This is a genomic window from Micromonospora sp. NPDC002575 (assembly GCF_042889525.1).
Taxonomy (GTDB): domain Bacteria; phylum Actinomycetota; class Actinomycetes; order Mycobacteriales; family Micromonosporaceae; genus Micromonospora; species Micromonospora carbonacea.
In genome coordinates this window covers 19,662-63,843 of the sequence record NZ_JBIARA010000028.1, presented here as the reverse complement: position 1 = coordinate 63,843, position 44,182 = coordinate 19,662, and the positions used below count along the sequence as shown (strand labels likewise).

The 44,182-nt window shown below is 72.4% G+C and carries 39 protein-coding genes and 1 pseudogene; 21 read left to right on the top strand and 19 right to left on the bottom strand.

The features are described from left to right. Positions 1–146 precede the first annotated feature (146 nt). Complete coding sequence (locus tag ACFYWL_RS28765; protein ID WP_386979071.1) at positions 147–3,107, bottom strand: transglycosylase domain-containing protein; 2,961 nt, start codon at positions 3,105–3,107, stop codon at positions 147–149. Positions 3,108–3,298: 191 nt separating this feature from the next. Further along, positions 3,299–3,772, bottom strand: coding sequence for a DUF5318 domain-containing protein (locus tag ACFYWL_RS28760; RefSeq protein WP_386979068.1), 474 nt, complete (start codon positions 3,770–3,772; stop codon positions 3,299–3,301). A 173-nt stretch (positions 3,773–3,945) separates the two neighbouring features. Here ACFYWL_RS28760 and ACFYWL_RS28755 point away from each other — a divergent pair, with 173 nt between their 5' ends. Both ACFYWL_RS28755 and ACFYWL_RS28750 read left to right on the top strand, forming a co-directional pair. After that, on the top strand, positions 3,946–4,584 hold the full coding sequence (locus ACFYWL_RS28755; protein WP_178066972.1) for a PadR family transcriptional regulator: 639 nt from the start codon (positions 3,946–3,948) through the stop codon (positions 4,582–4,584). 23 nt (positions 4,585–4,607) lie between these two features. Further along, positions 4,608–5,687, top strand: a complete 1,080-nt coding sequence (locus ACFYWL_RS28750) for an inositol-3-phosphate synthase (RefSeq protein ID WP_386979065.1) — start codon at positions 4,608–4,610, stop codon at positions 5,685–5,687. A 64-nt stretch (positions 5,688–5,751) separates the two neighbouring features. Here ACFYWL_RS28750 and ACFYWL_RS28745 read toward each other — a convergent pair whose 3' ends face one another. The 3 genes from ACFYWL_RS28745 to ACFYWL_RS28735 all read right to left on the bottom strand — a co-directional run bounded on the left by ACFYWL_RS28745 (position 5,752) and on the right by ACFYWL_RS28735 (position 6,714). Continuing rightward, positions 5,752–6,138, bottom strand: a complete 387-nt coding sequence (locus tag ACFYWL_RS28745; RefSeq protein ID WP_386979062.1) for a hypothetical protein — start codon at positions 6,136–6,138, stop codon at positions 5,752–5,754. Further along, entirely contained in the window at positions 6,135–6,341 is a 207-nt protein-coding gene (locus tag ACFYWL_RS28740) for a ribbon-helix-helix protein, CopG family (protein WP_386979059.1), read from the bottom strand. The genes ACFYWL_RS28745 and ACFYWL_RS28740 overlap by 4 nt, the downstream gene beginning before the upstream one ends. Before the next feature lie 139 nt (positions 6,342–6,480). Beyond that, positions 6,481–6,714: a hypothetical protein gene (locus ACFYWL_RS28735; RefSeq protein WP_386979056.1), complete on the bottom strand. Its 234-nt coding sequence runs from the start codon at positions 6,712–6,714 to the stop codon at positions 6,481–6,483. Between ACFYWL_RS28735 and ACFYWL_RS28730 the strand changes: the two are divergent. Further along, a pseudogene (locus ACFYWL_RS28730) lies at positions 6,700–7,041 on the top strand (Scr1 family TA system antitoxin-like transcriptional regulator); the annotation flags it as partial. The gene ACFYWL_RS28735 and the pseudogene ACFYWL_RS28730 sit on opposite strands and share 15 nt — an antisense overlap. Before the next feature lie 4 nt (positions 7,042–7,045). Then, positions 7,046–7,273, top strand: a complete 228-nt coding sequence (locus ACFYWL_RS28725) for a DUF397 domain-containing protein (RefSeq protein ID WP_386979053.1) — start codon at positions 7,046–7,048, stop codon at positions 7,271–7,273. A 223-nt stretch (positions 7,274–7,496) separates the two neighbouring features. On the opposite strand, the gene ACFYWL_RS28720 is transcribed toward ACFYWL_RS28725, so the two are convergent. Continuing rightward, entirely contained in the window at positions 7,497–7,982 is a 486-nt protein-coding gene (locus ACFYWL_RS28720) for a methylated-DNA--[protein]-cysteine S-methyltransferase (protein WP_386979050.1), read from the bottom strand. 140 nt (positions 7,983–8,122) lie between these two features. On the opposite strand from ACFYWL_RS28720, the gene ACFYWL_RS28715 reads away from it, so the two are divergent. Beyond that, entirely contained in the window at positions 8,123–8,458 is a 336-nt protein-coding gene (locus tag ACFYWL_RS28715) for a hypothetical protein (RefSeq protein WP_386979047.1), read from the top strand. A gap of 29 nt (positions 8,459–8,487) precedes the next feature. Here the strand turns inward: ACFYWL_RS28715 and ACFYWL_RS28710 are convergent, their stop codons facing one another. Then, positions 8,488–9,255 (bottom strand): hypothetical protein, encoded by a 768-nt coding sequence (locus ACFYWL_RS28710; protein ID WP_386979044.1) that lies wholly within the window; start codon positions 9,253–9,255, stop codon positions 8,488–8,490. Between the two features lie 287 nt (positions 9,256–9,542). On the opposite strand from ACFYWL_RS28710, the gene ACFYWL_RS28705 reads away from it, so the two are divergent. Both ACFYWL_RS28705 and ACFYWL_RS28700 read left to right on the top strand, forming a co-directional pair. Continuing rightward, on the top strand, positions 9,543–10,088 hold the full coding sequence (locus tag ACFYWL_RS28705; protein WP_386979042.1) for a hypothetical protein: 546 nt from the start codon (positions 9,543–9,545) through the stop codon (positions 10,086–10,088). 39 nt (positions 10,089–10,127) lie between these two features. Further along, positions 10,128–11,636: a flotillin family protein gene (locus ACFYWL_RS28700; RefSeq protein WP_386979039.1), complete on the top strand. Its 1,509-nt coding sequence runs from the start codon at positions 10,128–10,130 to the stop codon at positions 11,634–11,636. Between the two features lie 162 nt (positions 11,637–11,798). Here ACFYWL_RS28700 and ACFYWL_RS28695 read toward each other — a convergent pair whose 3' ends face one another. Together ACFYWL_RS28695 and ACFYWL_RS28690 are read right to left on the bottom strand one after the other, a co-directional pair. After that, entirely contained in the window at positions 11,799–13,871 is a 2,073-nt protein-coding gene (locus ACFYWL_RS28695) for a S8 family serine peptidase (protein WP_386979036.1), read from the bottom strand. Positions 13,872–14,114: 243 nt separating this feature from the next. After that, on the bottom strand, positions 14,115–15,575 hold the full coding sequence (locus ACFYWL_RS28690; protein ID WP_386979032.1) for a CCA tRNA nucleotidyltransferase: 1,461 nt from the start codon (positions 15,573–15,575) through the stop codon (positions 14,115–14,117). A gap of 126 nt (positions 15,576–15,701) precedes the next feature. On the opposite strand from ACFYWL_RS28690, the gene murJ reads away from it, so the two are divergent. From murJ to ACFYWL_RS28655, 7 genes are all read left to right on the top strand, one after another. Continuing rightward, positions 15,702–17,447 (top strand): murein biosynthesis integral membrane protein MurJ, encoded by a 1,746-nt coding sequence (gene murJ / locus ACFYWL_RS28685; protein ID WP_386979029.1) that lies wholly within the window; start codon positions 15,702–15,704, stop codon positions 17,445–17,447. Between the two features lie 452 nt (positions 17,448–17,899). Further along, the gene (locus tag ACFYWL_RS28680; RefSeq protein WP_386979026.1) at positions 17,900–19,504 is read left to right on the top strand and encodes a protein kinase family protein; all 1,605 of its coding nucleotides are present in this window, start codon (positions 17,900–17,902) and stop codon (positions 19,502–19,504) included. A 43-nt stretch (positions 19,505–19,547) separates the two neighbouring features. After that, on the top strand, positions 19,548–20,315 hold the full coding sequence (sigM, locus tag ACFYWL_RS28675; RefSeq protein WP_386979084.1) for an RNA polymerase sigma factor SigM: 768 nt from the start codon (positions 19,548–19,550) through the stop codon (positions 20,313–20,315). After that, on the top strand, positions 20,312–21,283 hold the full coding sequence (locus ACFYWL_RS28670; RefSeq protein ID WP_386979023.1) for a hypothetical protein: 972 nt from the start codon (positions 20,312–20,314) through the stop codon (positions 21,281–21,283). The genes sigM and ACFYWL_RS28670 overlap by 4 nt, the downstream gene beginning before the upstream one ends. Positions 21,284–21,495: 212 nt before the next feature. Further along, positions 21,496–22,449 (top strand): thioredoxin-disulfide reductase, encoded by a 954-nt coding sequence (trxB, locus tag ACFYWL_RS28665; RefSeq protein ID WP_386979020.1) that lies wholly within the window; start codon positions 21,496–21,498, stop codon positions 22,447–22,449. 77 nt (positions 22,450–22,526) lie between these two features. Continuing rightward, the gene (gene trxA, locus ACFYWL_RS28660; RefSeq protein ID WP_043960991.1) at positions 22,527–22,850 is read left to right on the top strand and encodes a thioredoxin; all 324 of its coding nucleotides are present in this window, start codon (positions 22,527–22,529) and stop codon (positions 22,848–22,850) included. 148 nt (positions 22,851–22,998) lie between these two features. Beyond that, positions 22,999–24,168 carry an N-acetylmuramoyl-L-alanine amidase gene (locus tag ACFYWL_RS28655; protein ID WP_386979017.1) on the top strand — a complete coding sequence of 390 codons (1,170 nt, stop codon included), beginning with the start codon at positions 22,999–23,001 and terminating at the stop codon, positions 24,166–24,168. A gap of 67 nt (positions 24,169–24,235) precedes the next feature. Here ACFYWL_RS28655 and ACFYWL_RS28650 read toward each other — a convergent pair whose 3' ends face one another. Continuing rightward, positions 24,236–24,901 carry a GNAT family N-acetyltransferase gene (locus ACFYWL_RS28650; RefSeq protein WP_386979014.1) on the bottom strand — a complete coding sequence of 222 codons (666 nt, stop codon included), beginning with the start codon at positions 24,899–24,901 and terminating at the stop codon, positions 24,236–24,238. Between the two features lie 307 nt (positions 24,902–25,208). On the opposite strand from ACFYWL_RS28650, the gene ACFYWL_RS28645 reads away from it, so the two are divergent. Both ACFYWL_RS28645 and ACFYWL_RS28640 read left to right on the top strand, forming a co-directional pair. Continuing rightward, on the top strand, positions 25,209–26,525 hold the full coding sequence (locus tag ACFYWL_RS28645) for a PLP-dependent aminotransferase family protein (RefSeq protein WP_386979011.1): 1,317 nt from the start codon (positions 25,209–25,211) through the stop codon (positions 26,523–26,525). Between the two features lie 7 nt (positions 26,526–26,532). Beyond that, on the top strand, positions 26,533–27,531 hold the full coding sequence (locus ACFYWL_RS28640; RefSeq protein ID WP_386979008.1) for a D-alanine--D-alanine ligase: 999 nt from the start codon (positions 26,533–26,535) through the stop codon (positions 27,529–27,531). Positions 27,532–27,563: 32 nt separating this feature from the next. Here the strand turns inward: ACFYWL_RS28640 and ACFYWL_RS28635 are convergent, their stop codons facing one another. The 9 genes from ACFYWL_RS28635 to rpmH all read right to left on the bottom strand — a co-directional run bounded on the left by ACFYWL_RS28635 (position 27,564) and on the right by rpmH (position 36,771). Beyond that, the gene (locus tag ACFYWL_RS28635; protein ID WP_386979005.1) at positions 27,564–28,472 is read right to left on the bottom strand and encodes a hypothetical protein; all 909 of its coding nucleotides are present in this window, start codon (positions 28,470–28,472) and stop codon (positions 27,564–27,566) included. 2,065 nt (positions 28,473–30,537) lie between these two features. Continuing rightward, positions 30,538–31,566, bottom strand: coding sequence for a ParB/RepB/Spo0J family partition protein (locus ACFYWL_RS28630; protein ID WP_386979002.1), 1,029 nt, complete (start codon positions 31,564–31,566; stop codon positions 30,538–30,540). 27 nt (positions 31,567–31,593) lie between these two features. Beyond that, positions 31,594–32,931 carry an AAA family ATPase gene (locus ACFYWL_RS28625; RefSeq protein WP_386978999.1) on the bottom strand — a complete coding sequence of 446 codons (1,338 nt, stop codon included), beginning with the start codon at positions 32,929–32,931 and terminating at the stop codon, positions 31,594–31,596. A 265-nt stretch (positions 32,932–33,196) separates the two neighbouring features. After that, positions 33,197–33,982, bottom strand: a complete 786-nt coding sequence (gene rsmG, locus ACFYWL_RS28620; protein ID WP_386978996.1) for a 16S rRNA (guanine(527)-N(7))-methyltransferase RsmG — start codon at positions 33,980–33,982, stop codon at positions 33,197–33,199. A 124-nt stretch (positions 33,983–34,106) separates the two neighbouring features. After that, on the bottom strand, positions 34,107–34,697 hold the full coding sequence (locus ACFYWL_RS28615; RefSeq protein ID WP_386978993.1) for a protein jag: 591 nt from the start codon (positions 34,695–34,697) through the stop codon (positions 34,107–34,109). 212 nt (positions 34,698–34,909) lie between these two features. Continuing rightward, entirely contained in the window at positions 34,910–35,893 is a 984-nt protein-coding gene (yidC, locus tag ACFYWL_RS28610; RefSeq protein ID WP_386978990.1) for a membrane protein insertase YidC, read from the bottom strand. Positions 35,894–35,896: 3 nt separating this feature from the next. Continuing rightward, positions 35,897–36,184 carry a membrane protein insertion efficiency factor YidD gene (yidD, locus tag ACFYWL_RS28605; RefSeq protein ID WP_386978987.1) on the bottom strand — a complete coding sequence of 96 codons (288 nt, stop codon included), beginning with the start codon at positions 36,182–36,184 and terminating at the stop codon, positions 35,897–35,899. Continuing rightward, the gene (gene rnpA / locus ACFYWL_RS28600; protein WP_386978985.1) at positions 36,181–36,597 is read right to left on the bottom strand and encodes a ribonuclease P protein component; all 417 of its coding nucleotides are present in this window, start codon (positions 36,595–36,597) and stop codon (positions 36,181–36,183) included. The genes yidD and rnpA overlap by 4 nt, the downstream gene beginning before the upstream one ends. A 36-nt stretch (positions 36,598–36,633) precedes the next feature. Further along, positions 36,634–36,771 carry a 50S ribosomal protein L34 gene (gene rpmH, locus ACFYWL_RS28595; protein WP_013736606.1) on the bottom strand — a complete coding sequence of 46 codons (138 nt, stop codon included), beginning with the start codon at positions 36,769–36,771 and terminating at the stop codon, positions 36,634–36,636. A gap of 621 nt (positions 36,772–37,392) precedes the next feature. On the opposite strand from rpmH, the gene dnaA reads away from it, so the two are divergent. The 5 genes from dnaA (at position 37,393) to ACFYWL_RS28570 (ending at position 44,054) form a co-directional block, all read left to right on the top strand. Continuing rightward, complete coding sequence (gene dnaA / locus ACFYWL_RS28590; protein ID WP_386978981.1) at positions 37,393–39,300, top strand: chromosomal replication initiator protein DnaA; 1,908 nt, start codon at positions 37,393–37,395, stop codon at positions 39,298–39,300. Between the two features lie 875 nt (positions 39,301–40,175). Next, positions 40,176–41,309, top strand: a complete 1,134-nt coding sequence (gene dnaN, locus ACFYWL_RS28585) for a DNA polymerase III subunit beta (protein ID WP_386978979.1) — start codon at positions 40,176–40,178, stop codon at positions 41,307–41,309. A 40-nt stretch (positions 41,310–41,349) separates the two neighbouring features. Beyond that, positions 41,350–42,222, top strand: a complete 873-nt coding sequence (gnd, locus tag ACFYWL_RS28580; protein WP_386978976.1) for a phosphogluconate dehydrogenase (NAD(+)-dependent, decarboxylating) — start codon at positions 41,350–41,352, stop codon at positions 42,220–42,222. Between the two features lie 16 nt (positions 42,223–42,238). After that, complete coding sequence (recF, locus tag ACFYWL_RS28575) at positions 42,239–43,372, top strand: DNA replication/repair protein RecF (protein WP_386978974.1); 1,134 nt, start codon at positions 42,239–42,241, stop codon at positions 43,370–43,372. Next, positions 43,362–44,054 (top strand): DUF721 domain-containing protein, encoded by a 693-nt coding sequence (locus ACFYWL_RS28570; protein WP_386978971.1) that lies wholly within the window; start codon positions 43,362–43,364, stop codon positions 44,052–44,054. The genes recF and ACFYWL_RS28570 overlap by 11 nt, the downstream gene beginning before the upstream one ends. The last annotated feature ends 128 nt before the right edge of the window (positions 44,055–44,182 follow it).

Sequence of the window (44,182 nt, the reverse complement as noted above, 5' to 3'; positions counted from 1 at the left end):
CGTGGGGGGTCTACTTTCTCACTATCCCCCCCGCGGGGGGCCCCCCCCCCCCCCCCCCAAACAAAAACCCCCCCCCCCCGCCCGCGGGGGGGGGGGGGGGGGGGGGGCCCCCCCCCCCCCACGGCGGGGTGCTCAGTTCGGTGCGTTCACTCCCGGGGGCGGGGGGTGATGGTCGGCAGCAGGCCGCCGCCGGTGCCTTCCTCGTTGCCGCGCCCGGGGTTCGTCGGCCCTTCGGGGCCACCCGGGCCACCCGGACCACCGGGGCCACCCGGGCCACCCGGGTTGTTGGGGTTGTTCGGGTTGTTGGGATTGTTCGGATTGTTCGGGTTGTTGCCGGGGTTCTGGCAGAAGATGTCCAGCGGGTTGCACGCCGGCGGGTCCGGGGTGGGCGGCGGGGGCGGCGGGTCGCCGTTGCCGGACTCCGGGTCGCCGATGTTCGCGGCCGGCGGGAAGCTCTTCTTCGGCTCCCCCTTGAGGGCGTCGTTCATGAACCGCTCCCAGATGGTGCCGGGCAGGTTCGCGCCGCTGACCTTGCGGCCGTCGCTCAGCTTCAGCGGCAGCCGCTTCTGCTCGTTACCCACCCAGACGGCCGTGGCGAGCTGCGGCGTGTAGCCGATCATCCAGGCGTCGCCGTTGTCCGGGCTGTCGGACTTGAGCTCCCAGGTGCCGGTCTTGGCGGTGGCCTCGCGGCCGTCCGCGAGCCGGTGGTTGACCTGGCCCGGGTATTCCTTCAGCACCGACGTCACGTCGGCGACGATGTCCTTGTCGATCCGCCGCTTGGACTCGATCTTCTCGCTGCTGATCTTCTCCCACTTGCCGGTGGTCTCGTTCTGCTTCTCCACCGAGTAGAGGAAGTGGGCCTTGTTGTAGACGCCCTCGTTGGCGAACGTGGCGACGCCGTTGGCGTGGTCGAGGACGGTGATCGGGTACTGCCCGTAGCCGACGACGTGGAAGAACGGCGACGGCGCGATGTCCTTCGGGTCGGTCTTCGTCAGGTCGTACGCCTTGGGGGGGTCGGTGTCCGTACGCCACATCGTGGTGACGCCGGCCTGCTTGGCCATGTCGATGACCTTGTCCGGCCCGATCTCCTGGGTGACGTGGTAGAACGGCACGTTCAGCGACTTGAGGGTGGAGACCCTCAGGGTGCAGGAATTTCCGCAGGACGGGTTGTCGACGCCGGCGTTGCTGACCTTGAACTTGGTGCCTTCGGGGGTGAAGCCCCGGCCCTTCCACCGCGACTCCAGCGCCTTGCCGGCCTTCAGCGCGGCGGCCAGGGTATAGATCTTGAAGCTCGACCCCGGCGAGTGGCCGCCGGTGATGTTGCCGTTGAGGTCGGTGTTCTTGCCGGCGTAGTCGGTGCCGGTGCCGTTGTCGCCGCCGTAGTAGGCGAGGACGCGCCCGGTCGCGGGTTCGATCGCGACGACCGCCGCCATCAGGTTCTTCGGCTGGCCGGCGAGCTCCGAGCCCTTCGTCTTGCGCTGGGCGGCCTCGACCGCCGCCTTCTGGGTCTTCGTGTCGATCGTGGTGCGGATCCGGTAGCCGCCGGCCATCAGCGCCTGCGAGCAGAGCGGCTTCTTGTCGGTGACGTCCGCCTCCTTGTCGACGCAGAGGCCCTTCTCGCGCATCTCGACCTTGACGTAGTTGATGACGTTGCCGTACGGCGTGTTCACGCCGAAGTCGATGCCGGCGCCGCCGTTCTTGGGGCTCTTGATGTTCTTCGGGTATTCGGTCGGGCGCTCCGGCCGGCCGGGGGCGTTGAGCCAGCCCTCCTCGACCATGCCGTTGATGACGTAGTCCCAGCGGGACTTGGCGTCGACCGGGTTGACCGCCGGGTCGTACCCCTTGTGGGTCTCGCTGGCGACCGGCTGCTTGATCAGCGCGGCGAGCACCGCGCCCTCGGCGACGGTCAGGTTCTTCGCCGGCTTGCCGAAGTAGGTCTGGGCGGCCGCCTCGATCCCGTACGCGCCGCGGCCGAAGTAGATCACGTTGAGGTAGTGCTGCATGATCTGCGGCTTGCCGTACTTGTCGTTCAGCTTGGAGGCGAGGATCGCCTCCTTCACCTTCCGGGCGTAGGTGTCGTCCTTCAGGTTGTCGTACGCGTTGCGGGCGTACTGCTGGGTGATGGTCGACGCGCCCTGCTTGTCGCCGCCGGAGACGTTGTTCCACGCGGCCCGGGCGATGCCCTTGTAGTCCACACCGGAGTGTCGGTAGAAGTTGCGGTCCTCGGCGGCGGCCACCGCGTCCTGCACGTGCTGCGGGATCTGGTCGATGGTGACCAGGGTGCGGTTCTGCTCGCCGACCTTGGCGATGATGGTCTTGTTGTCGAACGCGTAGAGGGTCGTCGCCTGCGGCGGCGTGGTGTCCTCGGGCAGCACGACGTTGGTCGAGTAGTAGGTGAAGCCGACCACGCCGATGCCGGCGAGCATGATGAAGACCGCGAAGCTGGCGATGAGGATGTTCGTCCGCCGGCGCTTGCGGGCCCGCGCCGACTTCGCCCGGCCGTCGGGGCCCCGGCCGCCGGGACCGCGATCACCCCCGCCGGACGGCGCGCCGATGCCGGAGGCCGGGGAGACGCTCGCGCGGGCGACGGAGGCGCGGCCGGCGGGACCGCCGTACGAGCCGGCGCCCACGGACGCGGCGCCCACGCTCGCTCGGCCGGCGGAGCCGACACCGACCGAGGCCCGGCCGGCCGGGGAGACGGGCGCCGAAGAGACCGGCACCGAGGCCCGGCCCGCGCCGGCCCGGCCGGCTGTCGGCCCGCCCGGGGCCGGGGAGACGGGCACCGAGGCCCGGCCGGGCACCGCGCGCCCGACGGAGGCGGAGCCCACCGACGCCGAGCCGGCGGCGGCTGTGCCGCGCGGCGGCACCGCTGCGGAGCCGGGGCGCGGCGGCACCGCCGCTGAACCGCCCACCGAGGCGCGGCCTCCCGCGCCCTGGCCGCGGGGCGGCACGGAGGCGCGGCCCGGCTGTGCCGTACCCTCTGACCAGCTGCCGCGGGCGTCGTCGCCGCGACGGTACGCGTCGGCCGGGCCCGCGCCGGGGTCGCCGTGGGCGCCCGGTATCTGGGCCCGCCCGCGCGAGGAGCTGGGATCGCCGTACGAGTTCATTCCTCACACCCTGCCGGTCGCGGTGGGACGCGATCGCGCCGCCACCGGGTTGCCGTGAGCTGAAACACAGGACGCCGCCGCCTGAACGAGTCGGGCCGAGGGCATCGCTTCCGGATCAATCGGACCTATCGGTCCTAAAAGCTGTCGGTCGTCCCGCCTCCTCCACATCGGGCCAACCGAGTCAGCTGGGTTCACCGTTGCGCCTCTCGCCTCCGCCGAACGGCCGGGCCGACGCCCGGGGCCGCGGCGGCCGAAGAACCGGCCGCGCCCTGCTCCGACCCGTCCTCCGCGCCGCCGGCCAGCCCGTCCCGGCCCAGCAGGAACTGCTCGACGAGGTGGTTCCAGCCGCAGCCGAGGCACACCTCCACCACGAAGACCTGGAACTCACTCAGCGTCATCGCCAGGACGGGCAACTCGGCAAGGGTACGCGCCTGCCCGGCGGACTGCTTGAGCTCGTCCCCGTAAATGTAATGAACGTGGGTGAGGTTCTCGCTGCGGCAGATCGGGCAGCGCTCCTCGGTGGGTTCACCGTGGAAACGGGCGGCGTTCTTCAGGTACGGCGACGCGTCGCAGACATCGTACGTGCCCACGCGGCCGGCGAGGAGTTCACGCAGCACCGCTCGCTTCCGGAGCGAGTAGTCGACGACCTGGCGCTGCGTACGCATGCGGAGAAGGGTACGCGGTCCGGCGCGGCGAGGCGACCGCCGTCACAATCGGTGACCCCGAGAATTCGGCGTGGGGGTTTGCCCTGATCCTTGGGAGCGGCTAACGTGCGATGTATCGGTCCGATACATCGCGGTGGTTGAGTCTCCGCGTCGGGGGTAAGAAGGGGTGGCCCGTGCTCGATCTCGCCATCCTCGGCCTCCTCCAGGAGTCCCCGATGCACGGCTACGAGCTCCGCAAGGAGCTCACGGCCAAGCTGGGCGCGATCCGCGCGGCGATCAGCTACGGCTCGCTCTATCCCACCCTGCGCCGACTGCAGGCGGCCGGGTGGATCACCGAAGCCGACGAGACGCCCGCCACCGCCGAGGAGGTCCCCGCACTGACCAGCCGCCGGGGGCGGGTGGTCTACAAGATCACTGCTGAGGGCAAGGAACGCTTCGCCCAGCTCATCGCGCAGGCCGGCCCCGAGACGTACGACGACACGGGCTTCGGCGTGCACTTCGCGTTCTTCGCCCGCACCGACCAGGCGACCCGGCTCCGCATCCTGGAGGGTCGCCGCCGCAAGATCGAGGAACGCCGCGAGGGGCTTCGCGACGTGCTGGGCCGGGCGGCCGAGCGCCTCGACGCGTACACCCTGGAACTTCAGCGCCACGGCCTCGACGCCTGTGAGCGCGAGGTCCGCTGGCTGGAGGAGCTCATCGCCAACGAGCGCTCCGGCCGTGCCCCGACGGTCCCGGGAACCGGGACGGCCGGCGGCCGACGAGATAACGACAGCCCGCCTCCGCCTGGAGAGTCCAGGAAAGAGCGGCCGTGATGAAGAAGAAGGAGGCAGACGCTATGGGCTCCGTCCGCGTCGCCATCGTCGGTGTGGGTAACTGCGCCTCGTCCCTCGTACAGGGCGTGGAGTACTACCGCAACGCCGACCCGAACGACCGCGTCCCGGGTCTCATGCACGTCACCTTCGGCGACTACCACGTCTCGGACGTGGAGTTCGTCGCGGCGTTCGACGTCGACGCCAAGAAGGTGGGCATGGACCTCGCGGAGGCAATCGTCGCCAGCGAGAACAACACGATCAAGCTCTGCGACGTGCCGCCGACCGGCGTCAGCGTGCAGCGCGGCCCGACCTTCGACGGCCTGGGCCAGTACTACCGCGAGATCGTCGAGGAGTCGGACGCCGAGCCGGTCGACGTGGCCAAGGCGCTGCGCGACGCGCAGGTCGACGTCGTCGTCTCCTACCTGCCGGTGGGCTCCGAGCAGGCCGACAAGTTCTACGCCCAGGCCGCGATCGACGCCGGCTGCGCGTTCGTCAACGCGCTGCCGGTCTTCATCGCCTCCGACCCCGAGTGGGCCAAGAAGTTCGAGGATGCGGGCCTGCCGATCGTCGGCGACGACATCAAGAGCCAGGTCGGCGCGACCATCGTGCACCGGGCACTGGCGAAGCTGTTCGAGGACCGCGGGGTCGAGCTGCTGCGCACCTACCAGCTCAACTTCGGCGGCAACATGGACTTCATGAACATGCTGGAGCGCAACCGGCTGGTCTCGAAGAAGATCTCGAAGACCCAGTCGGTCACGTCCCAGATCCCGCACGAGATGGTCAAGAGCGACGTGCACATCGGCCCGTCGGACCACGTGCCGTGGCTCGACGACCGCAAGTGGGCCTACATCCGCCTGGAGGGCCGCTCCTTCGGCGACACCCCGCTCAACGCGGAGCTGAAGCTGGAGGTGTGGGACTCGCCGAACTCGGCGGGCGTCATCATCGACGCCGTCCGGGCCGCGAAGATCGCCCTGGACCGCAAGATCGGCGGCCCGATCCTGTCGGCCTCGTCGTACTTCATGAAGTCCCCGCCGGTGCAGTACGCCGACCACGACGCGCACGCCGCCGTCGAGTCCTTCATCAAGGGCGAGGTCGAGCGCTGACGCGCTGACGCCAGCACGATCACGGAGGGCCGGGTCCGTCGGGACCCGGCCCTCCGCGGTTCGTTCAGGCACCCATCTCCAGGTACGGCGACAGCCGCAGCGCGATCTCGTCCACCGAGTCGACCTCGCCGCTGGCCATCGCATCGGTCAACGCCATCCGCTCCTTGGCCGGCATGTTGAGCACGAGGCCGGAACGCGCGATGAAGACCCGCATCGCCGCCCAGGCGAGACCGGCGTTCCACATGTCGAGCGGTCGCCACATCATCACTCCGTGCAGCAGCGCCGCCGACCTGTCCAACACCGTGGGGTAGACGGCACGGCCCAGCATGCGGGCGTGCGGACGGGCCGCAGCAGCGACCAAGATGCCGGGGTCCCGCACCCGGCTCTGCGGGCCGGTGTGCTCCGACAGCAAAATCAGCAGGTCTTCCGGCTCGGGCCAGAGTTGAGTCACCGGTCTCCCAACATCTCGAAGAACTCGGCGTCCTCCTCGAAGACCCGTCGGGCGGCCTGGCGAGTCCACTCGTCGCGCTCGTGCCGGTCCAGGTACGCCTGGATGGCCACCTCGACGGTCTTGTGCATCGAGCGGTGCTCGGCCTCGGCGAGCTCGCGGAGCCGCTGTTCCACCTCGGGCTTGAGCGTCAGAGTGAAGGCCATACCAGATTTGTATAACTCGTCAGGGGTCGCGTCAACCAAGCTGGGCAGCACTGTTTCTCCTTATCCCGGGTGTACCCGGCCAACGGCCGGACGGAGAAGTCGGGTGCGGCCGTACCAGCGGCGGGACGTGTAACAGTCGTCACGTACTCATCGCCCCTCGCCGGAGCCCATCCGGGCGTACGAAGATCGTGCGGCGCTCGGTCGCGTCGCCCCTCGCGTCGAGCTGGTAGACGTCGAGCCAGCACCAGCCGTCGTAGGTGATCAGGTCGTCGCGCACCCGGATCACCCGAGCCACGATCGGCCGGCTGACGAACTGGACGCTGGCCGCCCGGGTCACGTGGACCCCGTCCCCGGCCCTGACCCCGGCGCTCACGACCTCCGGCGGGTCGTCGGCGGTCCCAAGGTGATGCGCGCCCAACTAGCACACCTGCGAAAGATGGCCGGCTGGCCGAACATCGAGGTCATGATCCTGCCGGCCGCCGCGGGAGCCCATGCGTGCCCGGACGGCACGTTCGACGTCTTCCGGATGCGCCGCCCCTACCCGCCGGCCGGCTGCGTCTCCACCGCGGTGGGAGCCGTGGTGGTGGAAGGCGAGAAGGCCGAATCGCTGCACCAGCGCTACGATCGGTTGCGCCGGGCGGCGCTACGAAATGGTGCCGCGCAGCGCATCCTCTTCGATCTGGAAGCGCGTCTGGAGTGAGCACATGGCGAGCATCGGCGGATCGGCCAGCACCGGACTGCCGGTGGCCTGGCACGTCAGCACCCGCAGCGGCAACGGCGGCGGCAACTGCGTCGAGGCCGGGCCGGTGCTCGACGGCAGCGGCCGGTTCGCCGTCCGCGACAGCAAGGACCGCACCGGCCCGACGCTGCTTTTCCCCGCCGCCGACTGGACCGCCTTCCTCACCGACCTCCGCGCCGGACGATTCGCCTGATCCCCTGACGACCGGCCTGCTCTTGGCCGGTCAAGATCGCGCTCGATCAGTGATCGAGTGGCCTCGCCCCGACCTGAGGCCACTCTCTCCGCGATTGAGCACGATCTCCATGCTTTCCGGCCGACTGGCCCTCTCGCCCCCGAAAAGCTCAGCGATCTTGGCACAAAACGGCCTCCAGGGGGGCCGAAAATTACCAAGATCTGCAGGATGCCGCTCAAGCCCGTCAGGACCAGGCGCGGCGCAGGGCGACGCCGGCCTCCAACTCCAGCAGCTTCACCTTGCGGGGCAGGCCCCCGCCGAACCCGACCAGCTTCGCCCCCGCGCCCACGATCCGGTGGCAGGGGACGATCACGGGGATCGGGTTGCGGTTGCACGCCACCCCGACCGCCCGCGCCGCCCCCGGGTCGCCGTCGCCGACCAGCCGGGCCACCTCGCCGTAGGTTGACGTCTCCCCGTACGGGATGCGGGTCATCTCCCGCCACACCGCCCGCTCGAACTCGGAGCCCCGGCGCGCCGCCACGGGCACCGTGAACTCGGTCAGCTCCCCGGCGAAGTACGCCCGCAGCTCGGCCACGGCCCGGCCGGACAGCTCGTCGCCGGGGACGTCGACGGCGCTCTCCACCCGCCCGAAGTGCGCGCCGCACACGGCGTCGTCGTCGGTGGCCACGGAGAACTCGCCGATCGGGGAGTCGAGCACGGTCCAGCGCACACCCCATTCTCCCCCGCCAGCGAGACACGCCCCGACACCGCCCACCCAGCCCACCGGCTTCGGCCCGATCCGGCCGCCCGGTGAGGCAAACTTCCGGTCCCGGCCGGCGTCTTGACCATCGGAGGTGGACGGCGGCTGAGGTGACCGACGGGGAGTTCACCGCCGACGACGGCCGGCCCACCCGGTTCGTCGCCATGCCGGGCGACCCGGCCGGCCCGTGGGCCTGGTCGCCGGACGGGCGGCTCGTGGTGGTGCAGGGCCAGCACGAGCCGCTGCTCGTCGAGACCGCCGACGGGCGGGTCGTCCGGTCCCTGCCGGCCGCCGACGCCGCGTTCGTCACCGACGACCGCCTGCTCTACCGACGCCCGTACGGCAGCCGGGACTTCGTGCTCGCCGACCCGACCGGGCGGGAGCTGGTGCGGCAGCCGCTCCCGCCCGAGCTGGTCGACCGGATTCTCACCGTCGCCCCAAGCTGACGAGGCGAGCGGCCGGAGGACCGGCGACGTCAGTTCCCGTAGGAGATGTCCCACGACTTGCCGTCGAAGACGGCCTTGGCGCTGGTCATGCCGTCGGGGTACACCACCTTGGCCGGCTCGGTGAGTTCGGAGACGTCCATCACCTCGCTGCTCGCGAAGCTTCCGAAGGCGACCCAGTAGGTGGGCTTGGGGTCGAACTCGACCCCGGTGTTCGGCACCGTCGGCACCACGAACGTGCCGGCTCCCGACATTCCGATTCCCACGCTGCCCTGGTCGTCGTTGCCCGGCCCCGGGACGGTGTCGTCCTCCTTGATTATCAGGCTCCCATTCTTCCCGGCCGGACTGGTCGGGCCGAATTCGAAACCGCCGTCGACGTAGGAGAGGGTGACCAGATTGTTCTGGGTCAGGTCGGCCTCCAGGATCTGGCCTGCCACGAACTGCGTTCCGGGGACGAGCGTTCCGACCTGGCCCCAGACGAAGTTGTAGTCGATGGTCCACTGATATTCGATTGTCGTCGACGGGTGGCACATCTTCGACATCCAGGCGAGCGTGACCGCGTCGCTCGGAAGCACGGGGTTCTCCTGGAAGAGGATGGCATTCATGCCGTCCAGCGCAGAAGCGTTCGAGATCGTGATGCTGTAGCCGACCGCGTCCTTCTTCGGTCGGACGCCGCGGGACGGCGCTCCGCGTGACGCCGCCCTCGCCTGGTCCGTGAGGCTTGTGCCGAGCAGGGCGGCGCCCAGGCCCGCACCCAGCGCGGCAAACCCTCCCCGTCGGCTGATTCTGATCTCTCTCATCGCTCCTCCTCGCGCACGAAGAATGCCCCTGCCGACATGCCGCGAAAAGGAGAGATGGCGTCAGGGTTTTGAATCAGAAGGATCACCCTTGATCGATTAATTCGAGGGCGTCAATATGTTAAGTGCAACCTCCTTGCGAGGGCAAGGGCTTCCCCGTGGCGCGATATGGTCAACTCCCGCCCGACGGGAATTTGCAGCCCTCAAGCGGGATGGTTTACGCCGTATGCAGCGGAAGGTGCTTTAGGTGTGATTGACCTCGGCGCCCTCGGCTCCGACCGCCACGCCGGATGACCTTGCACAGGGCGGCTACCGTGCAGGTCGTGGCCACCGGAACGCTCATCTTCCTGATCATCGGCGGGGCGGGCGTCGGCGTGCTGGCGCTGGCCCTGCTCGGCACCGAGCTGTTCCACTTCAGCCATCCCGGCGTCGACGGTCCGGTGTCGCTGGAGGCGGTCGCCGGGTTCGCCGGCGCGTTCGGCTTCGGCGCGGCGATCGTCAACGAGCTGCTCGGTGCGCGTACCCCCGGGATGGTCGCCGCGGCGGTGGCCGGCGGCGCGGTCGCGGCGGTGCCCACGGCGTGGGTCGCGGCCCGGCTGAGCCGGGCGGCCCGCACCATGCGCACCGACCCCACCCCCACCCGCCACCACCTCGTCGGCGCGCTCGGCCTGGTCGTGACCCCGATCCCCGTGGACGGCTACGGCGAGGTCCGGGTCCGCGTCGCCGGCCAGCCGGTCAAGCTCAACGCCCGCGCCGACCGACCGATCGGGATGGGCGAGCAGGTCTTCGTGGTCGAGGCCCTGAGCGAGACCAGCGTGCACGTCGAAACCTACTGAAACCCACCGTCCCTCCCTTCCTCGCAGAGCGGAAGTCGAATGCCCCTCCTCATCGCCATCGGCGGCGCGGTGCTCCTCGTCGTCGTCCTCATCCTGTTCGTGCTGTCCCGGATCAAGGTCGCCGGGCCCAACGAGGCGTTCATCGTCACCGGCCGCAAGGGCCGGACCACCGAGACCGCCGACGGCGGCCGGTCCACCGACATGTCCGGCCAGAAGGTCGTCCTCGGCGCGTCGGTGTTCGTGCTGCCCGTGGTGCAGAAGCTCCAGTCGCTCGACCTGTCCAGCCGCCGCATCGACGTCGGCATCAAGGGCGCGGTCAGCAAGCAGGGCATCCGGGCCGAGCTGCACGGCGTCGCCATCGTCAAGGTCGGCGGCACCGAGGACGCGATCCGCGCCGCCGCGCAGCGCTTCCTGCACCAGCAGGACGAGATCGACAACTTCACCCGCGAGGTGCTGGCCGGCGCGCTGCGCTCGATCGTCGGCCGGCTCACCGTCGAGGAGGTCATCCGGGACCGGGCGGCGTTCGCCAGCGCGGTGGCCGAGGAGGCCGAGCACTCGATGACCAACCAGGGGCTGGTGCTGGACACCTTCCAGCTCCAGGACATCGTGGCCGAGGGGTCGTACCTCCAGGACCTCGGGCGGCCGGAGGCGGCCCGGGTGCTCAAGGACGCGGCGATCGCCGAGGCCCGGGCCCGGCAGCAGGCCGAGCAGGAGCGGCTGCTCGCCGAGGAGGCCATCGCCGAGGCCAACCGGAACCTGGCCCTCAAGCAGGCCGCCATCCAGGCGGAGATCGACGCGGCGAAGGCGAAGTCGGCGGCGGCCGGCCCGCTCGCCCAGGCCGAGCGGGACCAGGCGATCCTCTCCGAGCAGCAGAAGGTGGCCGAGCGCAACGCCGAGCTGAAGCAGCGCCAGCTCGACACCGAGGTGCGCAAGCCGGCCGACGCCGCCCGGTACAAGGTGGAGCAGGAGGCCGAGGCGGCCCGCAACGCGGCGGTGCTCAACGCCGACGCGCAGCGGCAGGCCACCATCGCCGCCGCGCAGGCCGCCGCCGAGCAGTCCCGGCTCACCGGTGAGGGCGAGCGGGCCCGCCGGGCCGCGCTGGCCGAGGCGAACGCGATCGAGGGCGCCAAGGAGGGCGAGGCCGAGCAGCGCCGCCGGTCCGCGATCGCCGAGGCCGTCGAGCGGGAGGGTCAGGCGGAGGCCGCGGCCATCCTGGCCAAGGGCCAGGCCGAGGCCGACGCGATGGCCCGCAAGGCCGAGGCGTTCGCCGCGTACGGGGAGGCCGCCGTGCTGGACCTGCTCGTCCGGGTGCTGCCGCAGGTGGTCGAGGCGGCCAGCGCGCCGATCGGCGCGATCGACAAGATGACCGTCATCTCCACCGACGGGGCGTCGACGCTGACGAAGTCGGTGGCGAGCAACGTGGCGCAGGGCCTCCAGCTCGGCACCGACCTGACCGGCATCGACCTGGCCGGCCTGCTCGCCAAGCTCGGCGCGGCGCGCAACGGCACCGAGGCGGCCACGGTGGACGGCACCGCCGTCGACCGCTGACCCTCCCTTTCGGCAACACGAAGCCGGCCGGGCCCGTCGTGGGCCCGGCCGGCTTCGCTTTCGGGTACGGGGATTCGACCGACCGGGCAAGGCCGACGCCCGCCGGACCACCCCTGATGTTCGGGGCGGTGCCGACGGGCGTCGGAGGTGGTGCGGGGTCGGTCAGGCGAGGCCGATGGTGAACTGCTCCCACGAGCCGACCGAGGTGCTCTTGGCGATCAGCGGCTTGCTGCCGCCGCTGTCCGCCTTGACGATCTTGCCGTTCGCGTTCGCGTACAGGTGGACGGTGCCGTCCGGGTGGTGCCAGCCGACGAAGAACGCCTCCCAGTCGCTGATCGAGCCGGCCTTCGCCAGCAGCGGCTGGGAGCCGCCGCTCTGCGCCGTCACGTACTTGTTGTTGACCAGCGCGCGGAAGGCGATCCAGCCGTAGCCGAGGTCGACCAGCTCGTACTTCTCCCAGGAGCCGACCGAGGTGCTCTTGGCCAGCAGCGGCTTGCTGCCGCTGCCGTCGGCCGCGACGAACTTGCCGTTGGCCTTGGCCTTGACGCTGACGATCGGGTTGGGCGCCTCGAAGTCGAACTTCTCCCAGGCCCCGATGCTGGCGCTCTTGGCGAGCAGCGGCTTGCTGCCCGCGCCGTCGGCGGCCACGTACTTGCCGTTGACCTGCGCCTTGAGGCTGATGCTGCCGTCGGTGTTGTTGACGAGCTGGAACTTCTCCCACGAGCCGATCGCGGTGCTCTTGGCGATCAGCGGCTTGCTGCCGCTGCCGTCGGCCGCGACGTACTTGCCGTTGGCCTTCGACTTGAGGGCGACCACCCCGCTGCTGACGGAGACGACGTCGAACTTCTCCCACCCGCCGAGCTGCCAGCTACGGGCGATCAGCGGCTTGGAGCCGCCGCTCTCGGCCACGACGAGGGAGTCGTTGACCCGGGCCCGCAGGCCGACGTTGGTGCGGGTCACCGGAGCCGCGCCGACGTGCGCGAGCCGGTCGATGCTGCCCGCCGGGCCGAGCACCGCGCCGGAGACGCCGTTGGTGACGACGGCGTTGCGCACCTGCTGCGGGGTCCAGCTCGGGTTCTGCGCGAGCAGCTGGGCGGCGATGCCGGCCACGTGCGGCGCGGCCATCGACGTGCCGTTGATGGTCTGCGTCGCGGTCGTGCCGCCGATCCAGGCCGAGGTGATGCCGACGCCGGGGGCGAAGGTGTCCAGACAGGTCCCGTAGTTGGAGAAGCCGGCCATCATGTCGACCCGGTCGGTCGCGCCGACGGTGATGGCGGCCGGCGCGCGGGCCGGGGAGTACGCGCAGGCGTCGTCCGCCTCGTTGCCGGCGGCGGCGACGTAGGTGATGCCCTGGCCGATGGAGGTGGCGACCGCGTCGTCGATCGCCGTGCTCGCTCCTCCGCCCAGGCTCATGTTCGCCACCGCGGGCTTCTGGGCGTTGCTGGTCACCCAGTTGATGCCGTCGAGCACCGTCTCGGTCGTGCCGTCGCCCTCGCAGTTGAGCACGCGGACCGCGACCAGGTCGACGTCCTTGGCGACGCCGTAGGTGGTGCCGCCCACGGTGCCCGCCACGTGCGTGCCGTGACCGTTGCAGTCCGCGACGTTGCCGTCGGCGACCGCGTTGAACCCGTAGCTCGCCCGGCCGCCGAAGTCCTGGTGGTTGATGTTGATCCCGCTGTCGATGATGTACGCGGTGACACCGCTCGACGACGGGTACGTGTAGGACTTGCTCAGCGCCGGAGTGGTCTGGTCGATCCGGTCCAGGCCCCACGAGGGCGGGTTGGTCTGGGTGCCGCTCGCCGAGACCTTGCGGACCGGCTCGACGTACGCGACATCCGGGTCGGCCGCCAGCCGCTTCGCCTGAGCGGGGGTGAGCTGCGCGGAGTAGCCGCGCAGGGCCCCGGTGAAGACCTTCCGCACCGTGCCGCCGTTGGCCTTGGACAGGGCCTTGACGGTGCTGCGGGTGGTGCTCGCGCTGGCCTTGCCGTTCTTCAGCTTGACGATGTAGCGGCCCGGCACGACGCCCTTGGTCGAGGCGTCACGCGCCTGCGAGCGCTTCGGCGCGGTCAGGTTCGGCCGCACCGGGTTGCCGGCGGCGTCCAGGCTAGACGCCTCCACGCCGGCCGTCTCCGGGCTGGCCTGGGGGGTCGGGTCGGCCATCGCCGCGCCGGTGGTGGCGAGGGCGATGGAGGTCGCGGAGGCGAGGGCGAGCCCGGCCACCGCAGAGCGGCGCATTACGCCACGACGTGTCAAAGAGATCTCCCCGTTGCAGCATCGGCTGTCCACCTCGGGACGGCCGAGAACAGATGAATCCGGCCTCACACTGAAATGGACAGGAGGCCATGATGATGTTGCATCATCATGGACGCTGGTCGAACGGAATTACCTCAGCCGATCGGTCGATACGCTGCCGTCGCGTCGTCAGTTTCCCGACAGGACGGGCGATCGGAGCGCCGTGTCTTTTCGGCAGACCCGCGATCAGCCGCCGACGCCCTCTTCGCGGGCCCAGCGCAGCAGCTCCGCCTCGGCCTCGTCGCGGTCCAGCGGGCCGCGCTCCAGGCGCAGCTCCTTGAGGTGCTTCCAGGCCCGGCCCACGATCGGCCCCGGCGGCACGCCGAGCAGCTCCATGATGGCGTTGCCGTCGAGGTCGGGGCGGACCCGGGCGAGGTCCTCCTCGGCCGCGATCCGGGCGATCCGCTCCTCCAGCGCGTCGTAGTCGGCCGCGAGGGCCGCCGCCTTGCGCCGGTTGCGGGTGGTGCAGTCCGAGCGGGTCAGCTTGTGCAGGCGGGCCAGCAGGTCACCGGCGTCGGTGACGTAGCGGCGCACCGCCGAGTCGGTCCACTCGCCCCGGCCGTACCCGTAGAAGCGCAGGTGCAGGCCGACCAGCTTGACCACCTGGGCGGTGACGTCCTTCGGGTACCGCATGGCCTTCATCCGGGCCTTGGTCAACCGGGCGCCGACCACCTCGTGGTGGTGGAAGCTGACCCGGCCGTCCGGCCCGACGGCCTTGGTGGCCGGCTTGCCGACGTCGTGCATCAGCGCGGCCATCCGCAGGACGAAGTCGCACCCGTCGGTCTCGTACGACACGGCGTTGGCGACCACGGTGAGCGTGTGCTCGTAGACGTCCTTGTGCTGGGCGTGCTCGTCGATCTCCAGCTTCAGCCCGGTCAGCTCGGGCAGGAAGCGGTCGGCCAGGCCGGTGTCGACCAGCAGCCGCAGGCCGGTGATCGGGTCCGCGCCGCAGAGCAGCTTGGTGAACTCGTCGCGGATCCGCTCGGCGGTGATCCGGTCCAGGTCGGCGGCCATCCTGGTCATCGCGGCCCGCACGTCGGGGTGCACGGCGAAGCGGAGCTGGGCGGCGAACCTGGCGGCCCGCAGCATCCGCAGCGGGTCGTCGCCGAAGGACTCGGCGGGGGTGCCGGGGGTGCGGATCACCCGGGCGGCGAGGTCGTCGAGGCCGCCGTGCGGGTCGGTGAACCGGTGCGCGGGCAGGCTCACCGCCATCGCGTTGACGGTGAAGTCGCGCCGCCTGAGGTCCTCGGTGAGGCTGGTGCCGTACTCCACGATCGGGTTGCGGCTGACCTGGTCGTACGCCTCGGCGCGGAAGGTCGTGATCTCCAGCCGCAGCCCGTCGCGCTGGCAGCCGATGGTGCCGAACTCGCGCCCGGTCTCCCAGATCGACTCGGCCCAGCCCTTGACGATCCGCAGGGTCTGGTCGGGGTGGGCGTCGGTGCAGAAGTCGAGGTCGTCGCCGAGGCGGCCGAGCAGGGCGTCGCGCACCGATCCGCCCACCAGGTGCAGCTCGTGGCCGGCGTCGGCGAACCGGCGGCCCAGCTCGTCGGCGACCGGCGAGACGCGGAGCAGTTCGGCGACGGCGTTGCGCTGCGCGGCGGTGAGCTCGCGGCGGTCGGCGGCGTGGGGTGCGGAGGCTTCGGACATGGGATCGCCAGCCTATCGGTCGGGCCGGGGGCCTGATCCGCCGGGCGCGGGTAACCAGCAGGTGTTGACTATGGTCATGGTGTGCGGGCCGGTGCCCGGCTCCGACGTACCCCTGGGAGGCTGGAGATGAGCGGCGGTCTCTACCGCAGCGCGAACGCCGCGCAGGGCGGCGGCCGGCCCCCCGGCGACGACGCCACCTTCATCTCGGCGGAGCCGCTGAACCAGCCCGCGATCGAGTCGACCGCGCCGCCGCAGGAGCAGGTGGCCGAGGCCAGCGCCGCGACGAACAGCGCGGTGATGGCGATCGGCAGCCTGGTCAGCCGGGGCACGGGCTTCCTGCGCACGCTGGCGCTGACCGCCGCGCTGGGCGGGGCGCTGGTCGGCGACGCCTACACCACGGCGCAGATCCTGCCGGGGATGGTCTACGAGTTCCTGCTGGGCGGCATCCTCACCAGCGTCCTGATCCCGGTGCTGGTGCGCCGTCGCAAGGCCGACGCCGACCAGGGGCAGGCATACTCCCAGCGGCTGCTGACGCTCGCGGTGCTCACCCTGGCCGTCGCGGCGCTGCTCGCGGTCGCGGGCGCGGGGCTGCTGACCTCGTTGTACGCGAGCGACAAGTCCAGCGGCGCCTACCAGTCGCTGGTCACCGACCTGTCGTACCTGATGCTGCCGATGATCTTCTTCACCGGCCTCAGCGCGCTGATCAGCGCGGTGCTCAACACCCGGGGGCACTTCGCCGCCCCGATGTGGGCGCCGATCCTGAACAACATCGTGGTGATCGGCACCGCCGGCCTCTACATCGCCATCTTCGGCGCGGAGATCGTCGAGCCGGAGCAGATGACCACCGGGCGGATCCTGCTGATCGGCGGCGGCACCCTGCTCGGGGTGGCGATCCAGGCAGCCGGGCTGCTGCCGGCCCTGCGCAAGGTCGGGTTCCGCTGGCGGCTGCGGTTCGACTTCCGGGCCCTGGGCCTGGGCGAGCTGGGCCGGCTCGGCGCGTGGATGTTCTGCTACGTGGCGGTCAGCCAGATCGGCCTGATCGTCCTGTTCAACCTGCTCAACCGCGCCGGCCGGGAGAACGCCGCCGGCCCGCTGATCTACAACAACGTCTTCCTGCTGCTGATGATGGCGCACGGCATCATCGCCGTGTCGATCATCACGGCGCTGATGCCCCGGATGAGCGCCGCCGCCGCCGACGGCCGCTACTCCGACCTCGCCGCCGACCTGTCCCGGGGCACCCGGACGGTCACGGCGGTGCTCGCCCCCATCGCGGTCTGCTACGCGGTGCTCGCCGGCCCGCTGTCGGTGACGCTGTTCCGCTACGGGGCGTTCAGCGACGAGAACGCCACGGCCACCTCGCTGGTGCTGCTCGTGGCGGCGCTGGCGCTGGTGCCGTTCGCGGTCAGCCAGTTGTTCACCTTCGCCTTCTACGCGCTCCCCGACACCCGCACCCCGGCGCTGATCAACATCCCGGTGGTGGCGCTGCGGATCGGCGTGCAGATCGGGCTGTTCGCCGCCTTCTCCGCCACCTTCGCGGCGGCAGGGATGATGATCGGCAACGCGGTCTCCTACCTGGCCGCCGCCGTGTTCTCCGCGCTGCTGCTGCGGCCCCGGGTCGGCCGGATCGGGCTGGGCGGGATCATGCGCACGCTCGGCAAGGTCCTGGTGGCCGCGCTCGGCGCCGCGCTGGTCGGCCTGCTGGTGGTGAACCTGCTGCCCGGCGGCGACACGCTGAGCTGGCCGCAGGCCGTCTTCCGGCTGGTCCTCGGCGGGGCGGTGATCGTCGGGACGTACCTCGGGCTGGCCATGGTGCTGCGGATCGGCGAGATCACCGAGGTGGTCGGGATGGTCCGCCGCCGCCTCGGCCGCTGACCGGACCCTCTGGTCGAGCCGGGCCCTCCGCCCGGCGGACACGGAGCGTGATCGAGGATCACCAGGCTGGGGACAGCCCTGTGGATAACTCAGCGATTCGCCGCTCAGCAGCCATAAGTCCCTGTGGACAACCGGCCGGAAGGTTGAGCATGAGGGGCCGTTCGGCGGGGAATCCGCCGCCGTCGCGCGGTCGCCACACCGGCGCGGCCCCTGCAACGACTACTTGCCGTCAACCTCTAGATTGGCTAGTACATGTGCCAGCAACGCGGCCGACAACGGTCGTAACCGGACAGGCGCGGCCACTCCCGGCACCTCAGCCGGGTACGCCGGGAAGATGACATGTCGGGGAGGCCGGCAACCCGGGTAAGGTCGCTCTCGACGGGTACGGCCGACCCCGGCGCTCCGCGTCGAAACCGTCGGCCGGTTCCTCAACAGGCAGAGCGGGAAGCCAGATGCCCAGCAGCGCGGGTCCATCGATCGACACGATCACCGAGGGAGGACGGGTGACCCAGGTCGGCGAGGGTCAGGAGGCGGAGGAGAGCGCTCCGCCGATCATGACCTTCGGTGCTCCCACGGCCGGTGAGATCCTCGCCGAGCGGTACGAGCTGGTCGAGCACATCAACAACGACAGCGCGGGCCGGCTGGTCTGGCGCGGGGTCGACGTGGTGCTGCGCCGCCCGGTCGCGGTCGTGCTGCGTTACCCGGGCGGCGACTCGGCCACCGAGATGCTCCAGGCGGCCGTCGCGGCCAGCCGGGTGATCCACCCCAACCTGGTCGGCGTGTACGACGCGATCGACGAGGCCGAGCGGGCGTACGTGGTCCGCGAGTGGGTGGACGGGCGGTCCCTGCGGGAGATGGTCGCCGACGGCCCCCTCGACCCGGGCCGGACGACCGCGATCGGCAACGCCGTGGCCAGCGCGCTGGCGGCCGTGCACGCCACCGGCATGGTGCACGGCAACGTGCACCCCGGCACCGTCATGATCAGCGACGAGGGCCGGGTGGTGCTGGCCGACGCCCGCACCGACGGCGCCGACAGCCAGGAGAACGACGTCCGGGCGATCGGCGGCATCCTCTACTTCGCCCTGACCGGGCACTGGCCGCACGCCGAGGCCCCGCTGCACGGCGCCACCGCCGGGCACGGCCGGGCCGCGATCCCCGACGCCGTACGCGACGCCAGCGGTGCGATCGCCGCGCCCCGCCAGGTCCGGGCCGGCGTGCCGGCCTACCTCGACGACCTCACCATGGACCTGCTCGACGCCGGCATCGCCCCGCCGCCGTCGGACGTGCTCTCGGCCGAGCTGGCCCGGCTGGACATCCCGGTCGAGGACGACGCCTACCTGGAGCCCGCCGGCCCGCTGCGGTTCGCCGCCGAAAGCGGCGAGGAGCCGTCGCCGCTGGCCTCGGTCGCCGGGCGGAAGGTCGCCGTCGGCATCGCCGGCCTGCTGGCGGTCGCCCTCGTCGGCCTGCTCATCGGGATCAGCATCCTCGGCAACGACGACGAGACGCCGGAGACCGAGCCGGTGGCCCGGCCGTCCAGCAGCGCCCCGGCGGCCGAGGCGACCCCGGCCGCCGCCGTGCGCAAGCTGTCGGTGACCGAGGTGCGCATCATCGACCCGGACAGCAAGCTCCGCGACGAGCTGGGCGGGGCCGAGAAGGTGATCGACGGCGACGCGGACAAGGGCTGGGACACCGACACCTACACGCGGCCGAACTTCGGCAACACCAAGAGCGGCATGGGCGTCTGGGTCGACCTCGGCGAGGAGCGCACCGTCAAGTCGGTGCAGGTGAGCCTCTCCGCCACCGGCGCCTCCGCCCAGCTGTTCGCGGGCACCATCGACCCGCCGCCCACGTCGTCGGGCGACAAGGAGCTGTTCAGCCACTACAAGAAGAACCCGATCGGGCAGCCCTTCGAGCAGCACGACGGCACCACGATGACCTTCAACGGCTTCGACGCCGACGCGAAATACCGCTACCTGCTGTTCTGGATCACCGAGCTGCCCCCGAACGACCGGGGCTACCAGGTCGGCGTCCAGGAGATCACGGTCCAGGGGTCGTGAACCGGGGCCCGGTGACGGGGCACTGCGGCGGTCGGGCGCGGTGATGGACGGTCACGGCGAGCGCGCGAGCGACGTGGACCTGCTGCGCGCGCACGTCGCCGGTGACCGGGACGCCTTCACCGAGCTGTTCCGCCGGCACCGGGACCGCCTCTGGGCGGTGGCCCTGCGGACCCTCGGCGACCGCGAGGAGGCCGCCGACGCCCTCCAGGACGCGCTGCTGTCCGCTCACCGGGCGGCGGCCCGGTTCCGGGGCGACTCGGCGGTGACCACGTGGCTGCACCGGATCGTGGTGAACGCCTGCCTCGACCGGATCCGCCGCCGGCAGGCGCACCCGACCGTCCCGCTGCCCGACGGCACGCACGGCGTCGAGGGCGGCCCGTCGACCGGCGGGGCGGAGCCCGCCGCCCCCGTCCAGGACCACGACACCGCCCTGGTGGTCCGGCAGGCGCTCGCCGAGCTGCCCGTCGAGCAGCGGGCGGCGCTGATCCTCGTCGACGTGCAGGGCTACCCGGTGGCCGAGGTGGCCCGCATTCTCGACGTCGCCGAGGGCACGGTCAAGAGCCGCTGCGCCCGGGGCCGCGCCCGGCTGGCCGTGGCGCTCGGGCACCTACGCACGGGCGCACTGCCCGACGCCGCAGGGGCGGGCCGGCGGCCCGGCCGGGCCGCGCGGCTGGCCTCACCCCGTGCCGCCGCCGACGGCTCCGACGGCCCGGACGTGCCCGCCGTCACCCCGGGGAACCCCCGGCCGGCCGACGGCGTCCGATCAGGGTCGGGACGCTCCCGGCGCGTCGCCAACCAGGAGGATTCGTGACTGCCGGGGGGTTCAGGGAGGTCGACCTCGACCTGCTCGCCGACTACCTCGGCGGCGCGTTGGACGGCACCCCCGACGAGGCGGTCGCGGCGCGGCTCGTCGCGGAGGACCCGGCCTGGGCCGAGGCCCACGACGCGCTGGCGGCGGCCCTGACCCCGGTTGGCGACGCCCTCGCGGCCTGGGCCGGGCCGGCGCCGGAGATGCCGCCGGTCGTCGTCGACCGGATCACCGCCGCGCTGGCCGGCGCCGGCCCCGGCACCCCTACCGGCGGCACCGACGAGCCGGACCGGACGGGCCTCGCCGAGCCGGCCCGGGTCGGCCGGGTGCCCGCCCAGCCCACCGGGGGCACGCGCCGGCCCGCCGGCGGTCCCGGCCCGACGGCCGGCCGCCCCGGCGGGCATGGGCGGCGGTGGGCGCGGCTCGCCGGGCCGGCGGCCCTGGCCGCGGCCTCGGTCGTCGCCGTCGGGTTCGGGCTCAACCAGGTGGTCGGCGGCAGCGACCAGAGCGGCGGCGCGGCCGACCAGGCGATCAGCGCGCAGGCGGAGTCGGGGGGCGGCGCGTTCACCGTCGCCGGCACGCCGCGGCGCTCGGGCGCCGACTGGACGCCGGAGGCCCTGGCCGCCGGCGATCGGCTGTCTCCCGGCGTCAGCGAGCCACCGAGGTCGTTCGGGGCGGGGCCGGACGCGCCGGCCGCAGGCGACGACGGCGAACGGCTGCCGGCCGCCGGGGGCCTGGGCCGGCTCACCGGCAGCGACGCCCTCGCCGACTGCCTCACGGCGGTCAGCGCCGAGCACGGGGCCGGTCCGCTCACCGTCGACCTCGTCGACTACGCGCGCTTCCGGGGCGCGCCGGCGCTGGTCGTGCGCTTCGTCGACCCGTCCGGGGAGCGCTGGGCGTGGGTGAGCGGCCCCGAGTGCGGGGTGCCCGGGTCCGGTGCCGACACCCGCTACCGGACGCGGGTAGGGTGAGGCCGCGGCCGGCCCTGCGGGCCTCCACCGGCCGCGCCTGATTCACATCTGCCGTTCTTCCACGTGACGTGACCCACCGGATGACCGGCTCGGGAATCCCCACTTCGTACGATGACGTTCTGCAAGTCAGTAGTCGGCGTCCGCGCGGCGTCGACGCTCCGACCGGCATCGGTGCGCGTGCCGATGGCGACCACACACATCGGGAGACGGCAGTGGACGAGGTCCGCAACCTGATCATCATCGGCTCCGGGCCGGCCGGTTACACGTCGGCGGTCTACGCCGCGCGCGCCAACCTCAAGCCCCTGGTCATCGAGGGCGTGCAGTCCGGCGGTGCGCTGATGACGACCACCGAGGTGGAAAACTTCCCCGGGTTCGCCGATGGCATCCTCGGCCCCGAGCTGATGGACAACATGCGCAAGCAGGCCGAGCGGTTCGGCGCCGAGTTCCTCACCGACGACGTGACCCGGGTCGAGCTGACCGACACCGGCAGCTTCGGCTCCGACGCGGTGAGCACCGTGTGGGTCGGCGAGACGGCATACCGGGCGAAGGCCGTCATCCTCTCCACCGGCTCCGCCTGGCGTCCGCTGGGCGTGCCGGGCGAGCAGGAATACCTGGGCCACGGCGTGTCGTCCTGCGCCACCTGTGACGGCTTCTTCTTCCGCAACCAGCACATCGTGGTCGTCGGCGGCGGCGACTCGGCGATGGAGGAGGCCAGCTTCCTCACCCGGTTCGCCGAGTCGGTCACCATCATCCACCGGCGCGACTCGTTCCGGGCCAGCAAGATCATGGCCGAGCGGGCGCTGGGCAACGAGAAGATCAAGGTCGAGTGGAACAGCGTGGTCGAGGAGGTCCTCGGCGACGACGGCAAGGTCACCGGCGTCCGCGTCCGCAACGTGCACACCGGGGAGAGCAAGGTCCTCGACGTCACCGGCGTCTTCGTGGCGATCGGCCACGACCCGCGCAGCGAGCTCTTCCGGGGCCAGGTTGAGCTGGACGACGAGGGGTACGTCAAGGTGCAGGCACCCAGCACCCGCACCAGCGTTCCCGGCGTGTTCGCCGCCGGTGACGTGGTCGACCACACCTACCGGCAGGCCATCACCGCAGCCGGCACCGGCTGCGCCGCCGCCCTCGACGCCGAACGATTCATCGCCACGCTCGAAGGCTGAGCGCCGTGCCCCGGGCTTCCCGGGCGGCGCACCGAAACGACTGAAGGAACACATCGCAAGCCCGTAGGAGGGTCATAGTGGGAGCGACAAAGGCGGTCACCGACGCGAGTTTCGCCGTCGACGTGCTGAAGTCCGACAAGCCGGTGCTCGTCGACTTCTGGGCGGAGTGGTGCGGCCCGTGCCGCAAGGTCTCGCCGCTGCTCGAGGAGATCGCCGGCGAGATGGGCGACCAGGTCAGCATCGTCAAGCTCAACATCGACGAGAACCCGGAGACCGCGCGCGCGTACCGGGTGATGTCGGTGCCGACCCTGACCGTGTTCAAGAACGGCGAGCCGGTCCAGTCGATCGCCGGTGCCAAGCCGAAGGGCGAGCTGGTCAAGCTGATCCAGTCCGCGCTCTGACAGCCGCTGTGCGAAACCCCGTACCCGTTGGGTGCGGGGTTTCGCGTTTCTCGGCCGTGACCTGCGCGGACACCGCCACCTCGGGCGGCCGGACCGCATAGCCTCAACCCGGGAGCCGCCGGCCGGCGACCCTGCGAAGGGGGCGAGCGTGCGTCCGATCCGACCCGGTGACCGTGGACCGGCGGTGCGCGAGATCCGCGCCGTCCTGACCGGTCTCGACCTGCTCGCGGCCGGGCCCTCGGCCGGCGACGAGTTCGACGCCGACACCGAACGCGCCGTGCGGGCGTTCCAGCAGTCCCGGGGGCTCAGCGTCGACGGGCGGGTCGGCGCGGAGACCTGGCGGGCCCTGGACGCCGCCCGCTGGCGGCTCGGCGCGCGCACCCTCTACCACGCCGTGCCGGAGCCGCTGACCGGCGAGGACGTCCGTTCCCTCCAGGAACGCCTGCTGGAGATGGGGTACGACGTGGGACGCGCCGACGCCGTCTACGGCGTACGCACCTCGCGGGCGGTGGCCCAGTTCCAGCGCGAGATGGGGCTCAAGCCGGACGGCTCCTGCGGCCCGCAGACCATGGGGACGCTGCGCAGGCTCGGGCGGAAGGTGGTGGGCGGCCGGCCGCAGTGGCTGCGTGAGTCCGACGCGATCCGGCAGGCCGGCCCGGCCCTCGTCGGGCGGACCGTGGTCGTCGACCCAGGGCACGGCGGCACCGACCCCGGGGTGGTGGTGCCGGACGGCCCGCTGCGCTGGACCGAGGCCGACCTGGTGCACGACCTGGCCAGCCGGCTGGAGGGGCGGCTCGCGGCGGCCGGCGTGCGGGTGCAGCTCACCCGGGGACCGACGCCGCAGAGCTGCCTGCCGGACGCCGAGCGGGCGCAGCTGGCCAACTCCCTCGGCGCCGACGTGTTCATCTCGCTGCACACCGACGGGCACGCCAACCCGGCGGCGGAGGGGGTGGCCACCTACCACTACGGCACCGGCAACGGTGTCACCTCCGCCACGGGCGAGCGGCTGGCCGGGCTGGTGCAGCGGGAGATCGTGGCGCGCACCGGCCTGCGGGACTGCCGCACCCACGCCAAGACGTGGGAGTTGCTGCGGCTGACCCGGATGCCGGCGGTGCGGGTGGAGGTGGGCTACCTGACGTCGCCCACCGACCGGGGGCGGCTGGTCGACCCCCGGTTCCGGGACCGGCTGGTCGAGGCGATCGTCGCCGCCGTCCAGCGCATGTACTTCCCCGTCGAACGGGACGTGCCCACCGGCTCGATCGACGTCAGCGCGCTGCGCGCGGCGGTCGCGGCAGGCCGCCGGGTGGGCGCGAACTGAGCCGCCCTCCCACCGGCGCGACAGCCGGCACCGTGCGCGGGGTCGACGCCCGCCGGCGGCGGACCGGTCAGCCGCCGGTGGAGCGGGTCGCCGGGGCGGGGCGGACCGGCCGGAGCAGGGTCTCCGGGCTCATCGACCCGAGCAGCTTCTCCAGGGCGTACTCGACGTCGGACTTCCAGCTCAGCGCGGTGCGCAGCTCCAGCCGCAGCCGGGGATAGCGGGGATGCGGGCGCACCGTCTTGAAGCCCACCGACAGGAAGAAGTCGGCGGGGGCCACGCAGCCGCCCGCCGGGTCGCCCTCGTCGCCGAACTTCGCGTCCCCGAACGCCTCGATCGCCTTGATGCCGCGCTTCGTGAGGTCCCGGGCGACGCCCTGCACCAGCATCCGGCCGAGCCCGCCGCCGGCGAAGGGCGCGACCACGTGCGCAGTCATCAGCAGCGCGGCGTCGGCGGAGACCGGGGAGGTGGGGAACGCCATCGACCGGGGCACGTAGGCCGGCGGGGCGTACATGACGAACCCGGCGGGCATGCCGTCGACGTACGCGAGCTTGCCGCAGGAGCCCCACTCCAGCAGCGTCTGCGAGACCCATGCCTCCTTCTCCAGCCCCGGGTCGCCGGCGGCGCACGCCCGGTCGGCCGAAACCGGATCAAGCTCCCAGTGGACGCACTGCCGGCACGGGCGAGGCAGGTCCTCCAGGGTGTCGAGGGTCAAACTGACCAGACGTCGCGACATCGGCGCATCCCCACAATAGGCTCGGAGGCGAGAACGACGCCGCCGCCTTCGGTACCTCCGACGAGCGATCGTACGCCGCCGGGCGGCGGTACGGGAGGGGACGCGCGAAACACCCCGCAGCGCCCATCCGGGCCCGCCGTCGCGCCCGCACGCCCCGTCCGGGATGTGGACGGCCGGCAAATCGATCGGCCCGACCGAGCCGGAAGGCACTACCATCGGTGGTCTGCGTCCCGTGCCGCCATGGTCTGCGGTGTCCCGGGTACCCCCGGGGGGCGGGAGCCGCCCGACACGCGATCGAGGTGATGTCATGACCGGCACGACGCTCGACGACTACACCGACAGGTACGCCCGGCGCGTCCGGGGCATGACCGCCTCGGAGATCCGCGCGCTGTTCGCGGTGGCCAGCCGGCCCGAGGTGGTCTCCCTCGCCGGCGGCGCGCCCTACATCGCCGCCCTGCCGCTGGACGCGGTGGGCGAGATGCTCGGCCGGCTCGGCTCCGAGCACGGCGTCACCACCCTCCAGTACGGCATCGGGCAGGGCACCCTGGAGCTGCGCGAGCGCATCTGCGAGGTGATGGCCCTCTCCGGCATCGACGCGTCGTGCGGGGCCTCCCCGGAGGACGTGGTGGTGACCGTCGGCGGGCAGCAGGCGCTCGACCTGGTGGCCCGCCTGTTCCTGGACCCGGGTGACGTGGTGCTCGCCGAGGGGCCGACCTACGTCGGCGCGCTCGGGGTGTTCCAGGCCGCCCAGGCCCAGGTCGTGCACGTGCCGATGGACGACGACGGGCTGATCCCGGAGGCGCTGGAGACGGCGGTCGCGGAGCTGGCCCGGGCGGGACGTCGGGTGAAGTTCCTCTACACCATCCCGACGTACCAGAACCCGGCCGGTGTGACGCTCAGCGAGGAGCGACGCGAACGGGTCCTCGACATCTGCGAGCGCGCGGGCCTGCTGGTGATCGAGGACGACCCGTACGGGCAGCTCGGTTTCGAGGGCGACGCGCCGCGACCGCTGCGGGCCCGGCGGCGCGACGGCGTCTTCTACCTCAGCACCTTCTCCAAGACCTTCGCCCCGGGGCTGCGGGTGGGCTGGATCCTGGCCCCGCACGCGGTCCGCGACAAGCTGGTCATCGCCAGCGAGGCCAACATCCTCTGCCCCAGCGGGTTCGCCCAGGCCGCCGTCTCGACCTATCTGGGCACGATGCCGTGGCGCGAGCAGCTCAAGGTCTACCGGGAGGTCTACCGGGAGCGCCGCGACGCCCTGCTGTCCGCGCTGGAGGACCTGATGCCGGCCGGCACCACCTGGACCAGGCCCAGCGGCGGCCTCTTCGTCTGGGCGAGCCTGCCCGACGGCCTGGACGCCAAGGCGATGGTGCCGCGCTCGATCGCGGCCCGGGTCGCGTACGTGCCGGGCACCGGCTTCTACGCCGACGGCACCGGCACCGGCAACATGCGGCTGAACTTCTCCTTCCCCACGCCGGAGCGGATCCGGGAGGGGGTGCGCCGGTTGGCCGGCGTGATGGAGCAGGAGATCGCGATGCGCCGGGTCTTCGGGAGCACCGTCGGTCGTCCCGGTTCGCGGCGGGGGCAGGCCGGCGCGGACACCCCGGGACCCGACTTGGCATGATTCCGGCATGGCTGCGATCCCTGCCGAGCGAATCACCGTGACCCACCCGGCCAGCACCACCGAGCTGCACGTGCTGGTGCTCGCCGGTGGACTCTCCTACGAGCGGGACGTCTCGCTCCGGTCCGGCCGCCGGGTGCTGGACGCGCTCCGCGCCGTCGGGGTGGAGGCGGAGCTGCGGGACGCCGACGTGGCCCTGCTGCCGGCGCTGGTCGCCGACCCACCGGACGCCGTGGTGATCGCGCTGCACGGCGCGACCGGCGAGGACGGTTCGCTGCGTGGCGTGCTCGACCTGTGCGACGTCCCGTACGTCGGCTGCGACGCCCGGGCGTCCCGCGTCGCCTGGGACAAGCCGTCGGCGAAGGCGGTGCTCCGCGAGGCGGGCCTGCCCACCCCGGACTGGGTGGCCCTGCCGCACGACCGCTTCTCCGAGCTGGGGGCGGTGGCGGTGCTGGACCGCATCGTCGACCGCCTCGGGTTGCCGCTGATGGTGAAGCCGGCGCAGGGCGGTTCCGGCCTGGGCGCCGCCGTGGTCCGGGACGCCGCGGCGCTGCCGGCTGCGATGGTCGGTTGTTTCGCGTACGACTCGACGGCGCTGGTCGAGCGGTACGTCTCCGGCATGGACGTGGCGGTGTCGGTGGTCGACCTCGGGGAGGGCCCGCAGGCCCTGCCCGCCGTGGAGATCGTGCCCCGCAACGGCGTGTACGACTACGCGGCCCGGTACACCGCGGGCCGGACCACCTGGCACACGCCCGCGCGACTCGACCCGGAGGTCGCCGCCACGGTGGCCCAGGTCGCCGTGGCGGCCCACACGGCGCTGGGGCTGCGCGACCTGTCCCGGGTCGACCTGATCGTGGACGCCGACGGCCAGCCGCACGTGCTGGAGGTCAACGTCTCGCCGGGCATGACGGAGACGTCGCTGCTCCCGCTCGCCGTCCAGGCCGCCGGGCTGGACTTCGGCCGGTTGATCGGTTCCCTGGTGACCCGGGCCGCCGCCCGGCGCGGCTGACGGCTTCTCCGGCGCGGCCGACGCCGCCCCTGCTACCGGGCGGCGTTGGCCGGTCCTTCCTCCGGCTCCGGGATCTCCTCGGCGGCCTCGATCACGCCGACGCCGTCGTCCTCGCTCACGGCGTCGGGGGACGCCTGGGTGCCGATGCTCGACGGCGCCTGCCACTGGATGCGGGGCGGCTCGGCCAGCGGACGGCCACCGAACTCGGCCAGCCAGGCGGCCACCATGGCCAGGTTCTCCCGCCACTGCTGTTCGGAGATGGGCGGGAGGATGGAGTCCCACAGCGACAGGAACGTGCCCCGCAACTGGAGCCGCCCGTACGGCCTGGCCAGGAACCACAGGTGCAGGTGGGCCGAGCCGTCGCCCCACCGGTTCACGTGGACGCGGGCGACGCCGTCGAGGGAGCGGATGGCCTTCTCCAGCCGTACCGTCATCACGCCCAGCTCGGCGGCGAGGAGGTTGGGCAGGTCGCCCAGGTCCAGGTGGGAACGGGACTCCAGGATCAGCACCATCGGCAGCCCGGTGGGCCGGTCCATGGCGCGGACACGCCACCGCTCGCCGACCCAGATGTACGCGTCGTCGGGCGCGGCGCAGGCCGTGCACTCGCGGTTTCCCTCGCCCTTGCGCGGGGGTTCCACCGCGACGGGGTCGTCAAGGTGCTTGACCCGAAGGTCGCCCTCGAAGGGGAAGGAAGGCCAGGAGGTGAAGTCGGGGACTGCGGGAGGGGTGTCGTGCACGACGCTGACCCTAACCGAGCGAACGGGCCCTGTCCCTACCTGATTCGTCCAGCATCGAGGGCGGCCAAGGCCCCGGACGAGCCCCCGTTCAGCCGTCGGGCAAGAGGTGGGCACCGCCCCGTGGCGCAGCTCCGCCCGAGCGGCCCGCCACCGTTGTCCACACGTTATCCACAGGCTGCCGAGGCCGTCACCACGGCCCGTCATCCACAGGCTGACACCGTGTTTCACGCGGGGTTTCACGTGAAACGGGGTGGGGCTGTGGAAAACCGCTGTGGATAACTCTGCGCCTCTCGGCGAGGATTGTGCACAGCCTCTTGTCTCCCTCGTTCCTAACGAGCCGGCCGCCTGTGGGTCGCTGCCTGAGCGCCAGAACATGAGCCGATCCGTCGCGGCCCTCCGGGTCGGACGACGCCGGCTCCCAGTCCCCGCACGAGCCGGGCAACCGCTTGCGACGGCCCACCTCCGCCCTGCACACCGTCGAGCGCGGGGCAGTCCCCATCTGGGAGGCCGTGCCGTCCCGACGGTCGGGGGGTGGAGATGCCGCCCTGCGCCGACGGCGCAGGGAGAGCGCGCTCGCCCGCTGAGGAGCCCGTGGAGATCCGAACCGACGCACGGGGTGCGGGTGGGTGGGGGAAGCAGGCCACGACGGCGTGGGGGCCACCTGGCGGTCCGCCGTATCGCGCGACGACGGCCTCGGCCGGTAGTGGCGTCAGGTCGCGCCGCCGTATGCCAGGGGAGAGGCGTCGCGCGGTCGGGTTCGCGATGGGCCGCCCGCCCCTTTCTGGCCCGCCTCTTTCTGGCCGGCCGGGTCGGATGCGGTAGGCGTCCCTTGGGTGCCGTCGTGCGCGGGACGGCCTCTCCCGCGACGCGCACCGATCGAGCATTGGCAAGCGCGGCTGCCGGGGAGTCACGACGTTCCTACTTCTCGGCGTTCCTGGCCCCTGGGGCGCTTCCCTCGCCGGTGCTGCGGACTCCCCTGAGCCGCCTGTTCCCGTGGCCGCTTGGGTCGCTTGAGCCGCCTGCTCCGGCCGGCGGCCTGGGGTAGTGAGGGCGGCCCGGGTGGTGGGGTGACAGGTGACCCCGGCGACGCGGTGCGCGCAGCCGGCCTTCCAGGGGCTTCGGTTTCACGTGAAACGAGGCGGCGGTTCACTTCGTGCGGCCGGCACGAGGGCCCCTCGTCACCCCGAAGCGGATCAGAACCGGAGGCCGGATCCGGTGCCCATCGCCCTGGGGGTTGGCCCAACAGTTCCCGACCCTGCGCGCCGACGTCGCCGGGACGGGTTCGGCATTCCGGCATCACCGTGCCGCCGCCAACGGTGGTCTTGCAATGCAGTGCGGCGCGGCCGAAGGTTGCAACGGCTCGGGGTCACCTCCTCGGAGGCGGCCCCCGTTTCACGTGGAACCAAGGGCGGGCCCGGCCGAGGTCTAATGGGGGCCCGCGCCATCAGCCACGGGTAGTTTCCCGGCAGAGGGACCGGGCAACTACCCGGTGCCGGTGGGCGCTGTTCACCACGCTCTGTCCGCGCGCCGGCCGTCCCGTGCAGTGCGCCTCTCGTGCAATGCGCCTCTCGTGCAATGCGCCTCTCGTGCGGACTGCCTCTCCGTGCGGCGATCCGGATGGTCGGCCCTCTCGGATGTAGTCGGCCCTCTCGGGTGGGCAGCTCTCGGGCGGCAGCTCTCGGGCGGCAGCTCTCGGGCGGCGGCTCTCGGGCGGCCCGGCAATTATGCGGGCTGGCCTCGTTTCACGTGGAACCTGCCCGCAGCCCCCTTACGGCTGAGCGGCCGGGGAGCTCAGAGCCGCACACTCCTTCGGGCCGCCCGCAACCCCGCCGGACCCCTACATCCGATCGGGCTGCTCCGCACCCACCGGACCGCTCCGCATGCCCCCGGGCGCTCGGCCGGGGCGGACGGCGAATCAGCAACTCCGGCACCCTGACGCACCCCGCGCCGACGTCGACAGCCGTAGCGGTCAGCCCGAGGCCGAATCGGCGACAAGGTGCGGCCATCCCCGGAAGCGGCGGGATGGAGCCGAGCCCGCCGGCTGATCGTCGGGAGAGGTTTCACGTGGAACGTGGCAGGCGCCGCGGCACATGGGCCGGTCTTCTTCGCCGCCTCACGCATCCTGGATCGCGTCCTGCCGACCGGGCCCGGCGCGACGGCCTCCCGCCCGAGGGCGGCGTCCCTCGCGGCGACCGGGGGGCGGCCTGAAGCGACGCCGGCCGCGTCGTCCCGGGTGGGACGGCGCGGCCGGCGGGGCAGGGGTCACGGGTCAGTCCTCGGGCGTGTCCTCCTGGCCGACCCCGATGATGCCGACGATCCGCTCCAGGTCGTCGACCGTGGCGAACTCGATCGTGATCTTGCCCTTGCTCCGGCCGATGTCCACCTTCACCCTGGTGTCGAAGCGGTCGGAGAGTCGGTCCGCGAGGTCCGTGAGGGCCGGGGCGTGCGCCGTGGTCCGCCGCTTCGCGGCCGGGGCCTTCGCCGGCCCGTCCGCGAGTGCGAGCGCGACGATCTCCTCGGTCGAGCGGACGGAGATCCCCTCGGCGACGATGCGCGCGGCGAGCTGCTCCTGCGCCTGCGCCTCGTCCAGGCTCAACAGCGCGCGGGCGTGGCCGGCGGACAGCAGCCCGGCGGCAACGCGGCGCTGCACCTGGGCCGGCAGGTTCAGCAGCCGGATGGTGTTGGAGATCTGCGGACGGCTCCGGCCGATCCTGCGAGCCAGCTCCTCGTGGGTCGCGCCGAACTCCTCCAGCAGTTGCTGGTACGCGGCGGCCTCCTCCAGCGGGTTGAGGTTGGCCCGATGGATGTTCTCCAGCAGCGCGTCCCGGAGCATGGCGTCGTCGCGCGTGTCCCGGACGATAGCGGGGATGTTCTCCCGGCCGACCGCCTGCGCGGCCCGCCAGCGGCGCTCGCCCATGACCAGTTCGTACTTCTCGCCGTCCAGGGCCCGCACCACGATCGGCTGGAGGAAGCCGACCTCCTGGATGGAGGTCTTCAGCTCCTCCAGGGCCTCCTCGTCGAAGACCTGGCGGGGTTGCTTCGGGTTGGGCACGATCGCGTCGACCGGCACCTCAGCGAACCGGGCACCGGGCACCGGGCTGAGTTGCGGCTCGGCGGGCGGCATGACCGCAGGGGATTCGACGTCGACCGGGGCCACCGCCGGGGCCGGCACCGAGGCCGGCACGGGGGCATCGCCGTCGTCGGGCATCGCCGTCGTCGTCTCGACGGGCTGGACCGGACCGGTGGGGATCAGCGCCCCGAGCCCTCGACCCAGACCGCCCCGAGGACGGTTCTTCATACGATGCCTCCCAGCGACTTGTCCGCACTACGCATTCCGGCTCACCGGCTCCTTGACCCCACGCTCGGCGATTTCCTGGGCGGCCTCGAAGTAACTCGTCGCCCCCCGTGAACCGGGATCGTAGGTCATGACCGACTGGCCGTAGCTCGGTGCCTCGGAGACTCGGACGTTCCGGGGAATCACCGCTTGGAGGACCTTGTCGCCGAAGTGGTTGCGGACATCCTGCTCCACCGCGTCGGCCAGCCGGGTGCGCCGGTCGTACATGGTGAGCAGGATGGTCGAGACATCGAGCCTGGGGTTGAGGTGCTTGCGGACCAGGTTGATGTTGTTGATCAGCTGGTTCAGCCCTTCCAGCGCGTAGTACTCGCACTGAATGGGGATGAGCACCTCCTGCGCGGCCACCAACGCGTTGACGGTGAGCAGGCCGAGCGACGGCGGGCAGTCGATGAAGACGTAGTCGAAGTGGCCGGGGTAGGCGTCGATCGCCCGGGACAACCGCGACTCGCGGGCCACCACGGACACCAGCTCGATCTCGGCGCCCGCCAGGTCGATCGTGGCTGGCACGCACCACAGGTTGGGGATGCCCTCGACGCCCTGGGCCACCTCCTCCAGGGGGACGCTGTTGATCAGGCAGTCGTAGACGTCCGGCACGCCGGTGTGGTGCGGGACGTTCAGCCCGGTCGACGCGTTGCCCTGCGGGTCGAGGTCGACCACGAGAACCCGGTTGCCGTGCAGGGCGAGCGCCACCGCCAGGTTCACCGTGGTCGTGGTCTTCCCCACGCCGCCCTTCTGGTTGGCGACGCACATCACCCGGGTCCGCTCCGGACGCGGCATGGTCACCTCGCCACTCGGATTAAGGATCTGCACGGCGCGCATAGCCTCCATAGCCAACGGTGGGTCATCCTCTTCGCGCGTCGGGGTTTCACGTGAAACGTACGCGGCATCTGCCGGTTCGGTGCCATAGGCCCCGGCCGGCGGCACCGGCGTGTCGACTGGAACGGCGGCTCTCGGGGCCGCGTCGGGCACCACGTGCGGTGCGGGTTGCTGGGGCACGACAGCGGCGGGCCGGGGTGCCGCCTCGAAGTGAGCCGAAGGCCCCGGGTCGGGGCGGTCGGTCGCCGGAACGCCGGAAAGGCCGGCCCTGCCGTAGACCGTTCCGGACGCCTCCGACCGGGGGGTGGTGCCGCCCGCGCCGCCGGCAGGAACATGGCGCGAGACGGGGTCGCCGCCGATCGGGCGCACCGGCGGCCCGTAGGGGTCGCCGGGCCAGCCGGGCTCGTCGGTTTCACGTGAAACGGGGCCCGCTGCGGACCGCTCTCCGCGACCGTTCACCCGTGGATCGTCGTACCTGCCGTCGTCATGCACCTGTCATCCCTACCCGCTCCGGATGGTCGGTCCGCACCCCGTCGTCTTGGCCACGCTCGTTCGCATCACGGAGCCTACGGCCCGGCGGGAGCGGCCGGGACCCCCTCGGGGCCAGATGCCGCCCACTCCACACTATCGACGCGCGGTCAGCCTACGGCGGACGGGCGCGAGCGGTCCACGCCGGGTTTTCCCGCCGGCACGTGCCCGCACCCGGATCAACGACCCGACCTGCGGCGGGAAGCCGGCGCGAGGGGAAGAAACCGGCTCAGCGGGCCCGGCGACGCCCACCGCGCGAGCGCTTCGCCGCCGACTTGACGCGGGGCTGGTTCACCACCCGCTCGCGCACGATCTCCACCACGGTCGTCGGCGGCTCGATCACGCCGACCCCGCAGCGCCGCACGGTCGGCTCGCCTCCGCCCAGCTTTGCGACGGCCTCGGCGTGCTCCGCGATCTCGTCGGCGGCCGACGCGCCCTTCATCGCCACCAGCCGCCCGCCGCGCACGGTCAGCGGCAGGCACCAGGCGGCGAGACGGTCGAGCGGGGCGACGGCGCGAGCGGTGACGATGTCCGCGCTGAAGGGACCGACGCCGGTGGCACCCGTCGCCGCCTCCTCGGCCCGCCCCCGGAACACCCGGACCGTCTTCGCCAGCCCCAACTCCTCGACCACCTCGACGAGGAACGAGGTGCGTCGGGCCAGGGGCTCGACCAGCACGACCGTCAGGTCGGGCCGCGCGATGGCCAGCACCAGCCCGGGCAGGCCGGCCCCCGAGCCGACGTCGAGCACCGAGGCGTCCGGCGGGATCCGTTCCGCCACCGCGGCGCAGTTGAGCAGGTGCCGGTCCCAGATCCGCGGGGCCTCCCGCGGCCCGATGAGGCCGCGGACCACCCCGTCGGTGGCGAGCAGCTCCGCGTACGCGGCGGCGAGGTCGAGCCGGTCGCCGAAGAGGGTGCGGGCGGCCTCCGCCAGCTCCGGCGGCAGTGTCGCGGCGGCCGGATCCGGTGCCTCCCCGGTCGGGCGGGGCGGATCGTCCCCGGGGGCCGGTGCCGTCACGCGGGGCGTGGCCCCGACGCCGGGCACTGCGTCGGCAGGACCGGGCTGGGCAGGCGACGGCCCGGGCGGCGTACCGCCCGGGCCGGACACGGCCGCAGCCGTGGTGTCGTCGTGGGTCACCCGGTCAGTCCGCGGGCCGGACGACGATGCGCCGGTTCGGCTCGACGCCCTCGGACTCGCTCTCCACGCCGCTCATCGCGTTGACGACGTCATGGACGCACTTGCGCTCGAAGGCGGACATCGGTTCGAGACGCACCGGCTCCCCGTACTCCTTGACCTTCTCCACCGCGTTCTTGGCGACGGCGGCCAGCTCCTTGCGCCGGGTGGCGCGGTAGCCGCCGACGTCGAGCAGCAGCCGGCTCGGGGTCCCGGTCTGCCGGAACACCGCCAGCCGGGCCAGCTCCTGGAGCGCCTCAAGGGTGGCCCCGCGCTGCCCGACCAGGTTCTGCAGCCGGCCGCCGACCACCTCGACCACCGGACGCCCACCGGACACCAGCTCGTCGATGTCCCCGTCGTAGTCGAGGATGTCGAGCAGCCCCTCGACGTAGTCGGCCGCGATCTCGCTCTGCCGGAACAGCTCGCTCTCGGCCGGTGCCTTCTTCTCCCGGGGAGCGGCCCCGGTGCCGGCCTCCTCCTCGGTGTCGTCGGTGGCCTCGATCGGCGTGCTCTCCTCGTCCACTGACTGGTCAGCGTTGGGGATGCTGGTCTCGGTCACGGTCTCATCTCCGTACTCGCTCGGCCGGACCGTCGGGTCCGCTGGTTCCCCGGGGCCGGCGGGAGATCACCGGTGCCCACGGGCACGTCTGCACGGGCGGCTGTCGCCCGCGACCGCGCTGCGCGCGGTGGGTCCGGGCCCGGCGCTGCCCTACGGACGGCGGCCAGGGCCAGGGCCCGTCCGCGCCGGCGGCCGGCGCGGACGGGGAGGCGTCAGCCCTGGCGCTTGGCCGGGCGGCTCTTCTTCGGGTTGGCCGGCTTGGCGCCCGGCTTCGGGCCCGCGACCTTCGGCGCTGCCGGGGCCTGCTTGACCGGGGCCGGGGCGGCCTTGCGGCCGAACAGGCCGGCGGTCTTGGCCGGCTGGACCGGGCTGCTGGACTTGACGCCGGTGCGGCCCGGGGTGGGCGGCGGCGGGTACTTGCGCAGCACCCACTGCTGCTGGCCGAGGGTGAAGAGGTTGTTCGTGACCCAGTAGATGATCACACCGATCGGGAAGATCGCGCCGGAGACGAGCAGCGACAGCGGGATGCCGTAGAGCATCAGGCGCTGCACCATCTTCTGCTGCGGGTCCTCCGCCCAACCGGTCTTGAGGATCATCTGGCGGCTGGTGAGGTAGGTGGTGCCCATCATCACCAGGACCAGGATGCCGGCGATCACCTTCACGGTGGTGCCGTTGGCCCCGAGGCGGGCCAGCTCGTCGGCGGTCGAGCCGAACTTGCCGGCGATCGGCGCGGTGAAGAGCTTGGCGCTGGAGGCGCTGTCGAACTGCTCGACGGTCCAACCGTAGAGCGTCTTATTGATCTTGGCGGGGTCGAGGCGGCGCAGCACGTGGAACAGGCCGAGGAAGACCGGGATCTGGAGGAACATCGGAAGGCAGCCCATGAGCGGGTTGGCCTTTTCCTTCCGGTAGAGCTCCATCATCTCCTTCTGGAGCGTCTCCCGGTCACCCTTGTGCTTCTCCTGGAGCTCCTTCACCTTGGGCTGGAGCGCCTGCATGGCCCGCTGGGACTTGATCTGCTTGACGAAGACCGGGAAGAGGATCACCCGTACGGTGACCACCAGGAAGACGATGGCCAGGATCCAGGCCCAGTTCGTCCCGATCACCGCGTCGACCGGAACTCCGATGGCGTCCCAGGCCGAGTGCCAGGTCAGCAGGATCCACGAGATCGCGTAGTAGATCCAGTCCAGACTGAACAATTCTCAGGCTCCAGTCACTTCGGCACGGCGGCGACCGCCCGGCTCGGGCACCGGGTCGTGTCCACCAGGGTGAAAGGGGTGGCAGCGCAACAACCGCAGGACCGTCAGACCGGCCCCCCGAATCGCGCCGTGCCGGGCCACGGCCTCAAGGGCGTACGCACTGCACGACGGGTAGAACCGACAGCGGGCCGGCAGCGCCGGGCTTATCCAACGACGGTACGCGATGATGGGGCCGGTCAGCACCCGGGCACCCAAGCTCGTCGGCCGTGACGCCGTGGAACCGCTGCTCATCGGGGCCGCCGCCCCCGGGGGGCGCGGGCCGCGGCGATCGCCGCGTCGAGGTCGACGCCGAGCCGGGAGTAGGACGCCTCGGCCGAAGCCGGGAGGGCCCGTACGACCAGGGTGGTGCCCTCGGGCAGGGCCGCGAGCCGCTCGCGGACCAGGTGCCGCAGCCGACGCCGGACCGCGTTGCGGACGACGGCCGGGCCGACGGCCTTGGACACGACGAAGCCGGCGCGGGTCGGTGCGGAGCTGTCCTCCGCACCGGTGGTCCGCGCCGGCTTCGGCGAGGCTTCCGTCGGTGTCCCCGGTGTGCTCGGCGAGGTCAGGTGGACGACGAGCACGCCACGGCCAGCCCGGCGGCCAGCCCGGACCGCTGCGGCGAAGTCACTGCTGCGCCGCAGTCGTTGCGCGGCCGCCAGCACGACTGCCCACGTCCCCCGGACCGGCCCCGGTCGGCCTCAGGCCGACAGGCGGGCGCGGCCCTTGGCGCGACGGGTCGAGATGATGGCGCGGCCGGCCCGGGTGCGCATGCGCAGCCGGAAGCCGTGGGTCTTCGCGCGCCGGCGGTTGTTCGGCTGGTAGGTGCGCTTGCTCACGTCAGGCTCTCCGTTTTCGTACGCCCCGGGCGCGGGACCGGCGGGGTCGTGTGGTGGTCCAGGCCACCTCGGCGGTGGCCCCCGATCGGTGCTGCCCGGCGGCGCGGCACCTCGACGATGCGGGGGAAGCGACCGCGGACAGCAAGCACACACCACCCTAGCAGAGGGCGGCAGAGCAGCCGCTCCAGCCTACGCAGAGGGGCAATGAGCGTCAAACACCCCGGCACGGCCCCCGCAGGGCCCCTGACCACGACCGAAGCGCTGCTTTTCACTGATGTCGCCAAGGGTGCCACCGCGTCGACGGTTGATGGCCCCCGCCCCGCGCTGTTAGCGTGCGCGTTTGCGGTCGGCGTCGTCGCCCCGTTCCCGTCGTCGGGCGAGACGGTCGTCGTCGAGCAGGACCGGACTCGGGCAAGACCCGACCAGGCAGTGAATCGTTCGGCACGGTGAAACCCGCTTCAGCGCCCGTCCAGACAGGGGGCAGGTCCCACCCGCCTCCGGCGGGGGGCCACAATCGGTCAGTACACACAGGCTGTGGATAACTTGTGGATGACGGCCGGTGCGCCGTCCGGCTGGACCACAGCGGCGGTCGGGAGCAGAAGCGAGGGGGGTGGCACGACGGTGGCCGGTACGACCGACCTAGCCGCGGTGTGGACGGCGACCACGGACGAGCTCGCCGACGAGATCATCTCCGCGCAGCAGCGCGCGTACCTGCGGCTCACCCGGCTCCGCGCGATCGTCGAGGACACCGCCCTGCTCTCCGTGCCGGACGCCTTCACCCGCGACGTGATCGAGTCCCGGCTACGACCGGCCATCACGGAGGCGCTGACCCGGCGGCTGGGCCGCCCGATCCAGGTGGCGGTGACCGTCCGGGTCGCCGAGGACCCCTCGGGTCGCCCCGCCGGGACGGTCTACCGCAGCACCCCGGACACCGGCCCAGGCGAACAGCCCACCCTCGACGGGTCCGTCGGCTTCGACACCCCGCCGACGTTCGACCCCCGCGGATACGACGAGCCCGGCGCGGGCCGGCACGAGCCCGCGCTGAGTTTTCCCGCCCCGGTCCACCCGGGCCACGACGAGCCGGGCGTCGACCACGCGCGGCCACCCCACCCGGGCCAGGACGGCGCCGGCGGGCACCCCGAGCACGGGGCGGCGGAGCCGGGGCAGGCGGGCTCGGCATCCCGGCCGGCCCCGGCCGACGACGGGCACCGCTTGGGGCTCGTCCCGGCCGCCCGCGACGCCCAGGAGCCCCTGTTCGGCGACGCCTTCGCCGAACCGCTGCTGCCCGGCGCCGACCGGCGCGGCTTCGAGGAACGGCCCCGGATCGACGTCGGCGGCGCAGCCCGGCCCTACGAGGCCCGATACCCGGCGGGCGGGGTGCCGGCCCCCCAGCGGCTGCCGCGCGACGGCGGCACCGACAGCGGGCCGGGCCGCAGTGGCATGGATCACCGTCCCGGCGGGCGGGACGACCGGCGGCTCCCCGGCGCGGCCGAGACCGGAGGAAACCGGCTCAACCCCAAGTACATGTTCGAGACGTTCGTCATCGGCTCGTCCAACCGGTTCGCGCACGCCGCGTCCGTCGCGGTCGCCGAGTCGCCGGCGAAGGCGTACAACCCGCTGTTCATCTACGGCAGCTCCGGGCTGGGCAAGACGCACCTGCTGCACGCCATCGGCCACTACGCCACGACGCTGGGCAACGCCCGCTCGGTCCGGTACGTCTCGACCGAGGAGTTCACCAACGACTTCATCAACTCGGTGCGCGACGACAAGACGAGCGCGTTCCAGCGCCGCTACCGCGACGTCGACATCCTGCTGATCGACGACATCCAGTTCCTGGAGAACCGCGAGCGGACCCAGGAGGAGTTCTTCCACACCTTCAACACGCTGCACAACGCCAACAAGCAGATCGTCGTCACCTCCGACCGGTCGCCGAAGCAGCTCGCGACGCTGGAGGACCGGCTGCGCACCCGGTTCGAGTGGGGGCTGCTGGCCGACATCCAGCCGCCCGACCTGGAGACCCGGATCGCGATCCTGCAGAAGAAGGCGGCCCAGGAGCGGCTCTACGCGCCGCCGGACGTGCTGGAGTTCATCGCGTCCCGGGTGTCGAACTCGATCCGGGAGCTGGAGGGGGCGCTGATCCGGGTCACCGCGTTCGCCAGCCTCACCCGGTCGACCGTCGAGCTGTCGCTGGCCGAGGAGGTGCTGCGGGACTTCATCCCCGACGGCGCCGGCCCGGAGATCACCGCCGACCAGATCATGGTCTCCACCGCCGACTACTTCGGGGTCAGCCTGGAGGACCTGCGCGGGCACTCCCGGTCCCGGGTGCTGGTCAACGCGCGCCAGGTCGCCATGTACCTGTGCCGGGAGCTGACCGACCTGTCGCTGCCCCGGATCGGGCAGGCGTTCGGCGGCCGGGACCACACGACCGTCATGCACGCCGACCGGAAGATCCGCCAGCAGATGGCGGAGCGCCGCTCGCTCTACAACCAGATCGCCGAGCTGACCAACCGGATCAAGCAGACCACCTGAGGCGTACGCCCACCACGCCCGCAGCGGCGACCGACGCCCGGCCGACCACGGCCGGGCGTTCTCGCTTCCCGGGGGCCGCGTCGGCCTCGTTGCCGGCCGCCCCGAGCCGCCGTGACGCCGGTCACTTCATGACCCCCGATCCGTCGTCCACAGGCGTGCCGGGACGCCTCGCGTTGACCCTCGACCCGGTGCAGGCCCCAGGATCGGGGCATGCCCGTCCACCGTTTCCACACGCTGTCCACAACCGGTTGTCCACCGACGGTGGATAACTACGTACCGTCGGACCCCGGTTACCCACAGGCTGTGGACAAACCCTGGGGACGGACCTGTGGACGCCTGTGGACGCCTGTGGACGATGCCGCCCGTCGCCCACAGGCAGGAGGACGGCTGTGGGCTTCCTGTTGAAGGTTCTGGGGACAACGACGTGAAGACCGTTGCGGCCCGTCCACAGGGCTGGGGAGAAAGTCGGTGGATAACCGGTGGATAACCGGTGGACGGCGGTGGACAACCCGGTGGATCGGGACGCCTGTGGACGACCAGCCCGGTTTTACCCCGGGTTCTCCACAGGCTAACCACCGGTGGATAACGTGCTTGACCTGCGCAGACGCTGGTTTTCCACAGTTTGCACAGGTGCTACGAAGACGACGAGTTTGTTCTTCTAAGAGAACAAAAACCAATCATCACCGTTGGACTTCCTGTGGATGGGGCCGGAACGGCCGGAGGCAGTCGCTCCGGCACCGGCCCGATCCACGGGGCCGGGCGCACAGCCGATGCCCACGCGCCCTAAGGTGCGATGGGAACCCGCACGGTCGGGCGGGACGGTAGGCAGCGGTCGGCATGAGAGAGTTGTCGCTGACGTCGACGCGGAGGCATTGATGAAGTTCCGAGTGGAGCGCGACGCGCTCGCCGAGGCCGTGGCGTGGACCGCGAAGAGCCTGCCCAACCGGCCGTCCGTGCCCGTGCTGGCCGGCGTGATGCTCCGGGTGACCGACGGCAACCTGCAGGTCTCCGGCTTCGACTACGAGGTCTCCAGCCAGGTGACCGTCGAGGTGCAGGGCGACGCGGACGGCGCCGCCCTGGTGTCCGGCCGGCTGCTCGCCGAGATCACCAAGGCGCTCCCCGCGAAGCCGGTGGACATCGCCGCGGTCGGCGCGCACCTTGAGCTGGTCTGCGGCAGCGCCCGGTTCACCCTGCCCACCATGCCGGTGGAGGACTACCCCGCCCTGCCCGAGATGCCGGAGAGCACCGGCACGGTCGACGCCGCCGCGTTCGCCGCCGCCGTCGCCCAGGTCGCCGTGGCCGCCGGCCGGGACGAGACGCTGCCGATGATGACCGGCGTCCGCATCGAGCTCTCCGGTGGCAACCTGGCCATGCTCGCCACCGACCGCTACCGGCTCGCCCTGCGCGAGATGGAGTGGCACCCGGACGACCCCGAGGTGAGCCTCAACGCCCTGGTGCCGGCGCGCACCCTGCACGACACCGCCAAGGCACTCGGCCCGCTCGGCGGGCACGTGACGATGGCCCTGTCTCAGGGGGCGGCCGGCGAGGGCATGATCGGCTTCTCCGGGGGCACCCGGCGCACCACCAGCCGGCTGCTCGACGGCGCCAACTACCCGCCGGTGCGCTCGCTCTTCCCCGCCAGCCACAACGCCGAGGCCCGCCTCGCCGTGAGCACCCTCATCGAGGTCGTCAAGCGGGTGGCCCTGGTCGCCGAGCGCACCACCCCCGTGCTGCTCAGCTTCAGCTCCGACGGCCTCGTCGTGGAGGCGGGCGGCACCGAGGAGGCGCGGGCCAGCGAGGCCATGGAGGCCACCTTCACGGGCGACCCGCTGACCATCGGCTTCAACCCGCAATACCTCATCGACGGGCTGGCCAACCTGGGCGCCCAGTTCGCGCAGTTGGCATTCGTCGACGCCTTCAAGCCGGCGGTGATTTCCCCCGCAGGAGAGGATGGCGAGGTCATCCCCGGGTACCGGTACCTCATCATGCCGATCCGCGTCTCCCGCTGATCGCGCACACCCGACCCGGACGCAGCGGAGGTAGGAACACATGCAGCTCGGCCTCGTAGGACTCGGCCGCATGGGCGGCAACATGCGCGAGCGGCTGCGTGCCGCCGGTCACGAGGTGGTCGGCTACGACCGCAACGCCGACCGCAGCGACGTCACGAGCCTGGCCGAGCTGGCCGAGAAGCTCGACGGCCCCCGGGCCGTCTGGGTGATGGTCCCCGCCGGCGTCACCGACACCACCATCGACGCCGTCGCCGAACACCTCGGCGACGGCGACATCGTCATCGACGGCGGCAACTCCCGGTTCAGCGACGACGCACCCCGGGCCGAGCGGCTGGCCACGCGCGGCATCGGCTACCTCGACGTCGGCGTCTCCGGCGGCGTCTGGGGCAGGGAGAACGGGTACGCCCTGATGGTCGGCGGCGCGCAGGAGCACGTCGACCGGCTGATGCCGATCTTCGAGGCGCTCAAGCCAGCCGGCGAGCACGGCTTCGTGCACGCTGGCCCCGTCGGCGCCGGCCACTACGCCAAGATGGTGCACAACGGCATCGAGTACGGCCTCATGCACGCCTACGCCGAGGGCTACGAGCTGCTGACCAAGTCCGAGCTGGTCACCAACGTGCCGGGCGTGTTCAAGTCCTGGCGCGAGGGCACCGTCGTCCAGTCCTGGCTGCTCGACCTGCTCGACCGGGCCCTCGACGAGGACCCGGACCTGTCCGACCTGAGCGGCTACACGGAGGACACCGGCGAGGGCCGCTGGACGGTCGACGAGGCCATCCGCCTGGCCGTGCCGCTGAACGTCATCGCCGCCTCGCTGTTCGCCCGGTTCACCTCCCGGCAGGAGGACTCCCCCGCCATGAAGGCGGTCGCCGCCCTGCGCCAGCAGTTCGGCGGCCACGCCGTCCACAAGCGCTGAGCGGCGTCCACCGCCCGTGTACGTCCGCCGGCTCGAACTGGTCGACTTCCGCTCCTACGAGCGGGTCGCCGTCGACCTCGAACCCGGCCCCAACGTCCTGGTCGGCGCCAACGGCACCGGCAAGACCAACCTCGTCGAGGCGCTCGGCTACGTGGCGACCCTGGGCTCACACCGGGTCGCCACGGACGCCCCGCTGGTCCGGCTGGGCGCCACCTCGGCCGTGATCCGCTGCGCCGTGGCGCACGACGGCAGGGAACTGCTGGTCGAGCTGGAGATCGTCCCCGGCAAGGCCAACCGGGCCCGGCTGGGTCGCTCACCGGCCCGGCGGGCCCGCGACGTCCTCGGCGCGCTGCGGCTGGTGCTGTTCGCCCCGGAGGACCTGGAACTCGTCCGCGGCGATCCGGCGGAACGCCGCCGCTACCTCGACGACCTGCTGGTCAGCCGCCAACCCCGGTACGCCGGGGTGCGCGCCGACTACGAACGGGTCGTCAAGCAGCGCAACGCCCTGCTGCGCACCGCGTACCTGGCCCGCAAGACGGGCGGGTCGCGCGGCGGTGACCTGTCCACCCTCGCCGTCTGGGACACCCACCTCGCCCGGCACGGGGCCGAGCTGCTCGCCGGCCGGCTGGAACTCGTCGCCGCACTCGGCCCGCACGTCACCAAGGCGTACGACGCGGTCGCCGCCGGCAAGGGCGCGGCGGGCATCGCGTACCGGCCGTCGGTGGAGCTGGCCGACCCGGCGGCCGACCGGGCGGCGCTGGCCGAGACGCTGCTCGCGGCGCTGGCCGGGTCCCGGTCCGCCGAGGTGGAGCGCGGCACCACGCTCGTCGGCCCGCACCGCGACGACCTGGCCCTCACCCTCGGCCCGCTGCCCGCCAAGGGGTACGCCAGCCACGGCGAGTCCTGGTCGTTCGCGCTGGCCCTGCGGCTGGCCGGGTACGACCTGCTCCGCTCCGACGGCATCGAGCCCGTGCTGGTGCTCGACGACGTCTTCGCCGAGCTCGACGCGGGCCGCCGCGAACGGCTGGCGGGGCTGGTCGGCGGGGCGAGCCAACTGCTGGTGACCTGCGCCGTGGACGACGACGTGCCGGCCGGCCTGCACGGCGTCCGCTACTCGGTCGGCGAGGGGGAGGTGCGCCGTGCCGGATGAGCAGGAGCTGCCGCCGGCCCGGCTCGGGCCCCGTACCCCCGCCGTCGGGCCGGGCGGCCGGGACGCCGCAGCCCGGGGCGGCGGCGCGCGGCGCGGGGCCGGGCGGGCGGCCGACGGGGCCGGGGGGCCCGACGGACCGGCCGCCGAGGGCGGTGGCGACGCGCCCGCCGGGGCGGCGGGGCCGGAGCTGGCCCGGGCGGTGCTGGACGCCGCGCGGGCCCGACGGGAGGCGGCGGCCAAGACCCGCCGGCGCAGCGTCGTCTCCGGCGACGGCAACGGCGAGGGCGGCCGGCGGCTTCGCGGCTACTCCGGGCCCGGCCCGGACCCCCGCGACCCGCAGCCGCTGGGCGTCGTGCTGGGCCGGCTGATGAAGGCGCGCGGCTGGGAACAGCCGGCCGCCGAGGCGACCGTGTTCGGCGCGTGGGAGCGGGTCGTCGGCCCCGAGGTGGCCCAGAACAGCCGCCCGGTCAAGCTGGAGGACGGCGAGCTGACTGTCGAGGCCCGGTCCACCGCGTGGGCGACCCAGTTGCGGCTGCTCGCCGCCTCCCTGCTCCGGCAGATCGCCAGCGAGGTGGGCCACAACGTGGTGCGCAAGCTGCACATCCACGGGCCGGCCGCGCCGTCCTGGTCCCGGGGGCCGCGCCGGGTCCGGGGCAGGGGCCCCCGCGACACGTACGGCTGACGCCCCGGCCCGGGCCGCGCGGCCCGGGCGATGTCGGGGCCCAGGGGGGGAACCCAGCCCCCGGCACACCCCCCGTCCCGGCGGCGCGGGGGCGCGGGGGGGGCCAGCGGCCCCCCGGGGCAGGCCGG

Coding starts and splice junctions, on each gene's coding strand:
- ACFYWL_RS28640 (WP_386979008.1), top strand. CDS start 26,533: ATGGCTGCGATCCCTGCCGAGCGAATCACCGTGACCCACCCGGCCAGC.
- ACFYWL_RS28700 (WP_386979039.1), top strand. CDS start 10,128: ATGCCCCTCCTCATCGCCATCGGCGGCGCGGTGCTCCTCGTCGTCGTC.
- ACFYWL_RS28650 (WP_386979014.1), bottom strand. CDS start 24,901: ATGTCGCGACGTCTGGTCAGTTTGACCCTCGACACCCTGGAGGACCTG.
- ACFYWL_RS28765 (WP_386979071.1), bottom strand. CDS start 3,107: ATGAACTCGTACGGCGATCCCAGCTCCTCGCGCGGGCGGGCCCAGATA.
- ACFYWL_RS28680 (WP_386979026.1), top strand. CDS start 17,900: ATGCCCAGCAGCGCGGGTCCATCGATCGACACGATCACCGAGGGAGGA.
- ACFYWL_RS28725 (WP_386979053.1), top strand. CDS start 7,046: ATGGCGAGCATCGGCGGATCGGCCAGCACCGGACTGCCGGTGGCCTGG.
- murJ (WP_386979029.1), top strand. CDS start 15,702: ATGAGCGGCGGTCTCTACCGCAGCGCGAACGCCGCGCAGGGCGGCGGC.
- ACFYWL_RS28710 (WP_386979044.1), bottom strand. CDS start 9,255: ATGAGAGAGATCAGAATCAGCCGACGGGGAGGGTTTGCCGCGCTGGGT.
- ACFYWL_RS28690 (WP_386979032.1), bottom strand. CDS start 15,575: ATGTCCGAAGCCTCCGCACCCCACGCCGCCGACCGCCGCGAGCTCACC.
- ACFYWL_RS28695 (WP_386979036.1), bottom strand. CDS start 13,871: ATGCGCCGCTCTGCGGTGGCCGGGCTCGCCCTCGCCTCCGCGACCTCC.
- ACFYWL_RS28740 (WP_386979059.1), bottom strand. CDS start 6,341: ATGGCCTTCACTCTGACGCTCAAGCCCGAGGTGGAACAGCGGCTCCGC.
- dnaN (WP_386978979.1), top strand. CDS start 40,176: ATGAAGTTCCGAGTGGAGCGCGACGCGCTCGCCGAGGCCGTGGCGTGG.
- ACFYWL_RS28630 (WP_386979002.1), bottom strand. CDS start 31,566: ATGAAGAACCGTCCTCGGGGCGGTCTGGGTCGAGGGCTCGGGGCGCTG.
- ACFYWL_RS28760 (WP_386979068.1), bottom strand. CDS start 3,772: ATGCGTACGCAGCGCCAGGTCGTCGACTACTCGCTCCGGAAGCGAGCG.
- ACFYWL_RS28635 (WP_386979005.1), bottom strand. CDS start 28,472: ATGACGGGCCGTGGTGACGGCCTCGGCAGCCTGTGGATAACGTGTGGA.
- ACFYWL_RS28645 (WP_386979011.1), top strand. CDS start 25,209: ATGACCGGCACGACGCTCGACGACTACACCGACAGGTACGCCCGGCGC.
- sigM (WP_386979084.1), top strand. CDS start 19,548: ATGGACGGTCACGGCGAGCGCGCGAGCGACGTGGACCTGCTGCGCGCG.
- gnd (WP_386978976.1), top strand. CDS start 41,350: ATGCAGCTCGGCCTCGTAGGACTCGGCCGCATGGGCGGCAACATGCGC.
- yidD (WP_386978987.1), bottom strand. CDS start 36,184: ATGAGCAGCGGTTCCACGGCGTCACGGCCGACGAGCTTGGGTGCCCGG.
- ACFYWL_RS28750 (WP_386979065.1), top strand. CDS start 4,608: ATGGGCTCCGTCCGCGTCGCCATCGTCGGTGTGGGTAACTGCGCCTCG.
- ACFYWL_RS28705 (WP_386979042.1), top strand. CDS start 9,543: ATGACCTTGCACAGGGCGGCTACCGTGCAGGTCGTGGCCACCGGAACG.